Source organism: Labrys sp. E2SS-1L (genome assembly GCF_057073705.1).
In genome coordinates this window covers 969,745-1,026,712 of the sequence record NZ_CP172713.1, presented here as the reverse complement: position 1 = coordinate 1,026,712, position 56,968 = coordinate 969,745, and the positions used below count along the sequence as shown (strand labels likewise).

General features: G+C 64.3%; 50 protein-coding genes (2 of these 50 running past the window's edge). 22 read left to right on the top strand and 28 right to left on the bottom strand.

Features of this window, described 5'->3' with window-relative positions; all coding sequences use genetic code 11:
* Positions 1–82, top strand: partial view of a sugar phosphate isomerase/epimerase family protein gene (locus tag ACIGJE_RS30300; RefSeq protein ID WP_483680450.1) — the final stretch only. Its footprint begins 779 nt before the window's first position; the window shows 82 of its 861 coding nt (coding positions 780–861); its start codon lies beyond the left edge, outside the window; its stop codon occupies positions 80–82.
* A gap of 358 nt (positions 83–440) precedes the next feature.
* On the top strand, positions 441–1,220 hold the full coding sequence (locus ACIGJE_RS30295) for a tellurite resistance TerB family protein (RefSeq protein ID WP_483680448.1): 780 nt from the start codon (positions 441–443) through the stop codon (positions 1,218–1,220).
* A gap of 45 nt (positions 1,221–1,265) precedes the next feature.
* On the opposite strand, the gene ACIGJE_RS30290 is transcribed toward ACIGJE_RS30295, so the two are convergent.
* Complete coding sequence (locus ACIGJE_RS30290; protein ID WP_483680447.1) at positions 1,266–2,204, bottom strand: AEC family transporter; 939 nt, start codon at positions 2,202–2,204, stop codon at positions 1,266–1,268.
* A 92-nt stretch (positions 2,205–2,296) separates the two neighbouring features.
* On the opposite strand from ACIGJE_RS30290, the gene ACIGJE_RS30285 reads away from it, so the two are divergent.
* Complete coding sequence (locus tag ACIGJE_RS30285; RefSeq protein WP_483680446.1) at positions 2,297–3,214, top strand: LysR family transcriptional regulator; 918 nt, start codon at positions 2,297–2,299, stop codon at positions 3,212–3,214.
* Positions 3,215–3,295: 81 nt separating this feature from the next.
* Here the strand turns inward: ACIGJE_RS30285 and ureG are convergent, their stop codons facing one another.
* The 15 genes from ureG to ACIGJE_RS30210 all read right to left on the bottom strand — a co-directional run bounded on the left by ureG (position 3,296) and on the right by ACIGJE_RS30210 (position 19,116).
* A complete protein-coding gene (ureG, locus tag ACIGJE_RS30280; protein ID WP_483680444.1) occupies positions 3,296–3,931 on the bottom strand; it encodes an urease accessory protein UreG in 636 nt (211 codons plus the stop codon).
* Positions 3,928–4,617 carry an urease accessory protein UreF gene (locus ACIGJE_RS30275; RefSeq protein WP_483681208.1) on the bottom strand — a complete coding sequence of 230 codons (690 nt, stop codon included), beginning with the start codon at positions 4,615–4,617 and terminating at the stop codon, positions 3,928–3,930. The genes ureG and ACIGJE_RS30275 overlap by 4 nt, the downstream gene beginning before the upstream one ends.
* Positions 4,574–5,041, bottom strand: coding sequence for an urease accessory protein UreE (locus ACIGJE_RS30270; protein WP_311936454.1), 468 nt, complete (start codon positions 5,039–5,041; stop codon positions 4,574–4,576). Before ACIGJE_RS30270 ends, ACIGJE_RS30275 begins: the two co-directional genes overlap by 44 nt.
* Positions 5,042–5,232: 191 nt before the next feature.
* Positions 5,233–6,945 (bottom strand): urease subunit alpha, encoded by a 1,713-nt coding sequence (gene ureC / locus ACIGJE_RS30265; protein ID WP_483680442.1) that lies wholly within the window; start codon positions 6,943–6,945, stop codon positions 5,233–5,235.
* Positions 6,945–7,250, bottom strand: coding sequence for an urease subunit beta (locus ACIGJE_RS30260; RefSeq protein WP_068281454.1), 306 nt, complete (start codon positions 7,248–7,250; stop codon positions 6,945–6,947). Before ACIGJE_RS30260 ends, ureC begins: the two co-directional genes overlap by 1 nt.
* 3 nt (positions 7,251–7,253) lie before the next feature.
* The gene (locus ACIGJE_RS30255; RefSeq protein WP_394311282.1) at positions 7,254–7,838 is read right to left on the bottom strand and encodes a HupE/UreJ family protein; all 585 of its coding nucleotides are present in this window, start codon (positions 7,836–7,838) and stop codon (positions 7,254–7,256) included.
* 163 nt (positions 7,839–8,001) lie between these two features.
* Positions 8,002–8,304 carry an urease subunit gamma gene (locus ACIGJE_RS30250; RefSeq protein ID WP_311936445.1) on the bottom strand — a complete coding sequence of 101 codons (303 nt, stop codon included), beginning with the start codon at positions 8,302–8,304 and terminating at the stop codon, positions 8,002–8,004.
* Between the two features lie 14 nt (positions 8,305–8,318).
* Entirely contained in the window at positions 8,319–9,161 is an 843-nt protein-coding gene (locus tag ACIGJE_RS30245) for an urease accessory protein UreD (protein WP_483680440.1), read from the bottom strand.
* Positions 9,136–9,831 carry an urea ABC transporter ATP-binding subunit UrtE gene (gene urtE / locus ACIGJE_RS30240; protein ID WP_367626098.1) on the bottom strand — a complete coding sequence of 232 codons (696 nt, stop codon included), beginning with the start codon at positions 9,829–9,831 and terminating at the stop codon, positions 9,136–9,138. Before urtE ends, ACIGJE_RS30245 begins: the two co-directional genes overlap by 26 nt.
* Before the next feature lie 8 nt (positions 9,832–9,839).
* Positions 9,840–10,589, bottom strand: coding sequence for an urea ABC transporter ATP-binding protein UrtD (urtD, locus tag ACIGJE_RS30235; protein ID WP_367626079.1), 750 nt, complete (start codon positions 10,587–10,589; stop codon positions 9,840–9,842).
* Complete coding sequence (urtC, locus tag ACIGJE_RS30230) at positions 10,586–11,752, bottom strand: urea ABC transporter permease subunit UrtC (protein ID WP_415085197.1); 1,167 nt, start codon at positions 11,750–11,752, stop codon at positions 10,586–10,588. Before urtC ends, urtD begins: the two co-directional genes overlap by 4 nt.
* Positions 11,749–13,317 carry an urea ABC transporter permease subunit UrtB gene (gene urtB, locus ACIGJE_RS30225; RefSeq protein WP_311936434.1) on the bottom strand — a complete coding sequence of 523 codons (1,569 nt, stop codon included), beginning with the start codon at positions 13,315–13,317 and terminating at the stop codon, positions 11,749–11,751. Before urtB ends, urtC begins: the two co-directional genes overlap by 4 nt.
* 225 nt (positions 13,318–13,542) lie before the next feature.
* Positions 13,543–14,790, bottom strand: coding sequence for an urea ABC transporter substrate-binding protein (gene urtA / locus ACIGJE_RS30220; protein WP_311937478.1), 1,248 nt, complete (start codon positions 14,788–14,790; stop codon positions 13,543–13,545).
* A gap of 284 nt (positions 14,791–15,074) precedes the next feature.
* Positions 15,075–17,360 carry a penicillin acylase family protein gene (locus ACIGJE_RS30215; RefSeq protein WP_415085195.1) on the bottom strand — a complete coding sequence of 762 codons (2,286 nt, stop codon included), beginning with the start codon at positions 17,358–17,360 and terminating at the stop codon, positions 15,075–15,077.
* A gap of 499 nt (positions 17,361–17,859) precedes the next feature.
* The gene (locus ACIGJE_RS30210; RefSeq protein ID WP_311936429.1) at positions 17,860–19,116 is read right to left on the bottom strand and encodes an ROK family transcriptional regulator; all 1,257 of its coding nucleotides are present in this window, start codon (positions 19,114–19,116) and stop codon (positions 17,860–17,862) included.
* 330 nt (positions 19,117–19,446) lie between these two features.
* Here ACIGJE_RS30210 and ACIGJE_RS30205 point away from each other — a divergent pair, with 330 nt between their 5' ends.
* From ACIGJE_RS30205 to edd, 4 genes are all read left to right on the top strand, one after another.
* Positions 19,447–20,481, top strand: a complete 1,035-nt coding sequence (locus ACIGJE_RS30205; RefSeq protein ID WP_311936426.1) for a sugar ABC transporter substrate-binding protein — start codon at positions 19,447–19,449, stop codon at positions 20,479–20,481.
* Positions 20,482–20,586: 105 nt separating this feature from the next.
* Entirely contained in the window at positions 20,587–21,669 is a 1,083-nt protein-coding gene (locus ACIGJE_RS30200) for an ABC transporter permease (protein WP_311936424.1), read from the top strand.
* A complete protein-coding gene (locus ACIGJE_RS30195; RefSeq protein WP_311936420.1) occupies positions 21,669–22,451 on the top strand; it encodes an ATP-binding cassette domain-containing protein in 783 nt (260 codons plus the stop codon). The genes ACIGJE_RS30200 and ACIGJE_RS30195 overlap by 1 nt, the downstream gene beginning before the upstream one ends.
* 133 nt (positions 22,452–22,584) lie before the next feature.
* Positions 22,585–24,396: a phosphogluconate dehydratase gene (gene edd / locus ACIGJE_RS30190; RefSeq protein ID WP_367626075.1), complete on the top strand. Its 1,812-nt coding sequence runs from the start codon at positions 22,585–22,587 to the stop codon at positions 24,394–24,396.
* 7 nt (positions 24,397–24,403) lie between these two features.
* Here the strand turns inward: edd and ACIGJE_RS30185 are convergent, their stop codons facing one another.
* Positions 24,404–25,747, bottom strand: a complete 1,344-nt coding sequence (locus tag ACIGJE_RS30185; RefSeq protein ID WP_415085190.1) for an aminotransferase-like domain-containing protein — start codon at positions 25,745–25,747, stop codon at positions 24,404–24,406.
* A gap of 173 nt (positions 25,748–25,920) precedes the next feature.
* Here ACIGJE_RS30185 and ACIGJE_RS30180 point away from each other — a divergent pair, with 173 nt between their 5' ends.
* The 4 genes from ACIGJE_RS30180 to ACIGJE_RS30165 all read left to right on the top strand — a co-directional run bounded on the left by ACIGJE_RS30180 (position 25,921) and on the right by ACIGJE_RS30165 (position 29,941).
* Complete coding sequence (locus ACIGJE_RS30180) at positions 25,921–26,160, top strand: DUF1127 domain-containing protein (protein WP_415085189.1); 240 nt, start codon at positions 25,921–25,923, stop codon at positions 26,158–26,160.
* Positions 26,161–26,230: 70 nt separating this feature from the next.
* Positions 26,231–26,989, top strand: coding sequence for a sulfite exporter TauE/SafE family protein (locus tag ACIGJE_RS30175; RefSeq protein ID WP_483681207.1), 759 nt, complete (start codon positions 26,231–26,233; stop codon positions 26,987–26,989).
* 184 nt (positions 26,990–27,173) lie between these two features.
* Positions 27,174–28,307, top strand: coding sequence for an HlyD family secretion protein (locus ACIGJE_RS30170; protein WP_311936404.1), 1,134 nt, complete (start codon positions 27,174–27,176; stop codon positions 28,305–28,307).
* On the top strand, positions 28,304–29,941 hold the full coding sequence (locus ACIGJE_RS30165) for an MFS transporter (RefSeq protein WP_367626072.1): 1,638 nt from the start codon (positions 28,304–28,306) through the stop codon (positions 29,939–29,941). Before ACIGJE_RS30170 ends, ACIGJE_RS30165 begins: the two co-directional genes overlap by 4 nt.
* 227 nt (positions 29,942–30,168) lie before the next feature.
* Here ACIGJE_RS30165 and ACIGJE_RS30160 read toward each other — a convergent pair whose 3' ends face one another.
* The 8 genes from ACIGJE_RS30160 to ACIGJE_RS30125 all read right to left on the bottom strand — a co-directional run bounded on the left by ACIGJE_RS30160 (position 30,169) and on the right by ACIGJE_RS30125 (position 42,375).
* Positions 30,169–33,000, bottom strand: coding sequence for an autotransporter outer membrane beta-barrel domain-containing protein (locus tag ACIGJE_RS30160; protein ID WP_415085186.1), 2,832 nt, complete (start codon positions 32,998–33,000; stop codon positions 30,169–30,171).
* 656 nt (positions 33,001–33,656) lie between these two features.
* On the bottom strand, positions 33,657–35,312 hold the full coding sequence (locus ACIGJE_RS30155; RefSeq protein WP_415085184.1) for a glycerol-3-phosphate dehydrogenase/oxidase: 1,656 nt from the start codon (positions 35,310–35,312) through the stop codon (positions 33,657–33,659).
* A gap of 40 nt (positions 35,313–35,352) precedes the next feature.
* Entirely contained in the window at positions 35,353–36,876 is a 1,524-nt protein-coding gene (locus tag ACIGJE_RS30150) for an FGGY-family carbohydrate kinase (RefSeq protein WP_483680437.1), read from the bottom strand.
* Between the two features lie 69 nt (positions 36,877–36,945).
* The gene (locus tag ACIGJE_RS30145; RefSeq protein ID WP_311936393.1) at positions 36,946–37,812 is read right to left on the bottom strand and encodes a DeoR/GlpR family DNA-binding transcription regulator; all 867 of its coding nucleotides are present in this window, start codon (positions 37,810–37,812) and stop codon (positions 36,946–36,948) included.
* A 139-nt stretch (positions 37,813–37,951) separates the two neighbouring features.
* On the bottom strand, positions 37,952–38,899 hold the full coding sequence (locus tag ACIGJE_RS30140; protein WP_068281436.1) for a D-ribose ABC transporter substrate-binding protein: 948 nt from the start codon (positions 38,897–38,899) through the stop codon (positions 37,952–37,954).
* Positions 38,900–39,005: 106 nt separating this feature from the next.
* Positions 39,006–40,049 (bottom strand): ABC transporter permease, encoded by a 1,044-nt coding sequence (locus ACIGJE_RS30135; protein WP_394313527.1) that lies wholly within the window; start codon positions 40,047–40,049, stop codon positions 39,006–39,008.
* Between the two features lie 128 nt (positions 40,050–40,177).
* Positions 40,178–41,722: a sugar ABC transporter ATP-binding protein gene (locus tag ACIGJE_RS30130; RefSeq protein WP_483680436.1), complete on the bottom strand. Its 1,545-nt coding sequence runs from the start codon at positions 41,720–41,722 to the stop codon at positions 40,178–40,180.
* Positions 41,719–42,375 (bottom strand): DUF2291 family protein, encoded by a 657-nt coding sequence (locus ACIGJE_RS30125; protein ID WP_149249581.1) that lies wholly within the window; start codon positions 42,373–42,375, stop codon positions 41,719–41,721. The genes ACIGJE_RS30130 and ACIGJE_RS30125 overlap by 4 nt, the downstream gene beginning before the upstream one ends.
* A 726-nt stretch (positions 42,376–43,101) precedes the next feature.
* Between ACIGJE_RS30125 and ACIGJE_RS30120 the strand changes: the two genes are divergently transcribed.
* From ACIGJE_RS30120 to ACIGJE_RS30070, 11 genes are all read left to right on the top strand, one after another.
* Positions 43,102–44,703: an FGGY family carbohydrate kinase gene (locus tag ACIGJE_RS30120; RefSeq protein ID WP_483680434.1), complete on the top strand. Its 1,602-nt coding sequence runs from the start codon at positions 43,102–43,104 to the stop codon at positions 44,701–44,703.
* Positions 44,700–46,238 (top strand): glycerol-3-phosphate dehydrogenase, encoded by a 1,539-nt coding sequence (locus tag ACIGJE_RS30115; protein WP_311936379.1) that lies wholly within the window; start codon positions 44,700–44,702, stop codon positions 46,236–46,238. The genes ACIGJE_RS30120 and ACIGJE_RS30115 overlap by 4 nt, the downstream gene beginning before the upstream one ends.
* 7 nt (positions 46,239–46,245) lie before the next feature.
* Positions 46,246–47,178 (top strand): sugar phosphate isomerase/epimerase family protein, encoded by a 933-nt coding sequence (locus ACIGJE_RS30110; protein WP_415085169.1) that lies wholly within the window; start codon positions 46,246–46,248, stop codon positions 47,176–47,178.
* Entirely contained in the window at positions 47,171–48,160 is a 990-nt protein-coding gene (locus tag ACIGJE_RS30105) for a sugar-binding transcriptional regulator (protein ID WP_367626062.1), read from the top strand. Before ACIGJE_RS30110 ends, ACIGJE_RS30105 begins: the two co-directional genes overlap by 8 nt.
* Positions 48,161–48,224: 64 nt before the next feature.
* Positions 48,225–48,992, top strand: coding sequence for a triose-phosphate isomerase (locus ACIGJE_RS30100; RefSeq protein WP_483680432.1), 768 nt, complete (start codon positions 48,225–48,227; stop codon positions 48,990–48,992).
* Between the two features lie 45 nt (positions 48,993–49,037).
* Entirely contained in the window at positions 49,038–49,475 is a 438-nt protein-coding gene (gene derI, locus ACIGJE_RS30095) for a D-erythrulose-4-phosphate isomerase (protein WP_149249587.1), read from the top strand.
* 324 nt (positions 49,476–49,799) lie between these two features.
* Positions 49,800–50,834, top strand: a complete 1,035-nt coding sequence (locus tag ACIGJE_RS30090) for an NADP-dependent oxidoreductase (RefSeq protein ID WP_483680430.1) — start codon at positions 49,800–49,802, stop codon at positions 50,832–50,834.
* A 179-nt stretch (positions 50,835–51,013) separates the two neighbouring features.
* A complete protein-coding gene (locus tag ACIGJE_RS30085; protein WP_483680428.1) occupies positions 51,014–52,024 on the top strand; it encodes an ABC transporter substrate-binding protein in 1,011 nt (336 codons plus the stop codon).
* A 44-nt stretch (positions 52,025–52,068) separates the two neighbouring features.
* On the top strand, positions 52,069–52,977 hold the full coding sequence (locus ACIGJE_RS30080) for an ABC transporter ATP-binding protein (protein WP_483680427.1): 909 nt from the start codon (positions 52,069–52,071) through the stop codon (positions 52,975–52,977).
* The gene (locus ACIGJE_RS30075) at positions 52,974–53,858 is read left to right on the top strand and encodes an ABC transporter permease (protein WP_311936358.1); all 885 of its coding nucleotides are present in this window, start codon (positions 52,974–52,976) and stop codon (positions 53,856–53,858) included. Before ACIGJE_RS30080 ends, ACIGJE_RS30075 begins: the two co-directional genes overlap by 4 nt.
* A gap of 154 nt (positions 53,859–54,012) precedes the next feature.
* Positions 54,013–55,083 carry an LLM class flavin-dependent oxidoreductase gene (locus ACIGJE_RS30070; RefSeq protein WP_483680425.1) on the top strand — a complete coding sequence of 357 codons (1,071 nt, stop codon included), beginning with the start codon at positions 54,013–54,015 and terminating at the stop codon, positions 55,081–55,083.
* 16 nt (positions 55,084–55,099) lie between these two features.
* Here ACIGJE_RS30070 and ACIGJE_RS30065 read toward each other — a convergent pair whose 3' ends face one another.
* From ACIGJE_RS30065 to ACIGJE_RS30055, 3 genes are all read right to left on the bottom strand, one after another.
* Positions 55,100–55,885 (bottom strand): putative hydro-lyase, encoded by a 786-nt coding sequence (locus tag ACIGJE_RS30065; RefSeq protein WP_311936352.1) that lies wholly within the window; start codon positions 55,883–55,885, stop codon positions 55,100–55,102.
* Positions 55,886–56,107: 222 nt separating this feature from the next.
* Positions 56,108–56,914 (bottom strand): type III secretion system export apparatus subunit SctT, encoded by an 807-nt coding sequence (gene sctT / locus ACIGJE_RS30060; RefSeq protein WP_311936350.1) that lies wholly within the window; start codon positions 56,912–56,914, stop codon positions 56,108–56,110.
* Positions 56,914–56,968: the 3' portion of an EscS/YscS/HrcS family type III secretion system export apparatus protein gene (locus tag ACIGJE_RS30055; RefSeq protein ID WP_068281421.1), read on the bottom strand. 218 nt of this gene lie beyond the right edge of the window; 55 of the gene's 273 nt are visible here — the last part of the coding sequence; its start codon lies beyond the right edge, outside the window; its stop codon occupies positions 56,914–56,916. The genes sctT and ACIGJE_RS30055 overlap by 1 nt, the downstream gene beginning before the upstream one ends.

Genomic DNA, 56,968 nt, shown 5'->3' with positions numbered 1-56,968 from the left:
CTTTTCGGCCGGGAACTGGTGGAAACGTGATCCTGCCGAGGTGCTCGACACTTGCGTCGAGCGCTTTCGGTCCGTCTGCTGAAGCCTCCGCCGGTCGGCAATGGGGGCTCGAAAGGCCCTTATATTCCATCGGCAGGATTGCGCTCGAAGAGGCAATTCGCCTCCAGGCTGGTGAGGCCAGTGAATTCATCCTCGAGCCCGGCGATCCATCATCCGGACTGTCGCTCTTGCTGGCGGCGGGGACATGCCGATGCCGGCTGCCGCGAAAATTCCAGGCAAATCGGCCGTTGCATCCATGGCCCGCCCTGTTGACGCTCATGCGTCGCCCCTTCAAACATCGACCAGTCGCAATCGTCGAGGCCGATGGCCGCAGCCTTTCCGGTCCAGGGTTGCAGCCGCCTGATTCCCGTCACCCGGCGCCATGTGTCGAGAGGTCACCAATGCCCCAGAGAACGGGACCTCCTCCACCATCCGGATCCTCGCCCGATAAGGCAGGGCCGCCTTCGGGTGGCGGTGGCGTCAACGGCCTCCTCCTCGTCATCGAATATCAGGACGCGGCCGGCCGCCGACGGTTTCGGCCGGTCACGCTCTGGTCGGTCAAGCCGGGGCGCGACGGCATTCCACGTCTTCTCGGCTACAGCCACGATCGAGGCGACCTTCGCTCCTTCCGTCTCGACAGGATCCTGTCGATCGCCGACGCCGATGGCGTACTGCAGGAGCCGCTGGATGAGTTCTATCGGCAGGTGCTCGGCCTGTCCTGGCCGCAAGCGCGCGCCGGGTCTTCCCCCGAGCAACAGGTGGGAGAGCGCTGGGCCGTGATTCGCAGGGTCGCGCGCGAAAGCGGCCTCGTCCTCGCCGTGGCGGTCGGCAGGGCCGACCTGCAAATGTCGGGCGAGGAGGTCAAGGTCATGCTCGATCATGTCGCGGCCGCGTGTGCCGCGGAGGGCATCGACCTGGACGCGGGCGAGATCGAGCGCACCCGCCAATGGATCCGGCGCATGAGGCCATCGACCGACGCGGTGAAGACAAGCTTGCACGAGCTGGACGCGGCAGCACCGGCCGTAAAGGCCAGGCTGATCGAAATCTGTCTGGCGGTGGCGGACAGCGATGGTTTTCGTCATCATCGAGAGCTCGCGCTCATCGATGAATTCTCGCGGGCACTTCTCGGCGAAAGCCTGCTGTCGCGCGGCCCGCCGCCGAGTGACGGCAAATCCGGCTGAAACGCCGAATGACGTCGAGAATCCGGTGCCGGGCGCAGAGCCTGCCTATCGTGAAACCGCGAGATACAGGGAGAGCGTCGCGACGGACAGGATCGTCGTGGCCAGGACGACACGGCTGGTGACCAGGGCCTGGCGTCCGTAGAATTCGGCCAGCATGAAGGGGCCTGTCCCGGTCGGCAGGGCCGCGAGGAGGACGGCAGTATGGACCGCGTCCGGCGCGAGGCCGAGGATGGGTGCGGCAATCACCCAGGTCGCGACGGGGTGGGCCACCAGCTTCAACCCGATCAGCAAGGCCTCGACCTTGCGCCCTGCCTCCGCCGCCCTGCCGGTGTTCTCCGCCAGGAAAAGGCCGAGCGCGATGAGTGCGCAGGGCGAGGCGGCGCCGCCGAGCAATTTGAGAAACCGGTCCAGCGTCTGGGGAAGGGGCCAGCCCGAAACCATCACCAGCGCCCCCAGGGCCGGTGCGACCAGCAGGGGATTGCGGATCAAGGTGAGCAGCGTCTTGCGAGCGATATCCCGTCGACGGGCCTGGGACTGCAGGCTGGCTTCGATCAGGACGATGGCGACGGCAAACAGGACGCAGACGGTCACGATCGTCGCGACCAGCGTCGGTGCCAGGCCGGATTGGCCGACGACCGCGAGGATCAGCGGGAAACCCATGAAGCCGGTATTGGCATAGCCGGCATTGAGGCCGTCGATGGCCGCATCGGCGAGATGGCAGCCCTGCCGCAGGCGGATCGTCAGGGCGAGGACGAAGATGAGGGCGCAGCCCAGGGCAAAGGCCAGAATGAAGCCGGGCTGCCAGATCCGGGCTGGGTCCGCGTTGGCCATGATGTCGAACAGCAGCGCCGGGAGCGCCAGATAAACCACGAGCCTGTTCACCTCGCGCGTGGCGTGCGGGCCGAGCGCATTGCTGCGCCGCGCGAGCCAGCCGGCGAGGATCAGGGCAAAGACGGGCAGGACGATGAGAAGGTTGGAAAGCATGGCAGGCCGATTGGGATGCCGTCTTTCATAGAAGAGGCAATCGATATAATCCAATCCAATGCATGGCCATTATCAATGCCCTGGAGGTATCGATGGATTCGCGCCAGATGCGCTATTTCGTGGCTCTCGCCGAGACCCTGCATTTCGGCCGGGCCGCTGCACGACTGCACATGACCCAGCCGCCCTTCAGCCGGCAGATCGCCAATCTGGAGCGTGAACTCGGCGTGCAACTGGTCGAGCGGAACTCGCGCCACGTCACCCTGACCCAGGCTGGGGAGAGGTTCCTGGCTGACTCACGCGCGGTCCTCGCGCAATTCGAGGATGCCTGCCGTGATGCGAGGCTGGTCGCTGAAGGCCAGAAGGGCGAGTTGCGCCTGGGCTTCATGATGCATGCCGCCCATCGCATCGTGCCGCAGATCGTCAGTTGCTATGCCGGGTTGAGGCCGGCCATTCGCATCGTTCTCCTGGAGACGACGCCGGCCGAGATCGAGCAAAGGCTTCTCGGCGGCGAACTCGATGCCGCCATCACCTTTGCCGGCCGGCCATTTCCTCAATTGCGGACAGTACCTGTCATCACGGACCATCTGTGCCTCATCGTTCCCCGCGAGCATGCCTTGGTCGGGCGGGACACCATTGCTCCACACGATCTGGCAGCAGAGGATTTGATCGCGGCGCCTGCAACCGTGGCGCCGACGCTCCGCGAGGCCATCGCCGGCTATTTCGAGATGGCCGGCATCGTTCCGCGGTTTCGCTATGAACCCCAGTTGCAGCACACCATCGTCCGCCTCGTGGCGGCGCGGCTCGGTGTGGCCCTGGTGCCGGCATCGATATGCGACGAGTCGATCGTAGAGGTCGTGCCAAGGGCGCTCGCGGCTGCACCGACATTGAAGGTCGTTCTCTCGGTTCCCGCTGAATCCGGCAATCCGGCCATCGCCCCCTTGATCGACATCATCCGGGAGTGGAAAGGGCCGCTCGCTGCCGCAATGCCTGTGGCCCAGCCGACGCGCTGAGTCGAAGGTTCTGTGACTACAGTCGCAACTACAATCGCAATGACGCAGACCCAAGGTCTCCGTCAAATCAGGACTGCAGCGCTATGCTGTCAGGCCGCCTTGCTGTTCGATGAAGGCGACGACATCGGTGAGCCCGATGCGCCGGCGCATATCGGTGAAGATGAAAGGTCGCTTGCCGCGCTGCTTCTCGGTATCGGCACGCATGATGTCGAGGTCGGCGCCGACATGGGGAGCCAGATCCATCTTGTTGATGATCAGGAGATCGGAGCGGGTGATGCCGGGACCACCCTTGCGCGGAATCTTCTCGCCCGCCGCGACGTCGATGACGTAGAGCGTAATATCGGCGAGGTCCGGCGAGAAGGTCGCCGCTAGATTGTCGCCGCCGGATTCGATGAAGACCACGTCGAGGTCGGGAAAACGCCGGCGCATTTCGGCGATCGCCGCCAGGTTGATCGAGGCATCCTCGCGAATGGCGGTATGGGGGCAGCCGCCGGTCTCGACACCAATGATGCGGTCCTGGGGAAGTGCCTGCACCCGGTTGAGGATGAGCTCGTCTTCCTTGGTGAAGATGTCGTTGGTGACCACGGCGACCGAATAGCTTTCGCGCATCGCCTTGCACAGCATTTCGGTCAGGGTGGTCTTGCCGGCGCCGACCGGGCCGCCGATGCCTACGCGCAAAGGACCGTTGCTGGAATGGGGGCCGTTACTGGCGTTCATGAGCGGAAGATCCTCGAATATTGAGTTTCGTGTTGCATCGAGACGATGTCGGACATCAGGGTGCAGGCGCCGAGGTCATCGAGCGTCGCGAGGCAGGCGCGCCTTGCCGTGGCCAGCATGATCGGTTCGAGCGCGGCGAGCGCCTGGACGCCGTCGCGCTGGCCGAGCGGGACCAGCCGGATGGCTGCCTGGACCAGATTGGCGGTGAAGGCGTGCAGGAAGCCGGCCAGCGCCTGTTCGAGCCCGATGCCGTGCTGCGCGGCGGCCTGGCCGACGGCGACGGCATAAGGCGCAGGCTTGATCGCCTCGCCGGTCCAGTGGGAGACGGCCTGCCCGAAGGCCTCGCCCTGCAGCATGGTTTCGCGGTGGCGTTCGCGCGTGCCGGCCATGGCCTCGGCAAGCTCCGCGACGGTGGCGCAGCTCTCTCCCCGAGAGGCAAGGCGCCAGGCCCCGCCCAGCAAAACGGCATCGTTCCAGCCGGAACCCGACCGGACGATCTCGCCGAGCCAGTCGACCAGCGTGGCTCGATCCTCGATCAGGCCATCGTGAACGGCCCGTTCCAGGCCGTGGCTATAGGCGAAGGCGCCGACCGGAAAGGCCGGCGATAGCCAGCTGAGCAACCGCACCAGACGCGCCGTATCGTCAGTCATGGCCATGCCCATGATCGTGATGGTGGCCGTGGGCATGGCCATGATAGGCGCCGTGCACGGGCTGGAAGCCGGAGACCACCTCCTGGATTTCGGCCCCGAGACCCTGCAGCATCGTCCGGATTACGGGATCCCGTTCGATCAGGATGATTTCGGTGCCGATTTCGGCGGCGAGATGGCGATTGCCGAGGTGCCAGGCCAAATGGGCGAGCGGGCATTGCCGGCCGGGTCGGACCGCGTAGAGTTCCTCGGGCGCTGCGAGGATGGTGAGGGTGCGGCCGTCTTTGAGCACGAGGGCATCGCCATCGGCGAGCAGCACGGCCTCGGGCAGATCGATCATGACGATATCGCCCTGATCGGTGATGAGGCGCTTGCGGCGTAGATGACGGCCCCTGTGATCGAGCGTGATCGTGCCGACGGGAAGTCGGCTGTCATGATGGCAATGGGAGGTGGCGTGCAGCATGGTCAGTATCCGTTCAGAAATATGCGCTCCGTCATCCCCGGCCGAGTTTCTCACGAGCGCAGCGAGAGAGGGCGAGGGGAAGGGGACCCAGAGGTCATGAATCGCACCTTCTGGCCCTGGATCCCCTTCCCTCGGCCTATGGCCTCGCCGGGGATGACAACCTCTTCAATTCGACGATTCGTGCTGTCGCCTCAAAACAGGAAATAGCGTTGGGCCATCGGCAGTTCGGTTGCCGGTGGGCAGGTCAGGAGTTCGCCGTCGGCGCGGACTTCATAGGTTTCGGGATCGACCTCCATCTGTGGCAAGGCATCGTTCAGCACCATGGAGCGTTTGGAAAGGCCGCCTCGCGTGTTCTCGACCGCCACCATCGGTTTGGCGACGCCGAGCCGCTCCTTCAGGCCGCTGGCGAGGGCCGCTTTGCTGACGAATGTCAGGGAAGAGGCTGCCGGAGCACCGCCGAAACCGCCGAACATCGGGCGGTAATGCATCGGCTGCGGCGTCGGAATCGAAGCGTTGGGGTCGCCCATCGGAGCGGCGGCGATCGTGCCGCCCACCAGCACCATCTCCGGCTTGACTGCAAAGAAGGCCGGGTTCCACAGGACGAGATCGGCGCGCTTGCCGATTTCGATCGAGCCGACATGGGCCGACAGGCCCTGCGCGATGGCGGGGTTGATGGTGTATTTGGCGATATAGCGGCGCACCCTGAGATTGTCGTTGTCGCCGCTCTCGCCGGGCAGGCGCCCGCGCTGCAGCTTCATCTTGTGGGCGGTCTGCCAGGTGCGGATCAGGACCTCGCCGACGCGGCCCATGGCTTGGCTGTCGGACGAGATGATCGAGAAGGCGCCGATATCGTGGAGGATGTCCTCAGCCGCGATGGTTTCCTTGCGGATGCGGCTTTCGGCGAAGGCGATGTCCTCGGCGATCGCCGGTGATAGATGATGACAGACCATCAGCATGTCGAGATGCTCGGCGATGGTGTTCTTCGTATAGGGCCGGGTCGGGTTGGTCGAGGACGGCAGCACGTTGGACAGGCCGCAGACCTTGATGATGTCGGGCGCATGGCCGCCGCCGGCGCCTTCGGTGTGAAAGGCATGGATGGTGCGCCCCTTGAAGGCGGCGACGGTGTCCTCGACGAAGCCGCTCTCGTTGAGCGTGTCGGTATGGATCATCACCTGGACGTCGTAGTCGTCGGCCACGCTGAGGCAATTGTCGATGGCTGCCGGCGTCGTCCCCCAGTCCTCGTGCAGCTTGAGCGAGCAGGCGCCGCCTTCGATCATCTCGACCAGCGCTTCCGGCCGGGAGGTGTTGCCCTTGCCCGACAGCCCCAGGTTGATCGGGAAGGCGTCGAAGGAACGGATCATGCGGGCCAGGTGCCAGGGCCCGGGTGTGCAGGTGGTGGCGAGCGTGCCGTGGGCGGGGCCCGTGCCGCCGCCCAGCATGGTGGTGACGCCCGACATCAGGGCTTCCTCGATCTGCTGCGGACAGATGAAATGGATATGGGCGTCGACGCCGCCGGCGGTGAGGATCTTGCCCTCGCCGGCAATGATTTCCGTGCCGGGACCGATGACGATGGTGACGCCCGGCTGGATGTCGGGATTGCCGGCCTTGCCGATCGCTACGATCAGGCCATCCTTCAGGCCGACATCGGCCTTGACGATGCCCCAGTGATCGATGATCAGCGCATTGGTGATGACGGTGTCGACTGCGCCGGCGGCACGGCTCGCCTGGCTCTGGCCCATGCCGTCGCGGATCACCTTGCCGCCGCCGAACTTCACCTCCTCGCCGGGAATGGTGAAGTCCTTTTCGACCTCGATGAACAGCTCGGTATCGGCAAGCCTGACGCGATCGCCGACGGTCGGTCCATACATTTGGGCGTAGGCGGCGCGGGAAAGAGTAGCGGGCATCACAGTGCTCCCATGATCTTGCTCTGAAAGCCGAAGATGACGCGCTTGCCGCCGATCGGGATCAGCCGCACCTGCCGCTGCTGCCCCGGCTCGAAGCGGACGGCCGTGCCGGCGGGAATGTCGAGCCGCATGCCACGCGCCGCCTCCCGGTCGAACAGGAGCGCCGCGTTGACCTCGAAGAAATGATAATGGGAACCGACCTGGATCGGCCGATCGCCGGAATTGGCGACGACGAGAACGCTCGCCTCCGCTCCGGCGTTCAGCACGATGTCTCCAGCCATCGGCAGGACTTCGCCCGGGATCATGGTTTAGCCTCCCACGATCAGGGCCAACCCGGCGAGGGCGGTCAGCCCCCCGGCGAAGCGCGTGACCAGCCGACCGGCCTTGTCACCCGCGAGGCGGGCGATCCCCGGGCCGAGCAGGACACCGGCCGCGTGCAGCAGGGCCGTCGCCAGGGCAAAGCCGACCAGGAAGGGTGTGGCGCTGGCATTGCCCAGTTCGCTGCCATGGGCGAAACCATGGAACAGGGCGAAGAACCCGACGACGACCATGCCGATCGGCGTCGGCACCTTGAATGCCATCAGGGCGAGCAAGCCGAGCACCACGACGGAGGCTGCGATCGCCGGCTCGATGAAGGGCAGGGGCATGCCGGTGAGGGAGGCGCCGAAGCCTGCCGTCATGACGATGACGAAGGTCGCGGGAACCGCCCACAGCGCGCGTCCGCCGAGCTGGGCGGCCCACAGGCCGACGGCGACCATCGCCAATATATGGTCCGCGCCCGAAAGAGGGTGCAGGAAGCCCGTGGAGAAGGAGGCATGCTCGGCCGGGTTGATATGAGCCATGGCCGGCGTGGCGGTGAGCATGGCGGCGAGTGCGAACAGATATTTCTTCATTCTGGCCTCTGAAAAATTGCCCTTGTCATGCTCGGGCTTGACCCGGGCATCCAGGGATTTGGGTCTTCATTGCCCGAAAAGGGGGGCTGGATTGCCGGGTCAAGCCCGGCAATGACAAAGATTGAGTTCGTTCGGTTCACCTATTCTCCGGTTCTCCGGCGGTCTATCGGATGGGTTCGTGCACGGTGACCAGCTTGGTTCCGTCCGGAAAGGTCGCTTCCACCTGCACGTCGTGGATCATCTCGGCGATACCGGGCATCACCTGCTCGCGCGTCAGCACATGCGCGCCGGCCTCCATGAGATCGGCGACCGAGCGCCCGTCTCGCGCACCTTCGACCACGAAATCGCTGATGAGGGCGATCGCCTCTGGGTGGTTGAGCTTGACGCCGCGTTCGAGGCGCCGGCGCGCCACCAGGGCCGCCATGGCTATCAGGAGCTTGTCTTTTTCGCGGGGCGTGAGGTTCATGCGGGTTCCGGTGGTTAGAGCTGCCATACTTTCGGCAGGGGACGGTCGGCGAGCAGAAAGGACAGGAGAGGCTCGAGGCGATGCCTGAGCGACAGGCTGTCTTCGGCGAGGAGGCGCACCACCAGCTTGCCGTCCCAGGCGCTGGCGCCGCCATGGCTGCCGATGATGTCGCGCACCGCCTCGATCCGTTCCTCCGGCTCCGGGCAAACGGCAAGCATTGTCGCCATAGCTCGGTGTCCGCCCAACGTCGCGGGGGCAGCAAGGCGTTTGGCGATATCGCCGTCTATGCGGAAATCATCGGCGAAGATCAGTTTTCCGTTGCTGCGTACCCGCCAACGATCCATCAAGGCGCCGCTGCGCAACACTTCGCCCATGGCCGCGCGGCCGAACAGCACGGCTTCGACGGCAAGCAGTTGGGCGCCCTCGGCCAGGTCGACCTCGAGACGCCGGACGAGGCGGCCACCGTCGAACAGGATGGTCTCCTGCGGCAGCCAGGCGAGGCGAGAGCTGGCCTCGGCGGTCAGCCGGTTGACGACAACAGCGTCCTCGCCCGTCGAGCGGTAGATGCGTTCGCAGGCCTGGGTGGTGATGGTGGCCGAACTTGCCGCCCCCGCCACGACCTCGAAGGCGAGCCTGTCGCCACCAGTCAGACCGCCCGCCGTGTTGATGAGGATAGCCTCCGGCTGAGCTCCAGGCAGTGGTTGCGGCAACCGTATCTTGGCGCATCCTTCCTGATACAGGGTCGCTAGTCTGGAGGCCCCGTCACGCTGGCGAAAGGCCAGGCGGGCGACGCCCTCGGCCCGTTCGAGGCGGAGCGGGGCCTTCCTGACGTCAAAGCAGGAGATGTCGGCGTACATCGGGCTTGTCCAGGTCGGCGGCCTCGCCGGAAAAGACGATCTCGCCGCGATCCATGATGACGACACGATCGGCCAGTTCGCGCGCGAAGTCGAGATATTGCTCGACCAGGAGGATGGTCATGCCCATCTGATCACGCAGGAACGCGATGGCCCGGCCGATATCCTTGATCACGGAAGGCTGGATGCCCTCCGTCGGCTCGTCGAGCAGCAGGAGCTTGGGTCGGGTCACCAGCGCCCGGCCGATGGCAAGCTGTTGCTGCTGGCCGCCCGAAAGGTCGCCGCCCCGGCGCTGCAGCATCTGGGCGAGCACGGGGAACAGCTCGAATATATGGCTCGGAAGGCTGCGCTCGGCGCGCTTGAGCGGCGCAAACCCGGTCTGCAGGTTTTCCTTTACCGTCAGCAGGGGAAAGATCTCCCGGCCCTGGGGCACGAGGGCGATGCCGAGCCTGGCCCTGTCATGGGCAGGGCTGCGGCCGAGTGGCTTGCCCTCGAAGCTGACGGAGCCGGCGCTCGGCCGGTGCTGTCCGGCGATGGTGCGCATCAGGCTGGTCTTGCCGACTCCATTGCGGCCGAGGATGCAGGTGACCTTGCCGGCTTCGGCCTGCAGGGAAACGCCGCGCAATGCCTGGGCGGCGCCGTAATGCAGGGTGAGATCACTGACGGACAACATCATCTGCTCTATCGCCCCAGATAGACTTCGACGACCCGCGGATCCGCCGAGACATGGTCGAACCGCCCCTCCGACAGCACGCTGCCCTCATGCAGGCAGGTCACCTTCACCCCGAGCTCACGCACGAAATGCATGTCGTGCTCGACGACGACGACCGAATGCGAACGGGCGATCTGCCTGAGGAGATCACCGGTCTGCGCCGTTTCGGCATCGGTCATGCCGGCCACCGGCTCGTCGACGAGCAGGAGCTTCGGGTTCTGGGCCAGCAGCATGCCGATCTCCAGCCATTGCTTCTGGCCGTGCGACAGCCCGGCTGCCTTGTCGTCCCGCCGCTGTTCGAGACGGACGGTGGCGAGAATCTCGTCGATGCGCTCGCTTTCGGAGCGCGAGCGCTGGTCGAACAAGGCGGCGAAGATGCCGCGCCGGCCCTTGAGGGAGAGGGCGATATTGTCCTCGACCGTATGCGTTTCGAATACGGTCGGCTTCTGGAACTTGCGGCCGATGCCGAGATTGGCGATGTCGGTTTCATCGAGCTTGGTCAAATCATGTTCGCCATCGAAGAAGACCTCGCCGGTATCGGGCCGGGTCTTGCCGGTGATGATGTCCATCATCGTGGTCTTGCCGGCCCCGTTCGGGCCGATGATGGCGCGCATCTCGCCGGGCTCCAGGATGAGCGAGAGATTGTTGATGGCTTTGAAGCCGTCGAAGCTGACGCTGACGCCGTCGAGATAGAGAATGCTGTGCGTTTGCTGGGTCATGAGGTCGCTTCCTCCGCGGCGTCGCTTTGGGCGGGCACGAGCGCCTTGCTCGCAGAGGCCTTGCGAGGGGATTTGGACCGGCGCCAATGCTCGAAGGCGCCGACCAGGCCCCGTGGCAGCAGGAGCGGCATGACGACGAAGAGGGCACCGAGTGCGAACAGCCATAGATCGGGCAAGGCGGCCGTGAACCAGCTCTTGGCCCAGTTGACGCCGACGGCGCCGATCACCGGCCCGATCAGGGTGCCGCGGCCGCCGATGGCGGTCCAGATCACCACCTCGATGGAGTTGGCCGGCGAGAACTCGCCGGGATTGATGATGCCCACCTGCGGAACATAGAGCGCACCCGCGATGCCGGCCATCACCGCCGAGAAGGTGAAGGCGAACAGCTTGATGTTTTCCGGCCGCCAGCCGAGAAAGCGGGAGCGATATTCGGCATCGCGTACGGCAATCATGAGCTTGCCGAGCTTGGAGGCGGTGATCATGGCGGTAAGCGTGACGAACAGCGCCAGCATCAGGGCGCTGGCGGCGAACAGGGCCGCGCGCGTGCCCGGCGCCTGCAGGGAAAAGCCGAGCAGATCCTTGAAATCGGTCAGGCCGTTATTGCCGCCGAACCCCATGTCGTTGCGGAAGAAGGCGAGCATGAGCGCATAGGTCATCGCCTGGGTGATGATCGAGAGGTAGACGCCGTTGACGCGGCTGCGAAAGGCGAACCAGCCGAAGGTGAAGGCGAGCAGGCCCGGTACGGCCATCACCATCAGCGCGGCGAACCAGAACCTGTCGAAGCCGTACCAGAACCAGGGCAGTTCCTGCCAGTTCAGGAATACCATGAAGTCGGGCAGCACGGGATTGCCATAGACGCCGCGATCGCCGATCCCACGCATCAGATACATGCCCATGGCATAGCCGCCCAGTGCGAAGAAGGCGCCATGGCCGAGCGAGAGAAGCCCGCAATAGCCCCAGACGAGATCGAGCGAGAGGGCGAGCAGGGCATAGGTGAGATATTTGCCGAGCAACGCCACGAGATAGGCGGGCATATGCAAGGCGCTGTCTGCCGGTACCGCCAGGTGAAGCACCGGCACCAGCACGGCCGCCGCCACGAGAAGCGCGACGAGGATGGACAAGCGGCGGTCGAGGCCGTTCTTGAGCAGGGTTGCGAGGATCATGCTTCCACCGCCCGCCCCCGGGGCGCGAACAGGCCGCGCGGGCGCTTCTGGATGAAGAGGATGATGAAAACGAGCACGATGATCTTTCCGAGGACCGCGCCGGCATAGGGTTCGAGGAACTTGTTGGCGATGCCGAGCGTCAGCGCGCCCAAAAGCGTGCCCCACAGATTGCCGACGCCGCCGAACACCACGACCATGAAGGAATCGATGATGTAACCCTGGCCCAGATTGGGCGAGACATTGCCGATCTGGCTGAGGGCGACACCGGCGATGCCGGCGATGCCGGAGCCGAGGCCGAAGGTCAGCGCGTCGACCCTGGGCGTGCGGATACCCATCGAGGACGCCATGCGCCGGTTCTGGGTCACGGCGCGCATCTGCAAGCCCCAGCGGGTGCGATTGAGGATGAGGCGCAGGGCGATGAACACCGCAATCGAGAAGGCGAAGATCCACAGCCGGTTGGCGGTGATGGTCAGTTCGCCGACGCTGATGCTGCCGGACATCCAGCCGGGATTGGCGACCTCGCGGTTGGTCGGTCCGAAGATCACGCGGATGCCCTGCTGCAGGATCAGCGAGACGCCCCAGGTCGCCAGCAGGGTTTCCAGCGGGCGGTCGTAGAGAAAGCGGATGATGCCGCGCTCGATCACAACGCCAACGGCGCCCGCGACCAGGAAGGCCAAGGGCAGGGCGATCAGCAGCGACCAGTCGATCAGGCCAGGTGCATAGGCGCGTACGGCCTCCTGCACGACGAAGGTGGTGTAGGCGCCGATCATCACCATCTCGCCATGCGCCATGTTGATGACGCCGAGCACGCCGAAGGTGATGGCAAGGCCGATGGCGGCGAGCAGCAACACCGAGGCCAGCGAGATGCCGTACCAGACGTTCTGCGCCAGATCCCACAGCTTCAGGCGCGCATCGATGGTGCCGATGCCCGCGGCGGCTTCATCTTTCAACGCTCCGTCGGCGCCGGCCTCGAAGCGGCCGAGCAGCGCGGCGGCCTCGCGGGTGCCGAGAGAAGCAATGAGCCCGACGGCCGCGCTCTTGTCGGCCTGGGGCCTGTCGGAGAACAAGGTCGCGGCAGCCCGCGCCGTCTCCAGCCGGGCCTTGACGGCGGTATCAGCCTCCCTGGCGATGGCGCTGTCGAGCGCCGGGAGAGCACCGGGGTCGGGGGTCTGGGTCAGCGCGTCGGCAGCCGCGAGGCGTGCCGCCTTGTCGGGGGAGGAGAGCGTGAGCGAGCCGCTCGCCTCCCTTATCGCCCGCCTGATGGCATTGTTGACCTTGATCCTGACAAGTTCCCCCTTGCCCGCCGTCCCCACGCCGGCGCCAGTGAGCGGATCGGTGATCGCGAGCGGATCGCCGCTGCCCGAAGCGATCAGGACCGCCTTGTCGGATTGGCGCCAGTAGAGATTGCCGTCTGCCAGCGCCGCGAGGGGGCGGGCCGCCAGTGCATCGCCGCTTCCGGCCAGTTCACGCACCACCGCCTCGACCTGCTGGAAATTTCCAGCAGTGGCCAACTTGGCAAGGCCGGCCCTGATGCCGGCCTCATCGGCGTGACCAAGTCCGGGCATGAGGAGGCAGGCCCACAAGGCCAGGACGAGGAGACGAGACCCGTGCATGGCGGAGCGCAACCGGAGACGGGAAGGTTCACAGGACAGCATATTGGAGCCTTAAACCAAGCTTCGAAAATGCTGAGGCATTCTCGGCTTGAACAGCTGATGATTTTCGATGCCAAATCAGAGATTTGACGAAAATCACCAGAAAGGACCAAGGGGCATTGATAGTGCTTCTTGGCGTTAGTTCGTGCCCTGGCCGCCGCATTTGCCGGTTGCGACGTTGAAATTGCCGCAGGACAGCGGCTTGCGCCAATCGGCGATCAGATCCTTGGAGTCCGGCAGGTAGTCGGACCATTCATCGCCCACCACCAGTCCCGAACTCTGCCAGACGGTCTGCATCTGGCCGTCGGCCTGGATTTCGCCGATCAGGACCGGCTTGGTGATGTGATGATTGGGCATCATGGTCGAATAGCTGCCCGAAAGGTTGGGCACGGATACGCCGACGATGGCGTCGATCACCGCGTCGGGATCGGTGGTGCCGGCTTTCTCCACCGCCTTCACCCACATGTTGAAGCCGATGTAATGGGCTTCCATCGGGTCGTTGGTGACGCGCTTGTCGTTCTTGGTGAAGGCGCGCCAAGTCTTGATGAACTGGGCATTGGCTGGGGTATCGACCGACTGGAAATAGTTCCACGCCGTGAGGTGGCCGACCAGCGGCCCGGTATCGAGGCCAGCCAGTTCCTCCTCGCCCACCGAAAAGGCGACGACGGGAATGTCCTCGGCCTTGATGCCCTGGTTGGCGAGTTCCTTGTAGAAGGGCACGTTGGCATCGCCGTTGATGGTGGAGATGACGGCGGTCTTCTTGCCGGCGGAGCCGAATTTCTTGATGTCGGAGACGATGGTCTGCCAGTCGGACTGGCCGAACGGCGTGTAGTTGACCATGATGTCGTCCTTGGCCACGCCCTTGGACTGCAGATAGGCCTGCAGGATCTTGTTGGTGGTCTGGGGGTAGACATAGTCGGTCCCCGCCAGCACCCAGCGCTTCACGCCTTCCTGGCTCATCAGATAGTCGACGGCGGGGATGGCCTGCTGGTTCGGTGCTGCGCCGGTGTAGAAGACGTTTCGCTCGCTCTCCTGGCCCTCATATTGCACCGGGTAGAACAGGAGGCCGTCGAGTTCCTTGAAGACCGGCAGCACGGATTTGCGGCTGACCGAGGTCCAGCAGCCGAACACCGCCGCCACCTTGTCCTTGCCGAGGAGGTCGCGGGCCTTCTCGGCGAAAAGCGGCCAGTTCGAGGCGGGATCGACCACCACGGCCTCGAGCTTGCGCCCGAGCACGCCGCCTTTCTTGTTCTGCTCGTCGATCAGCATCAGCATGGCGTCCTTGAGCGTCGTCTCGGAAATCGCCATGGTGCCGGACAGCGAATGCAGGATGCCGATCTTGATGGTGTTTTCTTCGGCGCTGGCTGCGCCGCAGGTGATCAACATCGCGATGATGCTGCCCGACAGGCAATGACCGAGTCTTCCGAGCTTCGACATGACGCCTTCCCCTTGCTTCTTGTTGGATCCCGCAGGGCTCCTGCAAGCGGCGTGCCAATCGGGGCGGGGCAGTCCTCGAAAGCGCAGAGCCTGCTGGCAGGCGGCCGGGACAAGGTGCTGAAGTGTTTCGATGGGAGGGCAATAATTTAAGCATGCCTAATAATTAGGCGAACTGCTGCCTTTCGGTGCCACCCGGTGGCGCCGAAATGGGTTCGTGGCTCCTGCCGCTGTCACTATTTCACGGGCGTATAGGTCACGATTTCGCTCGCTGCATTCTCGACTGCCGGCTTGGAATAGAGCAGGGGCACATATTGTCCGTTGGCCCATAGCGGTGCGAGATCGCGGTAATGCGGGCTGAAGGGATTGCCCGATTGCCCCGGTGTATTGATGGCGCGGCTGGCGTCCCAATTGCCGACATCCAGTACCATGCGGAAGGAGGCGCCGGAGGTCAGGCGAAAGTCCGAGCTGCGATAGCTGGCGGCGTGGGGCACGTTGCTGGCGCCGCCGAGCTCGAGCGGGCCGACGCGCATCTGCGCTTGGGTCGAGAGATCGGCCAGAGGCATCAGCGCGTGATCGAATTGGGCATGGTGCAGCCTGCCCCAGCGCCATTGGCCGGCATCCTCGCCGAGAAGCTTGGAAACCTCCGCGACCGCCGTGCCGATGCTCTGCAGCAGCAGTTTGTCGCGCGCCTTGGCCGGATCGGGACCGAGGGAGGCGTCCGGCTTTTCCAGAAGCTCGAACATCGCGCCGACACTTGGCCTGGGAATGAGGGCACGAGCGCCTTGCGGCACGCTGGCATTTACCAGGGCCGGGCCGATATGCCTGCTGATCCATACCTCGAACAGAGCGGCGGCGGCGCTGTCGCGATCGTCGCTCGCATTCCAATCGCGCAGGAGCTGCAGTCCTTTGGCGATTTGGGGGTCATCCGACTGCAGCGGCTTGAGGAGCGCGATCAGGCGGCGGCCCAGCATGCTGGTGTCGTCATTCTGCAGATCCATCGCGTCGGCGAGGCTGAATTTCTTCTTGTCCTGCAGCACTTCGACGATGCGGTCCCAGCGGGCGGGATTGGCCCAGGAATCGAAACCGATGCGGCGCTGCTCGATGGGATAGCCGGGCGGCAGGTTCATCTGGTTGGCGGTGGCGAAATAGCCGGTCTTCGGGTTGAAGACACTCGGCAATTCGTCCAGGCGCAAGAAGCCCTGCCATTCATAGCGCCCGTCGCCCGGTACCGGCAGCAGCCCGTCATAGCTCAGGCGGCGCGGCGCCATTCCGCCCGGCTGCCAGCCGATATTACCCTTGGTGTCGGCATAGATCTGGTTTTCCGAAGGGGCGCCCCAACGCTTCATGGCGGCTTGGAATTGCGGCCAGTTTTTCGCCGTCATGTAGTCGGATGAGCCGAAATAGGCCGAGGTTCCCGGCTCGAACCAGACGGAGCGAATGGTGAAGGCGAGGTTTCGCTTGGCATCGCTGGCAAGCACCGGTCCGTGCCGGGTGAAGCGCATCTCGATATCCTGCGGGGCGCCGCCCTTGACCTCGACCTTTTCGTGCACGATCCGGACAGGTTCCCAATTCCCGTCGAACTTGACCTGATCGGGATTGCTCGGATTGAGCGCCTCGACATAGAGGTCTTCCTGATCCATGCCGAAGATCGTCAAGCCGAAGGCGATGCGGCCATTATGGCCGATCGAGATGCCGGGAAGTGCCGGTTCGCCGGCGCCGATCACGTTCATGCCCGGTGCAACGAGATGAACGATATAGCGAAGGGACGGCACGCTGTGGTCGCGATGCGGATCATTGGCGAGGATCGGCCGCCTGGTTGCCGTGCGCTTGCCGGAGACGACCCAATTGTTGGAGCCGATCGTATCGACCTTGTCCTGTGCCTGCGCCAACAGGGCGTCGGGGTCATAGGCCTGTGCGGCCTTTTTGGCCGGTCCAAACTTCACCGGATCGGTCGCAAGTGTGTAGTCTTTCAGCACGTCCCGTGGAATGGAACAGGGGTCGAGGCCGTCGGGCAGCTTCGTCGTCCATTCGGGCTCGAGCTGGGCCTGGAGCTTGTCGGCCTCGAGCCCGGCTGCGCAGGCAATTTGCGCGCGCTGCACTTCGAGTTCGACATTGCGCGTCAGGCCATGGCTGCGGATGCGCACGATATCGTCGACATGCCACAGGTCAGGACGCGATCCGGCGATCCTGAACTCCTCGGGCAGGGGCTGCGTGCCGTCCCGGGTTTCCTGGACATAGGCATTGACGCCGGCGATGAAGGCGTTCGCATAGTCCTTCGCGTTGGGGCCATAGGACTGCCATTCCCTGTCCATGTCACCGCGATAGAGGAACAGGCGTGCCGCACGGTCCTGTTCGACATAGGCCGGACCGAAATCCCGGGCTAGAAGGCCAAGGCCGCGCTTGCGCCACAGGTCGATCTGCCACAGGCGGTCGCGCGCAGCATTGTAGCCCTGCATGAAGAACGCATCGCGCCGGCTGGCAGTATAGAGATGCGCGATGCCCCAATGATCGACGATCATCGTGGCAGGTTGCTGCAAGCCTTGGATATTGTGGCTCTGTTGCCGTACGCCTGATGAGATTTCCGCAAGAGCAGCTGAACCCCAGGCGACCAAAGAAACGGAACTCAGAAAGATTGCCAGGCTGCGAACCATATCAATGACCTTATTTTTCTATGCGGTACACTTTTAGAAAATTATGATTATTTTTAATGAGACGCAGATAGTGGCGCCATTTCTAACGTCAGACAAGAAACTTATCTTCGCCGCCCAGGAACGTCTACCGTCATGCCGTTGCGTTCTGGCTGGCGCCAGACGGGCGGTGGGAGCGCGAGGTCGGCCCTCGCCATCCTGCGTCGATGGCGTTCGAGAGCGCAGCTGAGACCGGATATATTGCGCAGAAATGCGCATTGGATATTTTTAAAAAATAAGCAATATTAATTACTTGTTTTATGATCTTAAATTTATGATCGAGCATCGGCGCTGTGGCAGTGAGGTGCCTCATGCCACCATTCGCGCTGGCTTATCGGCTATGCAGGTCGCCGCTCTTGACCGTGTTGCTCTCTTTGGAACTATCGGCGAGCAGGAGGAAGCGGGCCGATAGCGGCAGGCTGGCGCCGCCGAGCGCGCGGGCATGGATGCCCACCGTTCCCTCGCGCACATGGGGCGTTCTCAGCCCTTCCACGTCGATCCTGCCGAGTGCCTCGCGTACGGCGCCGACCAGGCGCGCCCGGACATCGGTCGGCATCCAGCCGTCGATGACGGCTGCTTCGAAATCGATCACGGCGCAGGAAGAGACGATGGCATAAGCCAGGGCATCGGCCGCCTGGTTGATCCAGATCTCGACGTCCTCACCCAGGTCGCCCCACGCCTCGGGCGAGGTCCAAAGATGCGCGGCATCGATGCCGCGTGCCTTCAGGGCCTTCTCCAGCATGGCGATGGAGGCGACGTCGATGAGCTGTGTCGGCCTGCCGTCGGGGCCGGGGACCGGCATGGAGCCGAGCGCGCCGGCATTGCCGGTCTGCCCGCCGAACAGGCGGCCATTCAGCACGATGCCGCCGCCGGCAAAGGCACCGATATAGAAATAGACGAAGTCGCGCACGCCCGAGAACTGGCCGAAAACGAGTTCCGCGCCACAGGCGGCAGTGGCATCGTTCTCCAGATAGACCGGAAAATCGCAATTCGACTGGAGGTCGGCCTGGATGCTGCGATGGCGCCATTCGTCGAGGACATCGGGTGGGGCGCCCGCCGCATCGGCCCAGTTCCACAATTCGAAGGGCATGGCGATGCCGAGCCCCGCAATACGTCGGTTCGCTGCCGGGCTGAGCGTGGCCCTGACGGATGCGATGCCGTCGAGCGCGAAGCGGATCGTTTCGCCCGGGGCAGGGTAGCGGTAGGATTTGTGCAGCATGGCACGCACATTGCCCAGGAAATCGATCAGCACCAGATCGGCGCTGCGCCGCCCGATCTTCAGGCCGAGGAAATAGGCACCTTCCGGATTGAGTGCCATCGGGATCGAGGGCTGGCCGATGCGCCCGCGCACCGGCTCCTGGCGCGTCAGCAAACCCGCTTCCTCCAGCTCGCGCATGATCACCGAAACGGTCTGCAGCGACAGGCTGGTCATGCGGGCGATGTCGGATTTGGCCAGGGCGCCATGCTCCCGGACGAGCGAGAGGACGATACGCTCATTGTGGTCGCGCATGCCGCTCTGATTGGTGCCGCGATGAAATCGGCTCTCGGCCAGTTCGGACGAACCGGCCTTCTGGGTGCCAGCCTCCATCCCGTTTCCTCCCCGTCGGCAGAATGTCTCGATTGGCTGTGAACAGGCAATGGCAAGAAAATTCTGCAAGTGTCTGAAATTTTACAGCTTTCACTCGCTTGAGCTTGTGACTCGAACGGGGGAGGCTGCATTGGGCAACATTGTTTCTTTCGCCCACAATGAGTGCTTCGTGCAAGGGCGTCAATAAATAACTAAATAAGACTTATTTATTTATTGACAGGGTAGGCGGGGATGGTGTTTTTTCATGTCCAGGCGCCGACACGGCAATGAGGGGCGCCCCGAAAGCGAGGCCCGGCTAGCCGGCCACGCGTTCCAAAAGGGAGGAATATGATGAAGAAACCGGTCCTGAAGTCGGCGCTGCTGTGCGCCAGCGTCCTGTCTCTCGGTATTTTTGCAACCCCGGGTTTTGCGGCCGATGTCGGCGCCTGCCTGATCACCAAGACCGACACCAATCCCTTCTTCGTCAAGATGAAGGAAGGTGCCAGCGCCAAGGCCAAGGAGCTCGGCGTCAACCTCAAGGCCTATGCGGGCAAGATCGACGGCGACAATGAGAGCCAGGTCTCGGCCATCGAATCCTGCATCGCCGACGGGGCCAAGGGCATTCTGCTGGTACCTTCGGACTCCAAGGCCATCGTCGACTCCGTCAAGAAGGCCCGCGCTGCCGGCATCCTCGTCATCGCGCTCGATACGCCGCTGGAGCCGATCGACGCGGCCGACGCCACCTTCGCCACCGACAATTTCAAGGCCGGCGAACTGATCGGCCAGTGGGCCAAGGCCACGCTCGGCGACAAGGCCAAGGAGGCCAAGATCGCCTATCTCGATCTCAATCCGAGCCAGCCGACCGTCGACGTCCTGCGTGACCAGGGCTTCATGAGCGGGTTCGGCGTCTCCAAGATCGAAAATCCGACCAAGATCCAGGATTGGGGCGATGCCCGCAACGTCTGCCACGACGTGACCAACGGCAATGAGGAGGGCGGCCGGGCTGCCATGGAGAACTGCCTCCAGAAGGACCCGACGATCAACGTCGTCTACACCATCAACGAGCCGGCTGCCGCGGGGGCCTATGAAGCGCTCAAGGCCGTCGGCCGCGAGAAGGATGTGCTGCTCGTCTCGGTCGACGGCGGCTGCCCGGGCGTGAAGAACGTCGCGGAGGGCGTCATCGGCGCGACCTCGCAGCAATATCCGCTCAAGATGGCCGCCATGGGCATCGAGGCCATCAAGAAGTTCGCCGATGGCGGCGAGAAGCCCAAGCCCACCGAAGGCAAGGCGTTCTTCGACACCGGCGCCACCCTCGTCACCGACAAGCCGGCTTCCGGCGTCGAGTCCATCGACACCAAGAAAGGCAAGGATCTGTGCTGGGGCTGACCTGAGGCCAGCCCGGCCAGCGTTCAATCTTGTTCTTAGGGAGGAGCGGCCGCCGCGCCGCTCCTTTTACGAGGGGCGACCGCCCCACGGGAGGAGACCAAAGATATGACCGATCCTTCGGCAAATGTCGGCCGTCCACAGGACTTCGAGAAAGTCCTCTCGGGCAGCGACACCAGCGTAGCCAGCTTCGACGTCCACAACAAATCCGCCCTGGAAAAGGCGCAGCACTTCCTGCACGGAAACCCGGCCATGGTGCCGCTGATCGTGCTGGTGCTGTCCACCGCCGTCTTCGGCATCCTCCTGGGCAGCAAGTTCTTTTCGGCCTTTTCGCTGACGCTGATCCTGCAGCAGGTGGCCATCACCGGCATCGTCGGCGCAGCCCAGACCCTGGTCATCCTGACGGCCGGCATTGACCTGTCTGTCGGTGCGATCATGGTGCTGTCATCGGTGGTGATGGGGCAGTTCACCTTCCGCTACGGCCTGCCGGCGCCGCTCTCAATTCTCAGCGGCTTCGCCTGCGGTGCGCTGTGCGGCTACATCAACGGGCTGCTCGTCTCCCGCATGAAGCTGCCGCCCTTCATCGTCACGCTGGGCAGCTGGCAGATCATCCTGGCCGCCAACTTCCTCTATTCGGCCAATGAGACGATCCGCAGCCAGGACATCGCGGCTCAGGCCCCGTTGCTGCAGCTCTTCGGCGCGAGCTTCCGCTTCGGCGGTGCGGTCCTGACCGCCGGCGTGATCGCCATGGTGCTGCTGGTCGCGGTGCTGTGGTACGTGCTCAACCACACCGCCTGGGGCCGGCATGTCTATGCCGTGGGCGATGATCCCGATGCGGCCGAGCTTTCCGGTGTCGGCACCAACAAGATGCTGCTCCAGGTCTACACCCTGTCCGGCATCATCTGCGCCCTGGCGGGCTGGGTGCTGATCGGCCGTCTCGGCTCGGTTTCCCCGACCTCCGGCCAGTTTGCCAATATCGAGTCGATCACCGCAGTGGTCATCGGTGGCATCTCGCTGTTCGGTGGCCGGGGCTCGATCCTGGGCATGATCTTCGGCGCCCTGATCGTCGGCGTGTTCCAGCTCGGCCTCCGGCTGGTGGGCACCGACCCGCAATGGACCTACCTGCTCATCGGCGTGCTGATCATCGGCGCCGTGACCGTCGACCAGTGGATCAGAAAGGTTGCAGGCTAATGGCACAGGAACCCATTCTCTCAGGGCGTGGTCTGATCAAGCGCTATGGCCGGGTCACCGCTCTCAACAATTGCGACTTCGACCTCTATCCCGGCGAGATCCTCGCCGTGATCGGCGACAACGGCGCCGGCAAATCCTCGCTGATCAAGGCCTTGTCGGGCGCGGTTACGCCCGATGAAGGGGAAATCAGGCTCGACGGCAAGGTCGTCAACTTCAAGTCGCCCATCGATGCCCGCGAAGCGGGGATCGAGTGCGTGTACCAGAACCTTGCCCTGTCGCCGGCCCTGTCCATCGCCGATAACATGTTCCTGGGGCGGGAGATCCGCAAGCCGGGCATCCTCGGCCAATGGTTCAAGATGCTCGACAGGCCGGCCATGGAAAAGCGGGCCCGCGAGAAGCTGACCGAGCTCGGCCTGATGACCATCCAGAACATCGGCCAGGCGGTCGAGACCCTGTCCGGCGGCCAGCGCCAGGGCGTCGCGGTGGCGCGTGCAGCTGCCTTCGGATCGAAGGTGGTCTTCATGGACGAGCCGACTGCCGCTCTCGGCGTTAAGGAAAGCCGCCGCGTGCTGGAGCTTATCCTCGACGTCAAGCGGCGTGGGCTGCCGATCGTGCTGATCTCGCACAACATGCCGCATGTGTTCGAGGTGGCCGACCGTATCCACATCCACCGGCTCGGCCGGCGGCTCTGCGTCATCAATCCACGCGAATACACGATGTCCGACGCGGTCGCCTTCATGACCGGCGCCAAGGCCCCGCCCGAGGAGTTGGTTGCGGCCTGACAGAGACGAGGGCCGGGGGGCTTTGTCCCTCCGGCTGGCGTGTTTCTTGCTTCGCCTCATTATCGACGAAGCCCTCCGGAGACGATGCGCCGTATCAACGCCGGCATCGTCTCCCAACCCGAGAAAGGTCACCATGGCGCTGAACCCAACGCTCGCACGGGTTACCGATCGGATCGTGGCGCGGTCCGTGGCCCTTCGCCGCCCCTATCTCGAGCGCATGGCGCGCGCCCGTGCCGCCGGCACCGTGCGAGCCCATCTGTCCTGCGGCAACCAGGCCCATGCCTACGCCGCGATGCCGGTGGATGACAAGGCGGCCCTGGTCAAGGGCGGCGCGGGCAATCTCGGCATCATCACGGCCTATAACGACATGCTCTCGGCCCATCAGCCCTATGAAAGCTACCCCGACCTGATCCGCGCGGCGGCGCGCACGGCCGGCGGCACCGCGCAGGTCGCTGGCGGCGTGCCGGCGATGTGCGATGGCGTCACCCAGGGCCAGGCCGGCATGGAATTGTCGCTGTTCTCGCGCGATGCCATTGCCATGGCGGCCGGTATCGCGCTCAGCCACAACACCTTCGATTCCACCGTCTATCTCGGGGTCTGCGACAAGATCGTGCCTGGCCTCGTCATTGCAGCGGCCGCTTTCGGCCATATGCCGGCGGTCTTCGTGCCGGCCGGGCCGATGGCGAGCGGCATTGCCAATGACGAGAAATCCAAGGTGCGCCAGCTCTTCGCCACCGGCCAATGCGGGCGCGACAAGCTGATGGAAGCGGAGATGGCGGCCTATCACGGGCCGGGCACCTGCACTTTCTACGGCACCGCCAACACCAACCAGATGCTGATGGAGTTCATGGGCCTGCATCTGCCGGGTTCGAGCTTCGTCAACCCCAACACGCCCCTGCGCGATGCACTCACCGTGGAAGCCGCAAGGCGGGCCCTGGCGATCTCGGCGCTCGGCAACGACTATACGCCGGTTTGCGACGTGCTCGACGAGCGCGCCTTCGTCAACGGCATTGTCGGGCTCAACGCCACCGGCGGCTCCACCAACCTGCTCATCCACATGATCGCCATGGCGCGGGCGGCCGGCATCGTGCTCGACTGGCAGGATTTCGCCGATCTTTCGGAGGTGACGCCGCTGATGGCGCGCGTTTATCCGAACGGGCTTGCCGATGTGAACCATTTCCACGCTGCCGGTGGCCTCGGCTTCATGATCGGCGAACTGCTCGAAGCCGGGCTCCTGCATCCCGATACGCGCACCGTGGCCGGCGAGGGGCTCGCCCGCTATACCAGAGAGCCGAAGCTCATCGACGGCGCCCTGGTGTGGTCGGAGGGGACGAGCGCCTCCCTCAATCCCAAGGTGCTGCGACCGGCCGGAGAGCCGTTCCAGCCGACGGGTGGCCTCAAGCGGCTCCAAGGCAATCTCGGCACCGGCGTGATGAAGGTCTCGGCCGTGGCGCCGGAGCGCCATGTCGTCGAGGCGCCGGCACGCGTCTTCGCCGACCAGGAGGCGGTCAAGCAGGCCTTCCGGGCCGGCGAGTTCACCGGGGATACCGTGGTGGTGGTGCGTTTCCAGGGGCCGAAGGCCAATGGCATGCCGGAACTGCACAGCCTGACCCCGCTGCTTGCCGTGCTGCAGGATAAGGGGCTGAAGGTCGCTCTGGTCACCGATGGGCGGATGTCGGGGGCGTCGGGCAAGGTGCCCGCGGCGATCCATGTCAGCCCCGAGGCGCTCGACGGAGGACCGCTTGCCAGGCTCAGGGACGGTGACCTCGTGCGCGTCGACGCGATTGCGGGCACGATCGACGTGCTGACGGCGGGAGCGCTCGAACGGGAGAATGCCGAGCCGGATCTCGACGGCAACGAATTCGGTGTCGGCCGCGAACTCTTCGGCCTGTTTCGCCGGCAGGTCTCGGCCGCGGAACATGGTGCTTCGCCCTTGTTCGGCTGATTGAGGCTCATTCGGTCGAGTCGAAATCATCCTCCCGCATGACCAGCATCGCGGCCAGCGTCGCCAGGCCGCTATCGAGCTGATCCATCGACGGGCTGGCCAGCGCCAGCCGGACGGCGTTGGGCGCATGGCCTGGCGTTACGGCGAAGGTCGTGGAGGGAGACAGGGCAATGTCGCGCCTGGCCGCCGCCGCGACGAAGGTTTGCGAGCGCCAATGCGCCGGCAATGTCAGCCATAGATGGTAGCACTTTTCGTTGGTTTGAATCTCGAAGCCCGAAAGGCGCTCGGCCGCCAGCTTCTGGCGCGCGCGGGCATCCAGGCGTTTCAGCCTGGAGAGTTCGGCAGCGGTGCCATCGCCCATCAGTCGCTGCGCCGCCGCAAAGGCAAAGCCGGAGGCGGTCCATCCGCCCGAGCGCACCGAAGCCATGATGGTTTCACGCAGGTGCTGGGGCGGCACGATGAAGCCCAAGGACAGGCCCGGCGCGACCTTCTTGGACAGGGAGTCGATGACGATGCACCGTGCCGGCGCGAGAGCTGCGAGCGGCGGCACGTCGTCGAGGAAGCCGTAGACATTGTCCTCGATGATCGGAAGGTCGAGCTTCTCGGCGACATGCAGAAGGTCGGCCCGGCGCGCCGCGCTCATCGTCATGTTCAGCGGGTTTTGGACAGCCGGCTGGACGTAGAGCGCCGAAAGATGGGCTTCATGGTGCGCCTTTTGTACCGAGTCGGGACGCAGGCCGCCCTCGTCCATCGCCAAGGGCACCAGCGTGATGCCGAGCCGCGCGGCAACGCCCTTGATGAAAGGGTAGGTCAAGGCCTCGACGCCGCAGCGCCCGCCGGTCGGAACGATGGCGGCAAGGGCGGCCGCCAGGCTCTGGCGGCCATTGCCGGTAAAGACGAGTTGCTCCGGGGTTGGCGACCAAGCGTCCCGCGAAAGGAAGGAGGAGGCAAGGGTTCGCAGCGCCGGCGTTCCGATACTGGTCGCCTGTCTGAGTGCCATGTCGAGGGCGGCAGGCTGTTCCAGGCCATCGAGGCTCCGGGCAATGAGGGCGGTCTGATCGGGTAGCAGCGGATAGTTGAACTCGAGATCGATACGAATGCCGCTCGGCTCGCCCGGTGCCGCCACGCCGCGCCTGGCATTGCCCGAAATGAAGGTGCCTCGCCCGGTTTCGCCGACCGCCAGGCCCCGACGCAGCAGCTCCGTGTAGACGCGGCTTGCCGTCGAGGCGGCGATCCCGCGCTCATAGGCGAAATTGCGCTGCGGGGGCAGGCGATCGCCCGGCATGAGCCTGCCGCCCGATATATCGGCAGCAATCTCGTCGGCCAATTTCAGATATTCGGACTTCGACATTATTGCACCGAGAGCAATGTTATAATTGCACCGAGAAAAATATCAGAGCATTTTGCCTATATCAACCGGATTGTACCGGGCTCTGTGAAAATTTCTACCATTCATGTCGGCCGGCACATCGTGGTTTGCGGCAACGGCGTCGCTTGGCCTGACGTCATCACTGGAGATTGGAAATGCCTGTTTCCTTTTCGACCGTCGTCCATCCTGAATTCGTGAAGAAGCCTGCCACCCGATATCGGGCACTCGGCGCACTTCGCGATGCAATCGTACGTTTCCTGGCCCGGCGCGCCGCCCTTGCTGACCTTCGCGACCATGATGATTTCGCGCTACGCGACATCGGCCTTGCACGCGGTGATATCGAGGCCGCGGTCTATGGCCGGCCCATCCCCCCCGGTGGGACCAAAGCGTCATGATCCCCGATTGGGCCACGACGGCCCTGCACAGGCGGGAATGCTCATGTCCGTCGGCGATGCAGGCGGCACCATGGACCTGAGCGCTGCCACCATCCTCGTCGCTTTTGCCGGCGTATTCCTGATCAGCTTCATGAGGGGCGCCTTCGGTGGCGGCTTTGCCATCGTCGGCATTCCGCTGCTCTCGGTGGTCATGGATCCCGTCATCGCGGGCGGATTGCTGGCGCCTCTCTTCATCGCGATGGATCTCTACGCCTTGCGCTACTGGAAGCCGTCGACCTGGTCGAAGCCGGACCTCATGGTGCTGCTGCCCGGGCTTGTGATCGGTATCGGCTTCGGCTTCCTGCTGTTCCGCGTGCTCGACCATCGCGCCATTGCGATCATGATGGCTGCCGTCATCCTGGTCTTTGTCGGCCTCTGGCTCGTGCGGGGCGGGGAATTGACGCATCGCCCGCGCTCCATGCCGAAGGCGGTCGCCGCCGGCCTCACTTCGGGCATCACCACCATGGTGGCGCATTCGGGAGGGCCGCCGCTTGCGATGTATCTGTTGCCTCTCGGGCTGGGGAAGGAGATCTACGCGGGAACCACAAGCCTGTTCTTCACCGTCGGCAATGCGACCAAGCTGGTGCCATGGCTGCTGCTGGTACAGCCTGCGGCCACGACCTGGGCGCTGATGGCGATCTGCCTGCTCGCCATTCCCGTTGGTGTCTGGTCCGGCTGGCGGCTTCATGGCGTGTTGGATCAGCGTCAGGTTTATCGTGCCTGCTATGGCTTGCTCGCCGTGACGGCGTTGAAATTGCTGTGGGACGGCGTTTCCGGCTTCTCGGGATGAATGTGAATGCCAGGCATGCCCGCAAGGCTCGGGGATGATGCCGATTTCCGCGCCCTGTAGAGCCCCACCAGGATAGGCTCGATCGAGCCCGGCAAGTCCGGTGTGCGTATTGGAATATTTTTGTATCGCCATCCAAAATCCTTCGCCAGGATCGGCAGCGTTGGAATATGGGTGCGAGGATCAGATGTCGGATGCTGCGGAAAAATCGACCGTATCCGAAACGCCGCCGCCCGCGCGCAGCATGCGGTCACGTTGGCTCTATCCGGCCTTGCGCGTCGGCTTTCTTCTGCTCGCCGCCTGGCTGGTCTGGTACGTCGCCGGCAATTGGAACCGCTGGACCGGTGCTGCCCGCCTCGCGGAAACCGACAATGCCTTCATCGTGGGAGATGTCACGCCCTTGTCGGCGCGTGTCTCCGGCTACATCAAGGAAGTCCCCATCCACGACTATCAGGCGGTGGAGGCCGGCGATCTCATCGCCGAGATCGAACCGTCGGACTATCAGGCGCAGCTCGCTTTGGCCCAGGCCAATCTCGCCGCGGCCGAAGCCAGTCTCGCCAATGTCGCCAATCAGAAGAACGTCCAGAATGCCCTGATCCGGCAGGCCGGTGCCAATATCGATGCGGGCAGTGCGGATGTGCGGCGCTACCAGCTCGAAGCCACGCGCCAGCGCGACCTGCTCAAGACCGGCACGGCCGGCACCCAGCAATCGGTCGAGCAGGCCGATGCCAATGCCCAACGCGCTCTGGCCCAGAAGACGCTCTACGAGGCCCAGCTCGACCAGCAGAAGGCCCTGCTTGTCGGGCTTGACGTGCAGGAGCAGCAGGTCAGGGCCCAGATCAAGGCCGCGGAGGCGCAGGTCACCCTCGCCACCAACAATCTAGGCTACACCAAGATCCGGTCGCCGGCGAAAGGGCTCGTCGGCCAGCGCCAGGTTCGCCCGGGCCAGTTCGTCAATGTCGGCACGCAGGTCATCGCCGTGGTGCCGCTGCCCAATATCTGGGTGGTGGCGAACTACAAGGAAACCCAGATGACCAATATCCGTCTTGGTCAGCCGGCGCATGTTACCGTCGATGCCTTTCCCGACCTGGTTCTGACCGGACGGGTCGAAGCCTGGTCGCCCGGCACCGGCAGCACCTTCGCCCTGCTGCCGCCCGACAATGCCACCGGCAATTTCACCAAGGTCGTGCAACGCATTCCGGTCAAGATCGCCCTCGATCCCAACCCGGCGCTGGGAACCCTGATCCGGCCCGGCATGTCGGTGGTTGCGACCGTCGATACCGGTGACAGGCCAGGCACCGGCGCGGCGGCTTCGCCATGACGACGGCGGGCGTGACGATGGCGGGTATGACGGCGACGGCCGCCCCGCTGACAGCGGCCGGGGCAGCCCTCGAACCGGCGACGCACGCCCCGCCGCGTTTCCGCGCCGATACGCTGCGTCCCTATATCGGCATCCTCGGCGTGCTGCTCGGCTCCATCATGTCCACGCTCGGCAGCCGCGTCACCAGTTTCGGTCTTGCCGATCTGCGCGGCGGGCTGCATCTGGGCTTTGACGAGGGGGCCTGGATGACCACCACCTTCGCCGTCGGCCAGATGCTGGTCGGCGTGGCCTGTCCTTATCTCGGCGCCATTTTCGGGGTGCGGCGCATGCTGCTGCTGGGCATCACCCTGCTCTTCGTCGCCAGCCTGCTGGCGCCCCTCTCTCCCAATCTCGGCGCCTTCCTGGCCGCCCAGTTCCTGGCCGGGGTCGGATCGGGGACGTTCATTCCGCTGACCATCAGCTTCATCGCCCGCAGCCTGCCGCCGCGCCTGATCATCTACGGCATCGCTGTTTACGCCATGAATTCGGAGCTTTCGCAGAATGTCGCGGCCTCGCTGGAAGGCTGGTATGCGGACAACCTGTCCTGGCGCTGGATCAGCTGGCAATATTGCGGCCTGCTGCCGCTGATGTTCACCTGTGTATGGTTCGGCATTCCGCGCGAGGACGTGAAGACCGAACTCCTGCACCATTTCGACTGGCCGGGCCTGGTCTATGCCGGCGCCGGTTTCAGCCTGCTCTATGCCGGGCTCGACCAGGGCAACCGGCTCGACTGGACCAACAGCGGCCTGGTCAACGGCCTGCTGATCGCCGGCGGCCTGGTGACGGCGGCCTTCGTCGTGCGCGAGCTGTGGGTCAGCCGCAGGCCCTTCCTCAACCTGCGGCTCCTGATGCAGCATCATCTCCTGTTGTTGCTGCTGCTGCTGGCGGGCTTTCGCTTCATCATCCTGTCGACCGCCTACATCATTCCCAACTATCTGCAGTCGGTGCAGAACTTCAGGGAATTGCAGGTCGGCGCCGTGCTCTTGTGGATCGCCTTGCCCCAGCTCATCATCGTGGTGCCGCTCGGCTATGTCCTCAAGCGCGTCGACGGACGATGGGTGCTGGCTGCCGGCACGGCCCTGGTCGGCATCGCCTGCCTGATGGCGGCGCAGCTCACCAGCGCCTGGGCCACCGACGATTTCCTGCAATCCCAGATCCTGCAGGCCCTCGGCCAGTCCTTCGCCCTCACGGCGCTGGTCGTCCTGGCGGTGCAGTCAATCAATCCGGCCGACGCGCTGACGATCGGCGCCCTGCTGCAGATCAGCCGCATGTTCGGCGGCGAGATCGGCACCGCCTTCATGCAGACCTTCGTGCGGGTGCGCGAACAGGTCCATTCCAATCTGATCGGCCTGCATGTCGACAGCCTTGCCGGTGCGACGGTCGACCGGCTCGCCGCTTATCGCAATGCCGTCAGCGCCCACACGGCGGACGTGGCGATCGCCAGCGCCCGGGCGACGAGCCTGTTGTCCTCGGCCATCGCCAAGCAGGCGGCGGTGCTGTCCTATATCGACGGCTTCCTGGCTGCTGCCGGCGGTGCCTTCGTCTGCCTCCTGCTGATTGCCCTGCTGCCCAGGCCCAATCGACTTCCCATCTAGATGGGATTTCTATTTCTCTATATATTTCTTTATTTTATCTAACAATTCTAATCTAATTTCTTAGTTGTTCCACTCCAATGATGTGCCTTGCCACGAACGAAACAGGCGAGTGGTCGAAGGCCATATGATCGGAATATCGTCGGGCTGCGAATGAGGTTCTTGCGCCTTGCATCCAGAAGACAAATGCTTGGCGCGATGTCCAGCAACGCGCCCCGTTTCTTCCGTGGTCAGAATCTCCAGACGAAATTGCCCCTGACGCTCTGGTCGACGGCCTTCTCGCCGAATTGTCCGCTGTAGGACACGCCGAGGCTGACCGCGTGGGACAGAGCCACGCTGATGCCCGTGTCGACCACCAGGGCGTCGCGGGCGATCGGCGTGCCGCTGGCGTTGAAGACGGAGCCATTGGCCAAGGCGAGCGCGGTCGTCGGCCTGACATCGCCGAAGGCGTGCCGCCAGCCCAGGGTGGCCTGGAGGGTGGTGCTCATGCCTTCGACGAGATCGAAGCTGGTGGCCGCACGCAGCCCCAGGGTGGTGAAGCCCAGATTGCTGGTATCGCCTCGGCCGCTCAGAGCCGCATCGCCGCCTGTCTCCCGGAAGCCATCGGTGTGCAGGTTGAGATAGGCGGCGTTGACGAAGGGCTCGAAGCGGAAGGCCTGGGTATCGATGCGATAGCCGAGCTCACCGAAGAGCTGGGCCGTGCCGGCGTCGTAGCTGGTGCTGAGCCTGTCGGCGAAACCCGGCAGCGCCACGGTACGGTCGCTGTCGATGTCGTGCCAAGTGTAGCTTGCGCCCAACCGCAGGGCGAGGGCGTTCCACTGCCGGCCGGCATAGAGGCCGACGTGATAATTGTCGGCCGTACCCGAGGCGGCGCGCGCATCGACGTCGAAGCTGGAATGGCTGTAGCCGGCAAAGGCGCCCAGGCGCCAGTCCTGCAGGAACGAACCCTGGACGAGGGTATCGAAGCCGATGAGGAAGCCGCCGGTATCGTGATCGACCCGGGCGTCGCGACCGCCGCCGCCGAGATGGCCCCAGGATCCGAAGCCCTGGGCCCAGAAGCCGGACAGGGCCACCGGGGTGGCTGAGCCGAACGGCGCCGGCGTGGTCGCCGGCACATTCTCGGCATAGGCGATCGGGCCCGAGAGCATAGCCGCAGGTGCGATGGCACCGAGATCAGCGGTGTAGAGCCGGTTCAGCACGGCATCGCGGATGAGGCCGCTATCCTGGACCAGCACGCTGCGGGCCGAGGCATGGATGTCGCCGGACAGGGTCGAGAAGGCCTGGCGGGCGCTGGCGACGTCCGGCGCCTTGGCGACGGCCTGATAGAGCGTGCTGCCGTTCGCCAGCGTCTCCACGCTGTCGGCCACGGCGCGCTGGCTCTCGCTGCTGGCGACCGAGGCGAAGGAGGTGTCGTTGCGCGTGACCTTCAGATAGACGTTGTTGGCATTCTGGGACAGGCCGAGATCGACGAACGGGGCGTTGTCGACCACCTTGGCGAACTGGCCGGTGATGCCGCCATTGGCGGTGAGGATCTTGTAGGTCTGGCCGATCGTGTAGTCGCCCGTGGCAGGGATGACGGAAACCGTGCCGCCATTGAGGGTGGCGGTGCCGGTGGCGTGAATGAAATCGTTCTGCCCGGCGGCGTTGATGTTCACCTGGATGGTGCCGCCTTCATTGACGAAGTTGCGTACCGTCAGCGTGGTCGGGCCACCGGCCTGGAAGGCGATCTTGCCGGCATTCTTCACCGTGCCGGTGACGCTGGAATTGCCGCCCCCGGGGATCGCCCAACGGGCCGTGGCGGAACTCAGCACGACTGTGCTGGCGTTGGTGGCCGAGCCTGTCCAATGGGCAGAATCGGCCAAGGTTACATTGCCCCGCGAGGCGCCATTCACAGTGAGATTGCCGGTCCATGTCGTGGTGCCGCGCAGGCTGGCCGACAGGGTGTTTGCTCCATCCGCGGCAGGTGCGTCCACCGCCATGTCTCCGGAGAGCGTGGAATCGATTGCGGTAAGGCTGAGCGCGCTGGGCAGATGGAAGATCCGACCCGTTCCGACATCGGCGAGCAGGCCGCCGCTGCCTTTGAAGGCCGTGACGTCCGAGCCGGTCAGACGCACCGAGGCTCTTCCGCCATCGGCATAGATGGCCGCGCCGGCCGAGTTCATCGTAAGCTGGCTGTTGTCCAGGACGAAGGTCGCGTTTTCCGTCACGGCGTTCGAGACGTGGATGCCCCAGATCGCTCCCCCTGAATTGGCGCCATCCAGCTCGCTGTTGGAGACCCTGATGGTGCTGACACTGCCGCCGCTCAGCAAGGAGGTGCCGCTGCTCTGGTTGGTATCGGCATGGATCTTCATGCCGGTCGCCGTCAAAACTCCGTCGGCGACCGCCGAAAAAACGCCTTGGCCTGCTCCCGTCAGTGAAATGGTTCCGCCGCCTTTCAAATCGACCCGGCTGCCATCGCTGCTGTTGGCGACGTAGAGCCAGGCACCACTGGCATTGATCGGGCCATTCACAGTGATGGTGCTGTCGAACTGCGCAGAAAGGCCATCCGACCAGGCACCGTGGCCCACCAGGGTGGTTTGGCTGCTGAACGTCATGCGGCTGCTCCGGGAGGCTATCGCACCCCTGGCAACGTCTGCGACGTCAAGGTTCAGATCGGTTGCATAGATCGTGGCCCCCGCTACGTCTCCCCAATTGGCTTGCAGCCCCGTCGAGCTCCCGCCGACGCGAACGGTTCCTCCGCCCTTCAGATTGATGGTCGCCCCATCCTCGGCAAAGATGCCGATGTCGTAGTCGTCGCCATTCGAGGCAGGCGGTACCGTGACGTCGATGGGTGTGTCGGCATTGCTGTAGAGCAACGAGCCCTTGTCGATGGCGTGAAAGCAGATCTCGTTCTTGCAGGTTGCCTGGGCAGGCGTGATGCGCACCGTCTGTCCGCCGCTGGCCGTTACCTGGGCATAGGCGGACTGGCACAGCATGACGGCGCTCGATGCCAACAGGAAACTCAGAAGCGAGCGCCTGGTCAGGTGGGAGCGAACGCAAGCGTTTCCGATCGACGACGTCATGGGATTCCTCCTTCCACGTTGCCGTGTCAGTTCAGGTCTGCGCAACCGCCTGACGGGGCCTGCCGGGTGCCTTTGACGCAGGCGCACCGAACGTTTGGAATATGAGTTATATCTCATTATTCTTTAGAATATGAGTCAAAGTTTTCTTGTTTTGATGATACTTTCAAGTGTGTTAGTTTTATATATTAAGTTGATATGAAAGAATTAATTCTCCTGGAATCACCGATTATGAGCAATATGCGGATATTGAATTGATACAATTGAGGGGCGTCTACGAATCGTTTGCCGAGCGTAGAAGTTTTTGTTGAGATCGGTATATCTCTAGCCATGTTCTGTTGCGAGAAGCAGGGCCTGCCACCGTCGCTACGGATCGATGCAAGTGTGGAACGTCCGGTCTTGCCGATCCCTGAAGGCAGCCGCAACGGTTCCGGCCGCGCGGTGAGAGCGCGGTTGCCGGCGCCACCCTCGGATAGAGTGCGCTTCGCCGTCCGGATCAGGTCGAGGGCAAAAGGGAGCTAAAGCGTTTTGCGATTTGGTTGAATCACCAAGAATCGCAAAGACGCGTCGAATCAGAGAGTTAGAGTAAAAAAGCGTTCACGCCTGAACGCGCTTTGCTCTAGGGAGGACGACCCCGGTAGTCCCTCGACGGAAGCGGGCTATTTTTCGAACCGAATGCGATGGCGCGCCGCGAGTATCTCCCGCGTTTTTGCCAGCTGTTCGTTGCGTTGCTCTTCGTTCCATCCAAGGGCCTGGGCCGCGATGTCGGCAATCGTCGCGAGGTCACGGCTGCTGAGGCGGCCGGTGATGGCCAGGGTACTGCGCCGCATCACGATGTCCTCGAGTGTCACGACCTTTTCATGGCGCGTCAGCCAGTCGATTTCGCCCCAGGAATAGTCGTCCGCATCGGCCAATCGGGCTGCCTGCGGTCCCTCATGGGCAAGGATGGCCCGCGCCGTCGTGCCATAACGCCCGAGCAACTCGGCGACGCGTTCGGCGGACGCACCGGTTGCCTTTGCCGTCTGATCGATCCAACGGGCATGGCTGGCCGGTTCGCCCGGATAGCCGCGTCCGCCGCCGATGGCGAGGTCCCGCGTGCCGCGCCTGCGCGCCTGGCCGAGGCGTCCCAGGACGAGATCGCAGACCTCCTCGGCAAAGCCGCGGAATGTCGTCCACTTGCCGCCGACCAGCGAGATGATCGGGTAGGGACGGTCCTTGGCGGGTTCCAGCACGGGAGCCGAATGATCGCGGCTGATCAGCCCGGCAGCCGTATTGCCGGAGGCGGGCAGGGGGCGGATGCCGGAATAGGCGTAGACGATCTGATCACGCGAAAAGGCCAGGCCGGGCAGGAGATCGCGCAGGCTCTTGAGGAAATAATCGATCTCCTCGTCGTCGCAACGAACCGTGTCGGGATCGTCGGCCCGGATGTCGGTCGAGCCGACCAGGGCCCGGCCGAGATAGTCGTAGACCAGGCAGATGCGTCCGTCATTGGCCTCGAAATAGATCATCCGTCCCTTGAGCGCCGCGAGCAGCTCGGGATGGTCGAGCAGGATGTGCGAGCCCTTGGTGCCGCCGATCAGCTTGGTGGGCGAGCCGAGGGCCTGGTTGACGTGATCGATCCAGGGGCCGGCCGCATTGACGACGATTCGCGGGCGAACGGCCCGCTCCGTGGCGTCTGGTCCGCGCAGGCCTATGACGCCGTTCTCGGCCGACACCAGGCTCGTATAATTCAGGGCCTCGGAGCCCGAGCTGGCCGCTATGCCGTCCTGCAGCAGTTCCAGCACCAGCCGTTCCGCACAGGTGACCTTGGCGTCGTAATAGGTGCCCGCGGCGACGATCTTCGGCGTCATCGGTGCGATTTCGGTGAGCGCGCGGCCCCGGGACCACAGGGCATGTTTGGGCATGACGCGATGGCGGGCGCCATAGAAATCATAGAGCGCCAAGCCGATCTTGATGAGCACGGCGCCACGGTTGCGCGGCGCCGTGGTCGAACCGAACAATGTGCGCAACGCCGCCGGGATGCCCTGCAGCCAGGAGAAGATCGGGATCACGGTGGACAGGGGCTCGACCAGATGCGGCGCATTGCGCAGCAGGAGGTTGCGCTCCAGCGTCGACTGGGCGACGAGGCGCAATTCCCCCGTTTCCAGATATTTGATGCCGCCATGGATCAGCCGGGACGGCGCGGCGCTGGTGCCGGAGCCGAAATCAGCCTTGTCGGCGATCAGGCAGGTCAGGCCCTGCTCGCAGAGATCGCGAAACAGGCCCGCGCCGTTGATGCCGGCGCCGAGGATGAGAACGTCAATGTCTTTGGTCATGTCAAATACCGAAAGGTCGTGCGGCGCGAGATCCGCCGCGCTAGGCCGCTTGCGAGGCGAGGGCTTCGATGCGCGGCCACAGGGGCGCAAGTTGCGTGGCGATGTCGCAATGCAGCGCGTAGCGCTCCTGCAACTGCTGGCTGCGCGTGGGATCCGGCTGGTAATGCCGGGCGAGCGCTGCGAGATCGCGCGGATCGTCCGTTGGCGACGCATAGAGGCCGGCAGCGGCGCCAGCGCATAACGCGGCGCCCCAGGCGGCTGCCTCCTCCGTTTCGTTCACGGTGACGGGCAGGCCGAGCGCGTCGGCGAAGATCTGGGCGTAAAGGGGATTTCTCGAAATGCCGCCCGTCAGGCTGATGGCCCGCGGGGAAAAGCCTTCGCGCAGGGCATCGACATGCACACGATGGTTGAAGGCGATGCCTTCGATCACGGCACGCAGCATGTCGCCGCGATCATGCCAGCCGCGCAGGCCGAGAAAGCCGGCGCTGGCGGTCGCGCCATGCGGTGAACCGTAGAGATAGGGGTGAAAGAGCACCGTGGAAGGCCGGGCAAGCGCGGCCTCGATTTCGGCCCCGATGGCGGTATGGATGGAGCCGTTCGTCTCATCGGCGCTGCGCCGTTCGATCGCGCAGAGCGTATCCAGGAACCAGTCGTAATTGGCGGCGGAGGCCGGCGATATGCTCATATGGTTCCATTCGCCCGGCTTGATGCCGTTGCGGCAGAACCAGCGTGCATCGGTCTTCGGCGTGCTGGCGATCGTCTCGTTGATCGAATAGGTCCCCGCGACGATCGCGACGGTGCCCTCGCGATGGCCGCCGATGCCGAGGGCGGAGGCGACGACGTCGTGCACGCCGGCCACCACCGGGGTGCCGGCCCTCAGGCCGGTCGCCGCGGCTGCGGCCTGCGAAACCGTGCCGATGATCTCGTCCGGCCGGGTAACCGCAGGCAGGGCACCGGCAAGGCCATCGAGGCCGAAGATCGAAAGGATGTCCGGCTCAAAGACCTGGCTTTGCACGGATGTGAATGAGGTGCTGGCCTCGGTGAGATCCGTGCCGAGCGTTCCGGTCAGGCAAAAGCGCAGCCAGTCCTTGCAGGCCAGGACATGGGCGATCCTGGCGAAGCGCTCGGGCTCGTGGCGTTTGATCCAGGCCAGCAGCGCCGAGGGAGCCGAGGCATGCGCGACCTGGCCGGTGCGGGCGAGGGCGGTGGCGGCGGTGCCGTCCCTATCCCACTCGGCCACGACCGAGGCAGCGCGGCTGTCGAGCGAGAGGATACCGTTGCCGAGTGGTCGGCGCTCCGCGTCGAGAAGATAGAGGCCGTCACCATGGGCGGTCGCGGCAACCGCCGCGACATCGCTCGCGGGACGCCCGGCTTTTTCGAGCGCTTCGGCAATGGCCTCGGCCGTCGCCTGCCAGAGGCCCACCATGTCGCGTTCGACATGGTGGGGATGGGGGATGATCTGGGGAATGCGCCGGCGGGCAACCGCGAGCAGCGTGCCTTTTTCATCGAAGACGGCTGCCTTGGTCACCGTCAGCCCATTATCGATTCCGATGAGGGTCGGCATTGGCAGGCACTCCGTCGCGAAGGGTTGTTGCAGATGATGCGAGACCGCCGGACGAAATGCCGGATATCGTCACGCAGGATGGGATGAGCGCTGCTTGAGCGGCGCGATCACGATGTTGATGCCGCGCGAGCGCAACAATTCGACCTGGAGCGGGGCCATGCCGTCATCGACGATGATGGCATCGAACTCGCTGAGATTGCCCATCGCATGCAGGGCACGACGCTGGAACTTGGTGTGATCGGCAAGCAGGATCCGCTTGGCCGCACTGTCGAACATGGCCCGCTTGGTCTCGACCATCTCGGCGGACTGGTGGAACACCATGTCGTCGGTGATGGCGGACATCGACAGGAAGACACAGTCGGCGCGAAGGCGGCGGATCTCGGCCGTGGTGGCAGGGCCCATGAAGGCGTTGCACCAGTTGTAGTAGCGCCCGCCGAGGCCGAGCAGGGTGACATCGTTCATTTCCTTCAACTCGTTCATCAGCGGGATCGAGTTGGTGATCGCCGTCAGCGGGACGCGGGCCGCGATATGGGGCGCCATCTGCAGCACGGTGGTCGAATCGTCGAAGAAGACGGCCTGCCCGGCTTCCAGGAACTGGGACGCCACCTGGGCGATGGCACGCTTTTCCACGGCCTGGCGCATGGAACGGTAGACATCGCTCGATTCGACCAGGCTGGTGGGCGTCGCCGACACGATGCCCCGAGACTTGCGCAGCAGGCCGCGATTGATCAACTCGTCGAGATCGCGATGCACGGTCATCAGGCTGATGGCGAAGCGTTCCGCCAATTCCTCGATGCGCATGGTGCCCTCGGCCATCACCGCCTGCATGATGAGCTGGCGGCGGGCCAACTGTCGGGCATGGCGGCTGTCGCTCGGCACCTGATCGGCGATGATCTGTTCCAGCGTTTCGTCCTGCGTGGCTCTCGTCGATGTCATGTCGGTCTGTTTCCGGATTGTGCCGGGGCAGAATATCCCGAAGCGCGGGAATATGCCTGCCTGCAGCAATCACTGCTGTGGAAGGACGCGACACGCCCTGCGAGAACCGGGATGGCCAACAGCCATCCCGGCTTCGTCATTACTTGGCGAGCGTAAAGGCCGAGACATACTTGTCGACATTGTCCTTGGTGATCAGGACGCAGTCGAAGAGCTGCTTTTCGGTCGCCGCGCCGGTCTTGCCGGTCTTGATGAAGGTATCGGCCTGGACCACCGCTTCCTTGGAGAAGACCGCAACCGGCTGCAGGACGGTATATTGCAGTTCGCCGGCCTTGATCGCGGCAACCGCGTCCGGCGAGCCGTCGAAGCCGCCGACCTTGACCTGCTTGAGCTTGCCGGCTTCCTTCAGCGCCGCGACGGCACCGAGGGCCATCTCGTCATTGCCGGAGATCACGCCGATGATGTCGGGATGGGCCTGCAGCATCGACTGCATCTTCTGGTAGCCCTGGGCGCGATCCCAGTTGGCGACTTCCTGGGCCGACTTGGTCAGGTCGGGATATTGCGTCAGCACGGTTTCATAGCCGTTGGAGCGGGTGGCGGCGTTGTTGTCGGCGGGGTTGCCGAACAGCTCGACATATTTGCCCGACTTGGCGACCGAATTCACCCACTGTTCTGCGCCGACGGCAGCGCCCTGCGCATTGTTCGAGACCAGCTGAGCCTTGGCCAGACCCTCCTTGTTGATCTCGGCATTGACGAGGAACACCGGAATGCCGGCATCGACGGCCTTCTTGACCGCGCCGACCGATCCGTCGGCATTGGCCGGATCGAGGATGATGGCAGCGGACTTGTTGGTGATGGCGGTGTCGATCAGCGTGCTCTCGGTGTTGGTGTCGCCCTTATGGGCGGCGACCGAGGCGGTGTAGCCGAGCTGCTCGGCGGTCTTCTTGGCGACCTCGCCCTCGGTGAACCAGTAAGGATTGGCCGGATCGGTGACGATGATCGAGATCAGGCCCGCCGCCGAGGCCGAGCCGATCAGCAACGGGGTCACGGCGACGGCCGCAACCAGTAAACGCATGCCTTTTTTGAACATTGGGCATCTCCCTTGATTGGTGAAGTTGTCTGCCGTCGCAAGACGGCAACGATCCCACTGCAGATCTGTTGTTGTTGCCGAAATGGGAAAGTTTCTGCGCGGACTCCTAGCCTTGCCGGCCGCGGGCCTTGTACTGGATCGAGTTGAGCAGGACGGCGAGCACGATCACCGTGCCGGTGAAGACGGTCTGCCAGTAGGAGGATACGCCGATGATCACCAGCCCGTCCGACAGGAAGCCGATGACGAAGGCACCCAGCATCGTGCCCTGGACCGTGCCGCGCCCGCCAGTGAGGGCGGCGCCGCCGATCACCACGGCGGCGATGGCCGTGAGTTCATAGGTCGTGCCTGCGGTCGGGCCGGCGGAGGTCAGCTGCGAGGACAGCACGAGCCCGGCGATCGCCGACAGGATGCCGGAGACGGTATAGACGGTGATCTGCACGCGCTTGACCGGCACGCCCGACAATTCGGCGGCGCGGGCATTGCCGCCCGAGGCATAAAGCCAGCGGCCGAAAGCGGAGCGACCGAGCACCAGCGCGGTGACGATGGCGAGCGCCGCCAGGATCAGCACCGAGATCGGCACGCCGAACAGGCGGTTGAAGCCCAGCCACTCGAAGCCGGTATTGCCGAGATCGGCATGGCCGGAGAGATTGTTGTAGGTGAGGCCGTTGGTCATCAGCAGCGCCACGCCGCGGGCGACATACATCACGCCCAGCGTCGCCACGAAGGCAGGCACCCGGAACCAGGCGATGAGCACGCCGTTCAGCGCTCCCACCAACCCGCCGACCACCAGGGTCAGGATCACGATGGCCCAGACCGGCGGGTAGAGGATGACGCCTGCGACTTGCAGGGTCACGCCGCCCATCAGGAAGCCGGCGACGCAGCCGGACAAGGCCAATACTGAGCCGACGGACAGATCGATTCCGCCGTTGAGGATCACCAGCAGCATGCCGAGCGCCAGGATGCCGTAGATGGCGACATGCGAGGCCATCGTCAGGAAATTGCCGAGCGTGAAATAGTTCGGCGACAGGAATGAAAAGACCGCGACGATGAGGATCAGGGCGAAGAAGGCGCGTCCCTCGAGCAGCAGCCGGCCGAGGCCGGGCCTCGATCCTTGCCCCTTGGCGCTCGTACTTGCAGCGGTTTGCGACATGGGCAGGCCTCCTAAAAGCCTAGAGCGTTCTGCGATCTGCCGGCATCGGCAGGGGTCGCAAGGTCGTGTCGAAACAAAGAGTTAGAGCAAAGGTGCGTTTCATCCGAATGCGCTTTGCTCCGGGGGGATCAGTGGACGACGGCTTCGCCGGAGGCGGCCATGATCTCGTCCTTGCTTGCGGTTGCGTCGAATTCGGCGACGATGCGGCCCTTGCGCATCACGATGATGCGATGCGCGACGGAGAGGCATTCGCCGACTTCGGAAGTGGAATAGACGACGGCAAGACCCCGGCGCGCGCCCTCGGCGAGAAGCCGGAACACTTCAGCCTTGGCGCCGATGTCGATGCCGCGGCTCGGCTCGTCGAGCAGGATCACCTTGGGGTTGGTGGCCAGCATCTTGCCGATCACCACCTTTTGCTGGTTGCCGCCGGACAGCGAGCCGATGGGTGCTCCGCCCCCCGCCGTCTTGACCGTGACCTTGCGGATGGTGTCGTCGATCAGCTGCTGCTCGATCCTCAGCGAGGTAAACAGGCCGCGCGTGAAGTCGGCAATCGAAGCCAGGGACAGGTTCTGGCCCACGCTCATGGTCTGGACCAAGCCGTCGCGCTGCCGGTCTTCGGGGACCAGGGCCAAGCCGGCCTGGATGCGCCGGGCGATCGTCAGGCCCGAGACCTCGTCATTTTCCAGGAGGACCTGGCCGGACGAGGCCTTGAGGCGCCCGGCCAGGGTTTCAAGCAATTCGGTCCGGCCAGCGCCCATCAGGCCGTAGATGCAAACGATCTCGCCGGCCTTGACGTCCAGCGACAGCTTGTCGACCACGTTGTAGCCGCCACCGGCCGGATCCGGCACCGTGAGTTCGCGCACCGAAAGCGCGGTGGCGCCGAACGCGTAGCCCACCGGCGGGGAGCCGAGATCGTAGTTCTCGCCCACCATGTTGCGCACGATCCATTTGAGGTCGATCTCGGCACGCGGGGCATAGGCCGTCATGGTGCCGTCGCGCAGGACGACGGCGTGATTGGTGATCTCGAGCGCTTCCTCGAGGTGGTGCGAGATGTAGACGATCGATACGCCCCGGCTGGTGAGATCGCCGATGACCTTGAAGAGCACCGCCACTTCCGTTGCCGACAGGGCCGAGGTCGGCTCGTCCATGATCAGGATGCGGCTCCGGACCGAGAGGGCGCGCGCGATCTCGACGATCTGCTGCTGGCCGAGCCGCAATTCGCCGACCGGGGTCAGGGGATCGATGTCCTCTTCGAGCTCGGCCATCAGGGCGCGCGTCTCTTCTTCCTCCTTGGCGAAGTCGACGCCGGTGAGGCCCATGATCTCGCGCCCCATGAAGATATTGTCCCGCACCGACAAATTGGGTGCGAGGGAGAGTTCCTGGTGGATGATCGAGATGCCGCGGTCGCGAGCGTCCGACGCCGAGGAGAACTCCACGGGTTGGCCGTCGAGGAGGATCTCGCCCGATGTCGGGGTCACAATGCCTGACAGGATCTTCATCAGGGTCGACTTGCCGGCGCCATTCTCGCCGAACAAAGTCGTGACCTGGCCGCGATGAATGTCGAAGTTCACGCCTTTCAGGGCGTGGACATTGCCATAGGACTTGGCCACGTTGCGGGCGGCCAGCACGACCTCGGGTGCCTGCGCGCCGAAAGGAGAGGGGGCCTGGCTCATTTCACCGTCACCGCCACGGGTGTGATCAGCCAGTTTTCCGGGTTCACCAGCCGGAAGGCACCGACGATCTCCAGGGTCTTGCCGGTGAGGTTGGCGGTGTCGATGCCGGTGAGTACCTGTTTCTTCATCTCGCGATTGATGGCCGAGCCGGCGTTCTGATACTCGATCTGGTTCTTGAACTGGCCGAAGGCGATATCGCCCGGCGCGTCGCGAAGGTCGGTTCCGTTGATGGCAGGGCCGGTCTGGACGCGCACGCCGATGGAGGCCGGCAGCCCATCCACCGTGAGCTTGTAGATGCCCGCCTTCTGCTCGCCGGCGACGCCGGTGAGGCGGACGGGAATGATGGAACCGGTGGAGGCTGCGGTTCCGTATTTCGTGGCGGCTGCCGCCTTGTCGGCGAGAATCTCGGGCGCGAGGGTCTTGGCCTCGACGGCGCGCTGCTCGATGGCCGCCTTGACCTGCGGGAAATGCTCGGCGCCATAGCTGTCGGGCGAAAAGGCCGCCTGGCGCACATCGTCCTTGGAGCCGATCTGCACGATGCGGGTGTCGAAGGCGATGCCCGCGGCGACGAGAACGGCAAGCGCTGGCACGATCAGCCGACGCCAGCCAGCGGCGGCCGGTGCCCTCGCGGATGCACCATGACTATTGCTCATGACGAAGCCCACCATTTTCGCTGCATGCGACCAGGAAACGGGGATGAGGGAATGCCCGGCCGAGGCTCGCGCCGGTCTGTGCCGCAAGCGCGGACCCGGTGCGCCGAATGCGCAGCATGGCTCCTCCCATTCTGCCGCTGATCCGGCCCGCTTTCGCGGAGCCGGAACGGCTCTCTCGCTGATCATTGAGATATGTTATATCTGTGTTTTATAAAACGTCAACAGAGTTATAACAAGGACTCGTTGGACCGGTGTAAAAGTTTCCTGGAAAGAACAGTCTCGCCGTGCGCATCCTTCGATGATGCGGGGGCGGCCTCTGGCGTGGCAGTGCGGTCCACTGCGTGGCCGTCAGCCCGAAGAGTTGGTGTGTAAAATATCGGAAAATATGATTTTTATGTATATTAATCAATAAGTTAAATTAGTTTAATCAGCTCAGGAAATTGAGGAGTCTCGCGATTTTCGGCTTCGTTTTGGCTGCGGCGTCCGGAGGGGGCTCCGGCTTTTGGATGCGCGTTCGTCTTTTAGAGGCAGGCGCAATCGAATGAAATAATATGTTATCTCAGCAATAAATTACGTGACGTATGATATCTTTGTGATATATGAAACACAGTGATCGAAGATCGATGCGCACGGCGGAAATCGTCGGCGACGTGGGAGGCCTGGCCCTGCCTGGGAGATGGTTCATGCGCGGAAGTGTCGACCCGTCAGTTCGCAAAGGATGTTGCGATGCCCGCTGATCTGCTGATCGGGGTGGATGCCGGGACCTCGGTGATCAAGGCCGTCGCCTTCGATTTCGGCGGCCGACAGATCGGGGCCTCGTCCGTACCCAATCGCTACCAACGTGGGCCTGACGGTTCGGCCACCCAGTCACTGGAGGTGACCTGGGCCGATTGTGTCGCGGCGCTACGCGGATTGGCCGGCAAGGTCGAAAACCTCGCGGCGCGCACCGCTGCGCTCGCCGTCACGGCCCAGGGCGATGGTACCTGGCTGGTCGGCGCAGACAATACACCGGTGGCCGATGCCTGGCTGTGGCTGGATGCGCGGGCGGCGCCCACAGTGCAGGGCCTGGCGGCCTCGCCGCTGAACCGGGCACGCTTCGAGGCCACGGGCACGGGCCTCAATACCTGCCAGCAGGGGTCGCAAATGGCCCATATGGACCGTCACGACTCGTCCTTGCTCGACAGGGCCGAGGTGGCGTTGCATTGCAAGGACTGGCTCTATCTGAACCTGACGGGCGTGCGCGCCACGGATCCGTCGGAAGCCAGCTTCACCTTCGGCAATTTCCGCACCCGCCGCTATGACGATGGGGTGGTGGAGGCCCTCGGCCTGACGCATCGGCGTAAATTGCTGCCGGAGATCATCGACGGCAGCCAGATCACGCATGCCCTCACGGTGCGCGCGGCCGAGCAGACGGGATTGCTGGCGGGCACGCCGGTGAGCCTGGGCTATGTCGACATGGTCATGGCCGCGCTGGGGGCGGGTGTCTATGGTGGTTCGGGCGATGCGGCCTGCTCGACCATCGGCTCGACCGGCGTCCATATGCGGGCCAAGAAGGCGGCGGACGTTCATCTCAATGCTGAAGGCACCGGCTATGTCATCGCCCTGCCGGTGCCCGGTGTCGTCACCCAGGTCCAGACCAACATGGCGGCCACGCTCAACATCGACTGGGTGTTGACGATCGCGACCGACATTCTGGCCCAGATGGGCCAGAAGGTCACGCATCAGGATTTGGTGAAGCGCATCGATGGCTGGCTGGCCGACAGCCGCCCGGGATCGCTGATCTACCATCCCTATATTTCCGATGCCGGGGAACGCGGTCCCTTCGTCGATGCCGAGGCGCGGGCCGGCTTCATCGGCCTGTCCGCCGGGCATCGCTATGCCGATCTGGTGCGTGCCGTCGTCGAGGGGCTCGGCCTGGCCATGCGCGATTGCTACGCCGCCATGGGTGATCTGCCGGCCGAGCTGCGCCTAGCCGGCGGCGCGGTGCGCTCGCGTGCTTTGCGCGGCGTGCTGTCCGCTGCGATCAACGCGCCGCTGCGGGTTTCCTCGCGCGAGGAGGCCGGCGCCGCCGGCGCGGCAATGATGGCGGCGGTTGCCGTTGGCGCCTTCAAGGACATGGATGCCTGCGTCGCCCAGTGGGTGACGCCCCTTCTGGGCGCGCCCGAACCGCCCGATCCGGCCCTGGCGAGCCTTTACGACCAACTGTTCCCCGCCTTCAGGGCCACGCGCCTCGAATTGACCCCGGCCTGGAAAGCGCTTGCGGCCGTCCGGCACGATGCCGGCGGGGTGGGCGCTGCATCGGCAGCGGGAAGGAGCCTTGCAGTATGAGTGAGATGATCGACCTTCTGGTGATCGGCGGCGGCATCAACGGTGCCGGCATCGCCCGCGATGCGGCAGGCCGCGGCCTGTCCGTCACGCTGGTGGAAAAGGACGATCTGGCCCAGGGCACCTCCTCACGCTCGGGCAAGCTGGTGCATGGCGGCCTGCGCTATCTGGAATATTACGAGTTCCGCCTGGTCCGCGAAGCACTGATCGAACGCGAGGTCCTCCTGAACTCGGCCTGCCACATCATCTGGCCGATGCGCTTCGTGCTGCCGCACAGCCCGCAGGACAGGCCCGCCTGGCTGGTGCGCCTCGGCCTCTTCCTCTACGACCATCTTGGCGGCCGCAAGAAGCTTCCGGGCACGCGCGTGCTCGATCTCAGGCGCGATCCGGTCGGCGCGCCGATCCTCGACCAATATGCCAAGGGCTTCGAATATTCGGACTGCTGGGTGGATGATGCGCGTCTCGTCGCGCTCAACGCGCTCGGCGCCGCGGAAAAGGGCGCCACGATCCTCACTCGCACGGCGGCGATTTCAGCGCGGCGGGAGGAGGGGGGCTGGACCGTCACCACCCGCGATACGGTGACAGGCGAAACCCGCACGCACCGGGCCCGATGCATCGCCAATGCGGCAGGACCCTGGGTCTCCGACGTCATCGCACAGGCTGGCTCCAACTCCACGCGCAATGTGCGCCTGGTCAAGGGCAGCCACATCATCGTGCCGAAATTCTGGGAGGGGCAGCAGGCCTATCTGGTGCAGAACCACGACAAGCGCGTGATCTTCATCAATCCCTATGAAGGGGACATGGCGCTGATCGGCACCACCGATATCGCCTATCAGGGGCCTGCCGAGGATGTCGCTGCCGACGAGAAGGAAATCGACTACCTGATCACGGCGGTGAACCGCTACTTCAAGCAGAAGCTGCGGCAGCAGGACGTGCTGCACGCTTTCTCGGGGGTCCGGCCGCTCTTCGACGACGGCAAGGGCAATCCGTCCGCCGTCACGCGCGATTACGTCTTCGATCTCGACGAGACCGGCGGGGTGCCGCTGCTCAACGTCTTCGGCGGCAAGATCACCACCTTTCGCGAACTCTCCGAGCGTGCGCTGCACAGGCTCGGTAAGTTCTTCCCCAAAATGGGCGGCGACTGGACGCGTGAAGCCAAGTTGCCTGGCGGCGAGATCGAGAATGCCGACTATGTCAGCTTCGTCGAGAGCCTGCGCACGGCCTATCCCTGGATGTCGAACCGGCTGCTCCAGCACTATGGTCGTGCCTATGGCGCGCGCACGCCTCAGGTCGTCGGCCCGGCCCGCAGTGTCGCCGATCTCGGCCGCCATTTCGGCGGCTGCCTCTTCGAGGCCGAGGCGCGTTATCTCGCCGGCCATGAATGGGCCCGCAGCGCCGAGGACGTCCTGGTGCGCCGGACCAAGCACTATCTCCATCTGAGCGAACCTGAAAAGGCGGCCTTCACCGCCTGGTTCGAGCGCGAGATCGCTGCCCTGGGCGCAGCGGCGCCGACTTCCTATTCCAACGCTTCCGCCTGAGGGTCCGATGCCTCTGACGCTGTCCCTCAATACCAATCCGCTGGTCAACCGCTTCGCCGATCCCAACGATCTGATCGACACGGTGGCTGGTGATCTCAGGCTGCGCGACCTGCAGCTCACCCATGAATTCATCAATCCGAGCTGGCCGGCGCCCACCATACGGCGCCTGGTCCGCCAGATGAGCGGCGCCCTGGCCCGCACCGGTGTGCGTGTGACTAGCGGCATGACCGGGCCCTATGGCCGGCTCAATCATTTTGGACATCCCGATCCGGATGTGCGGCGCTATTATGTCGATTGGTTCAAGACCTTCGCCGACATCATCGGCGATCTCGGCGGCACGTCGGTCGGCACGCAATTCGCCATCTTCACCTTTGCCGATTACGACGATGCCATCAGGCGTGAGGAACTGATCCGGATCGCCATCGACTGCTGGGCCGAGGTCGCCGAGCACGCCAAGACCGCCGGCCTGACCTCCGTCTTCTGGGAGCCGATGAGCATCGGCCGCGAATTCGGCGAAACCATCGAGGCCTGCCTGTCGCTGCAGCGGCGGCTGACGGCCGCCGACATGGCCGTGCCGATGTGGATGATGGCCGATATCGATCATGGCGACGTCACCTCGTCCAACCCCGACGACTACGACCCCTATGCCTGGGCGCGGGCCGTACCGAAGGTGTCCCCGATCATCCACATCAAGCAGAGCCTGATGGACAAGGGAGGGCATCGGCCCTTCACGGCCGAGTTCAATGCCAGGGGCCGGATCCAGCCCGAACCGTTGCTGACCGCCCTGGCCGAGGGTGGTGCCGACGACAACGAGATCTGCCTGGAGCTGAGCTTCAAGGAACGCGAGCCCAACGATCGCCAGGTCATTCCCCAGATTGCCGAGAGCATCGCCTTCTGGGCGCCCTTCATCGAGACAGGCGCGGAGGATCTTCATGTCTGACGCAAAGGGAACGGGGCGGGGAGGCGGGACCGGACGCGCCGTCACCGAGAACGAGCTGGAGGAATCCCTCGCCTGCCGCGCCGCCTGGCTGCATTATGTTGGCGGCCTCACCCAGGCGGCGGTGGCCAAGCGGCTCGGCCTGCCCTCGGTGAAGACCCATCGCCTCATTGCGCGGGCGGTGGCGAGCGGGGTGGTCAAGGTTTCCATCGACGGCGACATCGTCGAATGCGTCGAGCTGGAAGCGGAACTCTGCCGGCGCTTCCATCTCGATCATTGCGAAGTCGCGCCCGATCTCGGCGAGGAGGGCATCCCGCTGCGCGCGCTCGGCCAGGCCGGGGCGGGGTTCCTGCGGCGCGAGATCGAACGCGGCGACCATCGCACCATCGGCCTCAGCCATGGGCGGACCCTGACATCGGCCGTCGCGCATATGTCCCGCATCGCGGCCGGCCAAATGCGTTTCGTCTCGCTGCTCGGCGTGCTTACCCGCAATTATGCCGTCAACCCGCATGACGTCATGCACTCCATCGCGGAGAAGACCGGTGCGCAGGCCTATGTGATGCCGGTGCCGTTCTTCGCCAACTCCGCTGAGGACAAGGCGGTCCTGCTCGCCCAGCGCGGCATCAGCGAGGTGCTCGCCATGGCCAATGGCGCGGAGCTGAAGGTGGTGGGCATCGGCTCGGTCGATGCCGACGCCCAGCTCGTTTCGTCCGGCATGATGCACCCGCAGGAGATCCGGGACATCAAGGCCGAGGGCGGCGTGGGCGAAATGCTCGGCTACTTCTTCGACGCACAGGGGCGGGTGCTCGAAAACCCGCTGACCGCGCGGACCCTGGGCGTGGCCCTGAACGGACGGGCCGATGACCACATCGTCGGCATTGCGGGCGGGGCGCACAAGCTCGAGGCGATCCGGGCCGTACTGCTCAGCGGTCGCCTGCGAGGACTGATCACCGACGAGGCCACGGCACGGGCGCTGCTCGGCTAGGTCTGTCTGAAACGTACCGATTTGCAAGTCGGCCGGTCGTGGTCGGCACGGAGATACTTGGAAAATGACACGTCACTGGGTCGGCACCAGCTGGAAGATGAACAAGACCCTGGAAGAGGGTCTGGCTTTCGCGAAAGCCTTGGCTCAGGCACTGGCTTCGGTCGATGACCGCCTGCAGCCCTTCGTCATCCCGCCCTTCACCCTGGTGCGCGAGGTCAAAAAGGCGCTCGCCGGGACGCGCGTGAAGGTCGGTGCGCAGAACATGCATTGGGCCGATGCGGGAGCCTGGACCGGCGAAGTTTCGCCGCCGATGCTGCGGGATTGCGGCCTCGACCTGGTCGAGCTCGGCCATAGCGAGCGGCGGGAGCATTTCGGCGAGACGGATCGCGCCGTCGGCCTGAAGACGGCGGCAGCCATCAAGCACGGCCTGATACCGCTGGTCTGCGTCGGCGAGACTCTGGCTGAGCGCGAGAGCGGCAGGGCCGAAGAGGTGCTCGCAACCCAAGTCGAGGGCGCGCTCGCGCAGCTTGGCGACGGCAAGCCTGCTGTCGAGATCATCTTCGCCTATGAACCGGTCTGGGCCATCGGCGAAAACGGCATTCCAGCCAGCGCTGACTATGCCGATCGCCAGCAGGCCCTGATCAAGAAAGTGGCGGCGAACCGGCTCGGGACATCTCCTGCGGTTCTCTATGGCGGCAGTGTCAATCCGGCCAATGCCGCCGACCTCATCGGCCAGCCCCATATCGACGGGCTCTTCATCGGGCGCTCCGCCTGGCAGGCCGAAGGCTATCTCGACATCCTCGAACGCACGGCCCGGGCCCTGTCGGCATAGCCCCTAGTGCAACCGATCTCACTTATACAAGGAAGGAAGACCGTCATGAAAATCGCACTTGGAGCCGACAGCGCGGGCAAGCCCCTGCTCGACGTCATCGCTGCGCATCTGGCCAATCGCCCGGACCTGGAGGTCACCGATCTCAGCCAGTCGGGCTATTACGCCGACCTTGCCGCAAAGGTCGGGCAGGACGTCGTCGATCACAAGCATGACCGCGCCATCCTGTTCTGCGGCACCGGCATCGGCGTGTGCATCTCCGCCAACAAGGTGCCGGGCATCCGGGCGGCTCTCACCCATGACACCTATTCGGCGGAACGCGCAGCCAAGTCGAACAACGCCCAGATCATCACCATGGGCGCGCGCGTCGTCGGTCCGGAACTCGCCAAGGCCATCGTCGATACCTGGCTGTCGTCGAATTTCGATCCTGAGGGCCCTTCGGCCGGGAACGTGCAGGCTATCGACCAGCTCGACGCCCGAAAGTGATCGACGATCTGCGGTGAGAGACGGAAGCCTCCTGGGCTTCCGTCTGAAATGCATCAAAAAGGATGGGAAGCAGGCAGCCGAAGGAGAGATGATGCGCGGGACACAGGGGCCGTCTCCCGCTGGTCGTCATCCTGGCGTCGGCTCGCGGCTTGGGTGATCCGTCATCCGGGCCGGTGCTCCATCGCACGAAAATATGAGCGGGACCGGCGATGACATTTCCGCAAGCGCGCTTAAATGCAACTGGCGTCCTGTTGCCGGCGCCTGACATTCGGTAGCCGGAAAACGGGCGTTCTTGAAACACACAGAACGGAGGCCGGCTCGAGCATGACGACGTCAACCCTCATCAATCGGCGAATAGTGCTTGCCTCCCGGCCCGTCGGTGCGCCTTCCCCGGACGATTTCAGGTTTGAGGACGTGCCGGTCGGCGAGCCTTCGGACGGGAAGCTCCTCCTGCAGATCCTCTATCTCTCGCTCGATCCCTATATGCGCGGCCGCATGAGCGCCGCCAAATCCTATGCCAAGCCCGTGGCGATCGGGGATGTCATGGAGGGAGGTACCGTCGCCCGCGTGATACGTTCGCGCCATCCCGATTACCGGGAGGGCGATATAGTGCTCTCCCATTCCGGCTGGCAGAGCTTCGCGCTGTCCGATGGCGTGGGGTTGCGCAAGCTCGACCCCAAGGCGGCGCCGTTGAGTACGGCGCTCGGGGTGCTCGGCATGCCCGGCTTCACGGCGTACGCCGGGTTGCTGACCATCGGCCAGCCCAAGCCCGGCGAGACCGTCGTCGTTGCTGCGGCATCTGGTGCTGTCGGCTCGGTCGTCGGCCAGATTGCCCGGATCAAGGGCGCCCGGGCCGTCGGGATTGCGGGTGGTGCCGACAAATGCGCCTTCGTGCGCGATGAGCTCGGCTTCGACGCCGTGGTCGATCACCATGCTCCCGATTTCGCCGCCCAGCTCGCCGCTGCCTGCCCCAAGGGGATCGACATCTATTTCGAGAATGTCGGCGGCCGCGTATGGGATGCGGTGTTTCCGCTGCTCAACGATTTTGCGCGTATCCCCGTCTGTGGCTTGATCGCGCAGTATAATGCCGGCCCGGATGCCTTTCCTGGTCCCGATCGCTTGCCCTCGATGATGCGGGATGTCCTGAGCAAGAGCCTTCTCATCCGCGGTTTCATCCAGCGCGAATTCGCCGACCAGCGCCCCGCCTTCTATCGCGAGGCAGCAGAATGGATCGCCTCGGGGCGCCTCCGCTACAAGGAGGATTTCGTGGACGGTCTGGACAAGGCGCCGCAAGCCTTCATCGGCCTGCTCGAGGGCCGCAATTTCGGCAAGCTCGTCGTGCGTGTCGCTCCCGAATAGCAGCGCCTTTTCCGGGTGCGCGGACGTCCCGTCCGCTTCTTCCCGCCAACCGGACGCAACGTTTCCAAGAGCGGACGAGACGTCCGCGCGCTCCGAAAAGGCTCGCTCGCAGCATAAAATTGACTAATTCAATAGACTTTCTATATTTGGAGGAATTTCCAGCGACGAACGGGTGTTTCATGAGGCGTCATATGCGGGCGATGATCGGGCTGCTGGCCGGTGCGGGATTGCTGTTTGCCTCGGCGGCAGAGGCAGAAGAGGGCAAACTGCGCATCGCCCAGCAATTCGGCGTCGTCTATCTTACGCTCAATGTCGCGCAGGCCCAGAAACTGTTCGAAAAGCACGGCAAGGCGGCAGGCGTCGACATCGAGGTTGAATTTGTCAAGCTCTCGGGCGGCGCGGCGGTGAACGATGCGCTGCTGTCGGGCAGCATCGACATTGCGGGGGCAGGGGTCGGACCGCTCTTCACCTTGTGGGATCGCACCCATGGCAAGCAGAACGTCAAGGGCGTCGCCTCGCTGGGCAATTTTCCCTATTACCTCGTTACCAACAACGCCAATGTGAAGACGATCGCCGACTTCACCGACAAGGACCGCATCGCGCTGCCGGCCGTCGGCGTCTCGGTGCAGTCGCGCATCCTGCAATGGGCCTCAGCCAAGCAATGGGGCGATGCCGATTATGACAGGCTGGACAAGATCTCGGTCGCGCTGCCGCATCCGGAAGCCGCGGCGGCGGTGATCAAGGGTGGCACCGAGATCACCGCCCATTTCGGCAACCCGCCCTTCCAGGAACAGGAACTGGCCGACAATCCCAAGGCGCATGTCGTGCTGAAATCCTATGACGTGCAGGGCGGTCCGGCCTCCTCGACGGTGCTCTACGCCACGGAGAAATTCGTCGAGGAAAGTCCCAAGACCTACAGGGCCTTCCTCGACGGTCTCGACGAGGCCGCTAGGTTCATCCGCGACAATCCCGAGGCGGCGGCCGATATCTACCTGGAGGTGGCCGGCGCCAAGACAGACCGCAACCTGCTCCTCAAGATCATCAAGAACCCGGAAGTCAGCTTCAAGATCGCTCCCGACAACACGCTGGGGCTCGGCCAGTTCCTGCACCGCGTCGGCGCCATCAAGAACGAGCCGAAGAGCCTGGCGGACTATTTCTTCGACGAGCCTCGCATTTCCGGCGGCAGCTGAATGCTTCGTTCCAAGAATGTTGAGATGGGTGATCGGCGGACCGCATGACGGACAGCCTCCTGCAGGGTTTTTCCAAGCCAGTCTTCTCCAAGCCGCGTGACGTTTCGCGTGCGCTGCAGCCAGCTGTCGAGAATGCCTTGACAGCCCCTTTGCTGCAGGCGCGTTCGGTGACTTTGGAATATGCGACCCGCCATCAGGTCGTCCGGGCCACACATAGGGTGGATCTCGACGTCTATGAGGGCGATCGTTTCGTCCTGCTCGGGCCGTCGGGCTGCGGCAAGTCCACGCTGCTGAAGGCAGCGGCGGGGTTCATCAGGCCGGTCGAAGGGGAGTTCGTGCTCAGGGGGCGGCCGATACGCGCGCCGGGCCCCGACCGTATCGTGGTTTTCCAGGAATTCGATCAGCTGCCGCCGTGGAAGACGGTGTTGCAGAATGTGGTCTTCCCGCTCGTCGCATCCGGACGCCTGCCGCGCCACCAGGCGCGGGAGCGAGCCCTGCATTACCTCGACAAGGTCGGGCTTGCCAGCTTCGCGGACGTCTTCCCGCACCAGCTCTCGGGGGGCATGAAGCAGCGGGTGGCAATCGCCAGGGCGCTCGCCATGCAGCCGGAAATCCTGCTGATGGATGAGCCTTTCGCGGCGCTCGATGCCCTGACGCGGCGCAAGATGCAGGAGGAACTGCTGCGCCTGTGGGACGAGGTGCGCTTCACCCTGCTGTTCGTCACCCATTCCATCGAGGAAGCGCTTGTCGTCGGCAACCGCGTGGCGCTGCTCTCGCCACGTCCGGGCCGGGTGCGCGCGGAGATCAACAGCCATGAATGGGACCTGACGAGCAGTGGCGGGACGGCCTTTCAGGCCGCGAGCCAGCATATCCATCGCCTGCTGTTCGAGGAGGAGGCGAAGGAGCCGGAAGGCGCGGTCGAAGCGAGGATTGGCATGCGAGGACGGGGATGAGCATGGTCTCGAACGGATCGCTCGTTCCACCTGTCCGCCCGGAATTCGAGCGCGACCTCCCGCCCTTCGTCGAAGTGGCGCTCGAACGCCGGCTGCCGCTGGCGACCCGTCTCTGGCAACAGGGCTGGCTGCGCAAGAGCCTGATACTCATGGCCCTCGCGCTGCTGTGGGAAGTTCTTGCCCGCTATCAGGACAATGACCTCTTGCTGCCGACCTTCATGGCGACCGCGCGGGCCTTCATAGCCGACATGGCCAGCGGCGAGCTGCCCGAGCGGGTGAGGCTGTCGCTCCTCGTGCTCGTCCAGGGATATGTCGCCGGCATCGTCCTCGCCTTCGCGCTGACCACGCTCGCGGTTGCAACCCAAGTGGGCCGGGATTTGCTCTCGACCCTGACGGCCATGTTCAACCCGCTGCCCGCCATCGCCCTGCTTCCGCTGGCGCTGCTCTGGTTCGGGCTCGGCGCCGGCAGCCTGGTCTTCGTGCTGATCCATTCGGTGTTGTGGCCGCTTTCCCTCAACATCTTCGCCGGTTTCCAGGCCGTGCCCGAGACCCTGCGCATGACGGGCCGCAATTATGGCCTGCGGGGCGTGCGCTACGTCCTTCAGATCCTGGTACCCGCCGCCTTGCCCGCCATCCTTTCCGGGCTGAAGATCGGCTGGGCCTTTGCGTGGCGCACGCTGATCGCGGCGGAACTGGTGTTCGGCGCTTCGTCCGGCAAGGGTGGGCTCGGCTGGTTCATCTTTCAAAACCGCAACGAACTCTACACCGACCGTGTCTTCGCTGGCCTCGCCCTCGTGATCCTGATCGGGCTCGTCATGGAGAATGTGGTGTTCGCGACATTGGAGAGGATCACCATCCGTCGCTGGGGGCAGGTGCGCTGACCTTGCCCGTCGTCTCACAGTCCGTCTTCGACTGGCGGTCGCCCTCGAGGACATCAGGAATGCTTACGGAAAGACCGACCATGTCGAGTAGCGAAGCGCGCCAAACCGGCGATCACCACGGCTCCGCAGCCACGGGCAATGGCGGGCCAACGCCATGAGCGGGACGGGCGAATATCTGTGGTACATCCCCAATGACCTCGGGGCCGGCCATCGCGGCGACGCGGCCGCCGCGGATCACAACAGCCTGGAGACGCTGACCAGCCATGCCCGGGCTCTGGAGGACCATGGCTGGAAGGGCGCACTGATCGGCACCGGCTGGGGCCGGCCCGATACCTTCACTCTTGCCACTGCCCTTACCGTACGGACCACCACTTTCGAGCCGCTGATCGCCATCCGGCCCGGCTATTGGCAGCCGGCCCAGTTCGCCTCCGCCGCCGCCACGCTCGATCAGCTCAGCGGCGGCCGCGTGCGCGTGAACGTCGTGTCGGGTCTGGACAATCTGGCGGCCTATGGCGATGCTGAGGGGGAGCAGGCGCACCGTTATGCCCGCACCCGGGAATTCATGCGCCTGGTGCGCAGGCTTTGGACCGAAGAGAACGTCACCTTTGAAGGCGAGCACTTCCGGGTTGCCGGCTCTGCCGTGGCGCCGCGCATTGCCCCGCGTGGCGAGCGTCGGCATCCCCGTCTCTATTTCGGGGGCGCTTCGGAGGCGGCGGAACGAGTCTCCGCAACCGAGGCCGATGTCCAGCTGTTTTGGGGGGAGCCGCGCGGTGGCGTCCAGGAGCGCATCGAACGCCTCAAGGCTTTGAGCAAGGCGCTGGACCGCGATCTTCCACCCCTGGAGTTCGGCCTGCGGATCACGACGCTTGTCCGTGACACCAGGGAGCAGGCCTGGGCCGATGCCGAGGCGAAGGTTGCCGAGATGGCCAGGACCAACGGCGCCGGCTGGCACGACCACCGCCAGGCCGTCGCCGAGGGGCAGCGCCGATTGCTCGATCTTGCCTCGCGCGGCGACGTGCTCGACGACAATCTCTATACCGCCCCCGGCAAGTTCGGCGGAGGCGGTGCCGGCACGACCTGGCTGGTCGGCTCGGCCGCCGATGTCGCCAATTCACTGCGCAAATATCGCGATCTCGGCATCACGCATTTCGTGCTTTCCGATACGCCCTATCTGTCCGAGATCAAGCGCCAGGGCGAACGATTGCTGCCACTGCTGCGCGATTGATGCCGGTGCCGAACAGCTAAAACAGCCTGATCTGGCCGACATCGGCATCGGCGTCGAGATCGGTTATCAGCATGTGCCCTGGCGTATTGGTGATGAACATCTCCGGCGTCGAGCATTTCAGCACGCTTTGCGCCGTCAGGCCGGAAGCCCAGAAGACGGGAATCTCGTCGGGACGGACATCGACGGCATCGCCCCAGTCGGGGCTGTCGACGTCGTCGATGCCGATCTCCGCGGGATCGCCGACATGGACCGGCGAGCCATGGGCGTGCGGAAAACGTGCCGTCATGGCGCGAGCCCTGTCGACGAGATCCTTTCGGATCGGCCGCATCGAGACGACCATGTAGCCGCCGAACATGCCCACGCCCTGGGTACGGATTGAGGAGCGATAGAGCGGCACGTTCTGGCTCATGGCGACATGGCGCACCTCGATCCGGTTCCGTCGGAGCATATGCTCGAAGCTGAATGTGCCGCCGAGTGCGAAGGCGACCAGATCGTCACGCCACAGGCTGATGATGTCGGTCCTGCTCCAGGTCTGTGGCCCGGCATGGAAGACATCATATTGCGGCAGGTCGGTACGCACGTCGATTTCGCCGAGAGTAGGCAGGCTAGGATCTCCGGCCCGATTGACGCCGACCAGGGGCAGCGATTTGGGGTTGCGCATGCAATATTCCAGGAAGTCGTCGGCAAGGCTGTTCGGCAGGATGATGACGTCTGCCTGCAGCTTGCCATCCGCCAGGCCGGCGGTGTGGCCGCGATAGTGGCCGAGCCTGATCGCTTCGCGCAGACTGGTCGCGCCGACCATGCGGAATTCTTCGTACCTCGTCGCGATGTGTGGACGTCCCATTGATTTCTGTGGCCCCCAGCTTGCTGCGAGAGTAGAGAAATCTCGAACAAGCGATTAGAATTATTATATTTTTTGGTTCTTTCGATGGCTGGAACGGCTCTTTGTTGTTCGGCTGCCGGCCCGAGCGCTCGCACAGGTTCCTTATGACCGGGCAGTTTGTTTTGGCTTTTGCGACCATCGCTACCTCGCTCCACCGACAAGTGCTTTGAGGTCGTTTACGCCCTGGTCCAGGAAGGCGAGATCGCTGGTCATGTAATGGATGAGGAAGGCGGCATAGAGCACCGAGACGAGGCTGAAGACGAGGGTCTTCACCACCAGCGACAGGGCAAAAATATTGAGGTGCGGCGAGGCGCGGGCGAGAAAGGCGAGCACGACGTCCGAAAGCAGCAGGCTGACGATCAGAGGCGCCACCAGTGTCAGCGCCATGCCGAGAATGCGCGTCAGCAAGGTCAGCAGGATGGCGCCAGCATCCCGGCTGAAGATCGGCGAGAGACTGTCGATCGCCCAGAGCGCATAGCTGTCGTACAGCGCGCTCAAGGTATGATGAAGGCCGCCGGCGGCCAGATAGATGCCCACCATGACGATCATCAGCAGCGTGCCCGTGGCGCTCGTCTCATGCGTCATCATCGGATCGATCAGCGTGCCCATGGTCGAGCCGCGCTGCAGGTCGACGATGTTGCCAGCGGCCTCTGCTGCCCAGAACGGGATGCCGAGCACGAAGCCGAGCAGGGCGCCGATCACCACTTCCTTGAGCATCAGCATGAGCATCATGGGCGCGTCGACATGGCCGCGCCCGGCAATGTCGACGGTCATCGGGATGACCGGCAGCGCCAGCGCCAACGCCACGCCGGTGCGCAGGATCCCGGCCAGCCGGGTACGGGAGAACAGCGGCATCAGCGCGACCAGGCCGACGATGCGCGCCGTGGCCAGGGCACTGGCCAGGACCAGGGTTTCCAGCCCCTTGAGGGATGCAAACAGGTTTTCCATCACTGGCGCGTCACGACGGGAAACTCGTCCATGACCTTGGACGCCTCGTTGGCG

Excerpts from the sequence above, each read along its gene's own strand:
- ACIGJE_RS30295 (WP_483680448.1), top strand. The coding sequence starts at position 441 with ATGCCCCAGAGAACGGGACCTCCTCCACCATCCGGATCCTCGCCCGAT.
- ACIGJE_RS30290 (WP_483680447.1), bottom strand. The coding sequence starts at position 2,204 with ATGCTTTCCAACCTTCTCATCGTCCTGCCCGTCTTTGCCCTGATCCTC.
- ACIGJE_RS30285 (WP_483680446.1), top strand. The coding sequence starts at position 2,297 with ATGGATTCGCGCCAGATGCGCTATTTCGTGGCTCTCGCCGAGACCCTG.
- ureG (WP_483680444.1), bottom strand. The coding sequence starts at position 3,931 with ATGAACGCCAGTAACGGCCCCCATTCCAGCAACGGTCCTTTGCGCGTA.
- ACIGJE_RS30275 (WP_483681208.1), bottom strand. The coding sequence starts at position 4,617 with ATGCCCACGGCCACCATCACGATCATGGGCATGGCCATGACTGACGAT.
- ACIGJE_RS30270 (WP_311936454.1), bottom strand. The coding sequence starts at position 5,041 with ATGCTGCACGCCACCTCCCATTGCCATCATGACAGCCGACTTCCCGTC.
- ureC (WP_483680442.1), bottom strand. The coding sequence starts at position 6,945 with ATGCCCGCTACTCTTTCCCGCGCCGCCTACGCCCAAATGTATGGACCG.
- ACIGJE_RS30260 (WP_068281454.1), bottom strand. The coding sequence starts at position 7,250 with ATGATCCCGGGCGAAGTCCTGCCGATGGCTGGAGACATCGTGCTGAAC.
- ACIGJE_RS30255 (WP_394311282.1), bottom strand. The coding sequence starts at position 7,838 with ATGAAGAAATATCTGTTCGCACTCGCCGCCATGCTCACCGCCACGCCG.
- ACIGJE_RS30250 (WP_311936445.1), bottom strand. The coding sequence starts at position 8,304 with ATGAACCTCACGCCCCGCGAAAAAGACAAGCTCCTGATAGCCATGGCG.
- ACIGJE_RS30245 (WP_483680440.1), bottom strand. The coding sequence starts at position 9,161 with ATGTACGCCGACATCTCCTGCTTTGACGTCAGGAAGGCCCCGCTCCGC.
- urtE (WP_367626098.1), bottom strand. The coding sequence starts at position 9,831 with ATGTTGTCCGTCAGTGATCTCACCCTGCATTACGGCGCCGCCCAGGCA.
- urtD (WP_367626079.1), bottom strand. The coding sequence starts at position 10,589 with ATGACCCAGCAAACGCACAGCATTCTCTATCTCGACGGCGTCAGCGTC.
- urtC (WP_415085197.1), bottom strand. The coding sequence starts at position 11,752 with ATGATCCTCGCAACCCTGCTCAAGAACGGCCTCGACCGCCGCTTGTCC.
- urtB (WP_311936434.1), bottom strand. The coding sequence starts at position 13,317 with ATGCCCGGACTTGGTCACGCCGATGAGGCCGGCATCAGGGCCGGCCTT.
- urtA (WP_311937478.1), bottom strand. The coding sequence starts at position 14,790 with ATGTTGATCACCTGCGGCGCAGCCAGCGCCGAAGAAAACACCATCAAG.
- ACIGJE_RS30215 (WP_415085195.1), bottom strand. The coding sequence starts at position 17,360 with ATGATCGTCGATCATTGGGGCATCGCGCATCTCTATACTGCCAGCCGG.
- ACIGJE_RS30210 (WP_311936429.1), bottom strand. The coding sequence starts at position 19,116 with ATGGAGGCTGGCACCCAGAAGGCCGGTTCGTCCGAACTGGCCGAGAGC.
- ACIGJE_RS30205 (WP_311936426.1), top strand. The coding sequence starts at position 19,447 with ATGAAGAAACCGGTCCTGAAGTCGGCGCTGCTGTGCGCCAGCGTCCTG.
- ACIGJE_RS30200 (WP_311936424.1), top strand. The coding sequence starts at position 20,587 with ATGACCGATCCTTCGGCAAATGTCGGCCGTCCACAGGACTTCGAGAAA.
- ACIGJE_RS30195 (WP_311936420.1), top strand. The coding sequence starts at position 21,669 with ATGGCACAGGAACCCATTCTCTCAGGGCGTGGTCTGATCAAGCGCTAT.
- edd (WP_367626075.1), top strand. The coding sequence starts at position 22,585 with ATGGCGCTGAACCCAACGCTCGCACGGGTTACCGATCGGATCGTGGCG.
- ACIGJE_RS30185 (WP_415085190.1), bottom strand. The coding sequence starts at position 25,747 with ATGTCGAAGTCCGAATATCTGAAATTGGCCGACGAGATTGCTGCCGAT.
- ACIGJE_RS30180 (WP_415085189.1), top strand. The coding sequence starts at position 25,921 with ATGCCTGTTTCCTTTTCGACCGTCGTCCATCCTGAATTCGTGAAGAAG.
- ACIGJE_RS30175 (WP_483681207.1), top strand. The coding sequence starts at position 26,231 with ATGGACCTGAGCGCTGCCACCATCCTCGTCGCTTTTGCCGGCGTATTC.
- ACIGJE_RS30170 (WP_311936404.1), top strand. The coding sequence starts at position 27,174 with ATGTCGGATGCTGCGGAAAAATCGACCGTATCCGAAACGCCGCCGCCC.
- ACIGJE_RS30165 (WP_367626072.1), top strand. The coding sequence starts at position 28,304 with ATGACGACGGCGGGCGTGACGATGGCGGGTATGACGGCGACGGCCGCC.
- ACIGJE_RS30160 (WP_415085186.1), bottom strand. The coding sequence starts at position 33,000 with ATGACGTCGTCGATCGGAAACGCTTGCGTTCGCTCCCACCTGACCAGG.
- ACIGJE_RS30155 (WP_415085184.1), bottom strand. The coding sequence starts at position 35,312 with ATGACCAAAGACATTGACGTTCTCATCCTCGGCGCCGGCATCAACGGC.
- ACIGJE_RS30150 (WP_483680437.1), bottom strand. The coding sequence starts at position 36,876 with ATGCCGACCCTCATCGGAATCGATAATGGGCTGACGGTGACCAAGGCA.
- ACIGJE_RS30145 (WP_311936393.1), bottom strand. The coding sequence starts at position 37,812 with ATGACATCGACGAGAGCCACGCAGGACGAAACGCTGGAACAGATCATC.
- ACIGJE_RS30140 (WP_068281436.1), bottom strand. The coding sequence starts at position 38,899 with ATGTTCAAAAAAGGCATGCGTTTACTGGTTGCGGCCGTCGCCGTGACC.
- ACIGJE_RS30135 (WP_394313527.1), bottom strand. The coding sequence starts at position 40,049 with ATGTCGCAAACCGCTGCAAGTACGAGCGCCAAGGGGCAAGGATCGAGG.
- ACIGJE_RS30130 (WP_483680436.1), bottom strand. The coding sequence starts at position 41,722 with ATGAGCCAGGCCCCCTCTCCTTTCGGCGCGCAGGCACCCGAGGTCGTG.
- ACIGJE_RS30125 (WP_149249581.1), bottom strand. The coding sequence starts at position 42,375 with ATGAGCAATAGTCATGGTGCATCCGCGAGGGCACCGGCCGCCGCTGGC.
- ACIGJE_RS30120 (WP_483680434.1), top strand. The coding sequence starts at position 43,102 with ATGCCCGCTGATCTGCTGATCGGGGTGGATGCCGGGACCTCGGTGATC.
- ACIGJE_RS30115 (WP_311936379.1), top strand. The coding sequence starts at position 44,700 with ATGAGTGAGATGATCGACCTTCTGGTGATCGGCGGCGGCATCAACGGT.
- ACIGJE_RS30110 (WP_415085169.1), top strand. The coding sequence starts at position 46,246 with ATGCCTCTGACGCTGTCCCTCAATACCAATCCGCTGGTCAACCGCTTC.
- ACIGJE_RS30105 (WP_367626062.1), top strand. The coding sequence starts at position 47,171 with ATGTCTGACGCAAAGGGAACGGGGCGGGGAGGCGGGACCGGACGCGCC.
- ACIGJE_RS30100 (WP_483680432.1), top strand. The coding sequence starts at position 48,225 with ATGACACGTCACTGGGTCGGCACCAGCTGGAAGATGAACAAGACCCTG.
- derI (WP_149249587.1), top strand. The coding sequence starts at position 49,038 with ATGAAAATCGCACTTGGAGCCGACAGCGCGGGCAAGCCCCTGCTCGAC.
- ACIGJE_RS30090 (WP_483680430.1), top strand. The coding sequence starts at position 49,800 with ATGACGACGTCAACCCTCATCAATCGGCGAATAGTGCTTGCCTCCCGG.
- ACIGJE_RS30085 (WP_483680428.1), top strand. The coding sequence starts at position 51,014 with ATGAGGCGTCATATGCGGGCGATGATCGGGCTGCTGGCCGGTGCGGGA.
- ACIGJE_RS30080 (WP_483680427.1), top strand. The coding sequence starts at position 52,069 with ATGACGGACAGCCTCCTGCAGGGTTTTTCCAAGCCAGTCTTCTCCAAG.
- ACIGJE_RS30075 (WP_311936358.1), top strand. The coding sequence starts at position 52,974 with ATGAGCATGGTCTCGAACGGATCGCTCGTTCCACCTGTCCGCCCGGAA.
- ACIGJE_RS30070 (WP_483680425.1), top strand. The coding sequence starts at position 54,013 with ATGAGCGGGACGGGCGAATATCTGTGGTACATCCCCAATGACCTCGGG.
- ACIGJE_RS30065 (WP_311936352.1), bottom strand. The coding sequence starts at position 55,885 with ATGGTCGGCGCGACCAGTCTGCGCGAAGCGATCAGGCTCGGCCACTAT.
- sctT (WP_311936350.1), bottom strand. The coding sequence starts at position 56,914 with ATGGAAAACCTGTTTGCATCCCTCAAGGGGCTGGAAACCCTGGTCCTG.